57 protein-coding genes, 1 tRNA gene and 1 riboswitch (1 of these 59 only partly in view) are annotated in these 56001 nt (G+C 69.0%); of the genes, 21 read left to right on the top strand and 37 right to left on the bottom strand.

The window, feature by feature from the left end; genetic code table 11:
* Window positions 1–305: fumarylacetoacetate hydrolase family protein (locus A8G15_RS30395; protein WP_211270108.1), on the top strand; the 305-nt coding region annotated here is incomplete at its 5' end.
* Between the two features lie 62 nt (window positions 306–367).
* On the opposite strand, the gene A8G15_RS03110 is transcribed toward A8G15_RS30395, so the two are convergent.
* Together A8G15_RS03110 and A8G15_RS03115 are read right to left on the bottom strand one after the other, a co-directional pair.
* Window positions 368–2509, bottom strand: a complete 2142-nt coding sequence (locus A8G15_RS03110) for a S9 family peptidase (protein WP_068155253.1) — start codon at window positions 2507–2509, stop codon at window positions 368–370.
* Window positions 2509–3399 carry a phosphoribosylaminoimidazolesuccinocarboxamide synthase gene (locus A8G15_RS03115; protein ID WP_068155255.1) on the bottom strand — a complete coding sequence of 297 codons (891 nt, stop codon included), beginning with the start codon at window positions 3397–3399 and terminating at the stop codon, window positions 2509–2511. The genes A8G15_RS03110 and A8G15_RS03115 overlap by 1 nt, the downstream gene beginning before the upstream one ends.
* A 204-nt stretch (window positions 3400–3603) precedes the next feature.
* On the opposite strand from A8G15_RS03115, the gene A8G15_RS03120 reads away from it, so the two are divergent.
* The gene (locus tag A8G15_RS03120; protein WP_068155636.1) at window positions 3604–5022 is read left to right on the top strand and encodes an MDR family MFS transporter; all 1419 of its coding nucleotides are present in this window, start codon (window positions 3604–3606) and stop codon (window positions 5020–5022) included.
* 92 nt (window positions 5023–5114) lie between these two features.
* Here A8G15_RS03120 and A8G15_RS03125 read toward each other — a convergent pair whose 3' ends face one another.
* The 3 genes from A8G15_RS03125 to A8G15_RS03135 all read right to left on the bottom strand — a co-directional run bounded on the left by A8G15_RS03125 (window position 5115) and on the right by A8G15_RS03135 (window position 8097).
* Complete coding sequence (locus A8G15_RS03125) at window positions 5115–6686, bottom strand: alpha/beta hydrolase (protein ID WP_082899628.1); 1572 nt, start codon at window positions 6684–6686, stop codon at window positions 5115–5117.
* Between the two features lie 166 nt (window positions 6687–6852).
* Entirely contained in the window at window positions 6853–7074 is a 222-nt protein-coding gene (locus A8G15_RS03130) for a phosphopantetheine-binding protein (RefSeq protein WP_068155256.1), read from the bottom strand.
* 12 nt (window positions 7075–7086) lie between these two features.
* On the bottom strand, window positions 7087–8097 hold the full coding sequence (locus A8G15_RS03135) for an ABC transporter substrate-binding protein (RefSeq protein ID WP_156665245.1): 1011 nt from the start codon (window positions 8095–8097) through the stop codon (window positions 7087–7089).
* Between the two features lie 235 nt (window positions 8098–8332).
* Between A8G15_RS03135 and A8G15_RS31650 the strand changes: the two genes are divergently transcribed.
* Genes A8G15_RS31650 through A8G15_RS03155 form a run of 4 tightly spaced genes read left to right on the top strand, consistent with a single transcriptional unit; the run spans window position 8333 to window position 12589 of the window.
* Complete coding sequence (locus A8G15_RS31650; RefSeq protein ID WP_068155642.1) at window positions 8333–9454, top strand: isochorismate synthase; 1122 nt, start codon at window positions 8333–8335, stop codon at window positions 9452–9454.
* On the top strand, window positions 9451–10221 hold the full coding sequence (locus A8G15_RS03145) for an SDR family oxidoreductase (RefSeq protein ID WP_068155258.1): 771 nt from the start codon (window positions 9451–9453) through the stop codon (window positions 10219–10221). Before A8G15_RS31650 ends, A8G15_RS03145 begins: the two co-directional genes overlap by 4 nt.
* Before the next feature lie 22 nt (window positions 10222–10243).
* Window positions 10244–11893: a (2,3-dihydroxybenzoyl)adenylate synthase gene (locus A8G15_RS03150; protein ID WP_068155259.1), complete on the top strand. Its 1650-nt coding sequence runs from the start codon at window positions 10244–10246 to the stop codon at window positions 11891–11893.
* Between the two features lie 27 nt (window positions 11894–11920).
* Window positions 11921–12589, top strand: coding sequence for an isochorismatase family protein (locus tag A8G15_RS03155; RefSeq protein ID WP_068155260.1), 669 nt, complete (start codon window positions 11921–11923; stop codon window positions 12587–12589).
* 1 nt (window position 12590) lies between these two features.
* Here the strand turns inward: A8G15_RS03155 and A8G15_RS03160 are convergent, their stop codons facing one another.
* Window positions 12591–14423, bottom strand: a complete 1833-nt coding sequence (locus A8G15_RS03160; RefSeq protein WP_068155643.1) for an ABC transporter ATP-binding protein — start codon at window positions 14421–14423, stop codon at window positions 12591–12593.
* A gap of 84 nt (window positions 14424–14507) precedes the next feature.
* Here A8G15_RS03160 and A8G15_RS03165 point away from each other — a divergent pair, with 84 nt between their 5' ends.
* The 3 genes from A8G15_RS03165 (at window position 14508) to A8G15_RS03175 (ending at window position 16488) form a co-directional block, all read left to right on the top strand.
* Window positions 14508–14930, top strand: coding sequence for a MarR family winged helix-turn-helix transcriptional regulator (locus A8G15_RS03165; protein WP_068155262.1), 423 nt, complete (start codon window positions 14508–14510; stop codon window positions 14928–14930).
* Window positions 14931–14950: 20 nt separating this feature from the next.
* Entirely contained in the window at window positions 14951–15634 is a 684-nt protein-coding gene (locus A8G15_RS03170; protein WP_068155645.1) for an alpha-ketoglutarate-dependent dioxygenase AlkB family protein, read from the top strand.
* Between the two features lie 101 nt (window positions 15635–15735).
* Entirely contained in the window at window positions 15736–16488 is a 753-nt protein-coding gene (locus A8G15_RS03175) for a PE-PPE domain-containing protein (protein WP_068155263.1), read from the top strand.
* Here A8G15_RS03175 and A8G15_RS03180 read toward each other — a convergent pair.
* Window positions 16476–16694 (bottom strand): hypothetical protein, encoded by a 219-nt coding sequence (locus A8G15_RS03180; protein WP_068155267.1) that lies wholly within the window; start codon window positions 16692–16694, stop codon window positions 16476–16478. The two genes, A8G15_RS03175 and A8G15_RS03180, sit on opposite strands and share 13 nt — an antisense overlap.
* 107 nt (window positions 16695–16801) lie before the next feature.
* Between A8G15_RS03180 and A8G15_RS03185 the strand changes: the two genes are divergently transcribed.
* Window positions 16802–17290: a MarR family winged helix-turn-helix transcriptional regulator gene (locus tag A8G15_RS03185; protein WP_068155647.1), complete on the top strand. Its 489-nt coding sequence runs from the start codon at window positions 16802–16804 to the stop codon at window positions 17288–17290.
* 59 nt (window positions 17291–17349) lie between these two features.
* On the opposite strand, the gene A8G15_RS03190 is transcribed toward A8G15_RS03185, so the two are convergent.
* The 8 genes from A8G15_RS03190 to purD form a co-directional block, all read right to left on the bottom strand.
* Window positions 17350–18150, bottom strand: a complete 801-nt coding sequence (locus tag A8G15_RS03190; protein WP_068155269.1) for a family 1 encapsulin nanocompartment shell protein — start codon at window positions 18148–18150, stop codon at window positions 17350–17352.
* Entirely contained in the window at window positions 18147–19160 is a 1014-nt protein-coding gene (locus A8G15_RS03195) for a Dyp-type peroxidase (protein WP_068155650.1), read from the bottom strand. Before A8G15_RS03195 ends, A8G15_RS03190 begins: the two co-directional genes overlap by 4 nt.
* Before the next feature lie 72 nt (window positions 19161–19232).
* The gene (locus A8G15_RS03200; RefSeq protein ID WP_068155651.1) at window positions 19233–19652 is read right to left on the bottom strand and encodes an HIT family protein; all 420 of its coding nucleotides are present in this window, start codon (window positions 19650–19652) and stop codon (window positions 19233–19235) included.
* A 16-nt stretch (window positions 19653–19668) separates the two neighbouring features.
* The gene (locus tag A8G15_RS03205) at window positions 19669–20292 is read right to left on the bottom strand and encodes a TetR/AcrR family transcriptional regulator (RefSeq protein WP_245687691.1); all 624 of its coding nucleotides are present in this window, start codon (window positions 20290–20292) and stop codon (window positions 19669–19671) included.
* Window positions 20293–20357: 65 nt separating this feature from the next.
* Window positions 20358–21779 carry an adenylosuccinate lyase gene (purB, locus tag A8G15_RS03210; RefSeq protein WP_068155271.1) on the bottom strand — a complete coding sequence of 474 codons (1422 nt, stop codon included), beginning with the start codon at window positions 21777–21779 and terminating at the stop codon, window positions 20358–20360.
* Between the two features lie 25 nt (window positions 21780–21804).
* Window positions 21805–22422 carry a TetR/AcrR family transcriptional regulator gene (locus A8G15_RS03215; RefSeq protein ID WP_068155273.1) on the bottom strand — a complete coding sequence of 206 codons (618 nt, stop codon included), beginning with the start codon at window positions 22420–22422 and terminating at the stop codon, window positions 21805–21807.
* Window positions 22423–22486: 64 nt separating this feature from the next.
* The gene (locus tag A8G15_RS03220) at window positions 22487–23683 is read right to left on the bottom strand and encodes a pyridoxal phosphate-dependent aminotransferase (RefSeq protein ID WP_068155275.1); all 1197 of its coding nucleotides are present in this window, start codon (window positions 23681–23683) and stop codon (window positions 22487–22489) included.
* A 43-nt stretch (window positions 23684–23726) separates the two neighbouring features.
* On the bottom strand, window positions 23727–24980 hold the full coding sequence (gene purD / locus A8G15_RS03225) for a phosphoribosylamine--glycine ligase (RefSeq protein WP_068155277.1): 1254 nt from the start codon (window positions 24978–24980) through the stop codon (window positions 23727–23729).
* Between the two features lie 177 nt (window positions 24981–25157).
* Here purD and A8G15_RS03230 point away from each other — a divergent pair, with 177 nt between their 5' ends.
* Entirely contained in the window at window positions 25158–25583 is a 426-nt protein-coding gene (locus A8G15_RS03230) for an HIT family protein (RefSeq protein ID WP_068155278.1), read from the top strand.
* Here A8G15_RS03230 and A8G15_RS03235 read toward each other — a convergent pair.
* The 3 genes from A8G15_RS03235 to A8G15_RS03245 all read right to left on the bottom strand — a co-directional run bounded on the left by A8G15_RS03235 (window position 25559) and on the right by A8G15_RS03245 (window position 28854).
* Window positions 25559–26680 (bottom strand): alpha/beta fold hydrolase, encoded by a 1122-nt coding sequence (locus tag A8G15_RS03235; RefSeq protein WP_156665236.1) that lies wholly within the window; start codon window positions 26678–26680, stop codon window positions 25559–25561. The two genes, A8G15_RS03230 and A8G15_RS03235, sit on opposite strands and share 25 nt — an antisense overlap.
* 68 nt (window positions 26681–26748) lie before the next feature.
* Window positions 26749–28155 carry a sensor histidine kinase gene (locus tag A8G15_RS03240; RefSeq protein ID WP_068155280.1) on the bottom strand — a complete coding sequence of 469 codons (1407 nt, stop codon included), beginning with the start codon at window positions 28153–28155 and terminating at the stop codon, window positions 26749–26751.
* Window positions 28156–28854, bottom strand: coding sequence for a response regulator transcription factor (locus tag A8G15_RS03245; protein WP_425415059.1), 699 nt, complete (start codon window positions 28852–28854; stop codon window positions 28156–28158).
* 141 nt (window positions 28855–28995) lie between these two features.
* On the opposite strand from A8G15_RS03245, the gene A8G15_RS03250 reads away from it, so the two are divergent.
* The 4 genes from A8G15_RS03250 to A8G15_RS30400 all read left to right on the top strand — a co-directional run bounded on the left by A8G15_RS03250 (window position 28996) and on the right by A8G15_RS30400 (window position 30716).
* Window positions 28996–29202 (top strand): hypothetical protein, encoded by a 207-nt coding sequence (locus A8G15_RS03250; RefSeq protein WP_068155283.1) that lies wholly within the window; start codon window positions 28996–28998, stop codon window positions 29200–29202.
* Window positions 29203–29235: 33 nt separating this feature from the next.
* A riboswitch (guanidine-III (ykkC-III) riboswitch) is annotated at window positions 29236–29296 on the top strand.
* Between the two features lie 10 nt (window positions 29297–29306).
* Entirely contained in the window at window positions 29307–29621 is a 315-nt protein-coding gene (locus A8G15_RS03255) for a DMT family transporter (RefSeq protein ID WP_068155285.1), read from the top strand.
* A gap of 38 nt (window positions 29622–29659) precedes the next feature.
* Window positions 29660–30493, top strand: a complete 834-nt coding sequence (locus A8G15_RS03260; RefSeq protein WP_068155286.1) for an ABC transporter — start codon at window positions 29660–29662, stop codon at window positions 30491–30493.
* 49 nt (window positions 30494–30542) lie between these two features.
* Complete coding sequence (locus tag A8G15_RS30400) at window positions 30543–30716, top strand: hypothetical protein (RefSeq protein WP_156665237.1); 174 nt, start codon at window positions 30543–30545, stop codon at window positions 30714–30716.
* A 25-nt stretch (window positions 30717–30741) separates the two neighbouring features.
* On the opposite strand, the gene A8G15_RS03265 is transcribed toward A8G15_RS30400, so the two are convergent.
* Window positions 30742–30816 (bottom strand) — tRNA-Thr (locus tag A8G15_RS03265).
* Between the two features lie 131 nt (window positions 30817–30947).
* On the opposite strand from A8G15_RS03265, the gene A8G15_RS03270 reads away from it, so the two are divergent.
* Entirely contained in the window at window positions 30948–32435 is a 1488-nt protein-coding gene (locus A8G15_RS03270; RefSeq protein ID WP_082899641.1) for a threonine/serine exporter family protein, read from the top strand.
* Between the two features lie 3 nt (window positions 32436–32438).
* Here the strand turns inward: A8G15_RS03270 and A8G15_RS03275 are convergent, their stop codons facing one another.
* The 3 genes from A8G15_RS03275 to A8G15_RS03285 form a co-directional block, all read right to left on the bottom strand.
* Window positions 32439–32678 (bottom strand): MbtH family protein, encoded by a 240-nt coding sequence (locus A8G15_RS03275; protein WP_068155287.1) that lies wholly within the window; start codon window positions 32676–32678, stop codon window positions 32439–32441.
* Window positions 32675–34054, bottom strand: coding sequence for a lysine N(6)-hydroxylase/L-ornithine N(5)-oxygenase family protein (locus A8G15_RS03280; protein ID WP_068155289.1), 1380 nt, complete (start codon window positions 34052–34054; stop codon window positions 32675–32677). Before A8G15_RS03280 ends, A8G15_RS03275 begins: the two co-directional genes overlap by 4 nt.
* Before the next feature lie 221 nt (window positions 34055–34275).
* On the bottom strand, window positions 34276–35076 hold the full coding sequence (locus tag A8G15_RS03285) for an alpha/beta fold hydrolase (RefSeq protein ID WP_068155291.1): 801 nt from the start codon (window positions 35074–35076) through the stop codon (window positions 34276–34278).
* Between the two features lie 276 nt (window positions 35077–35352).
* On the opposite strand from A8G15_RS03285, the gene A8G15_RS31025 reads away from it, so the two are divergent.
* Window positions 35353–35526 carry a hypothetical protein gene (locus A8G15_RS31025; protein ID WP_169833852.1) on the top strand — a complete coding sequence of 58 codons (174 nt, stop codon included), beginning with the start codon at window positions 35353–35355 and terminating at the stop codon, window positions 35524–35526.
* A 43-nt stretch (window positions 35527–35569) separates the two neighbouring features.
* On the top strand, window positions 35570–37069 hold the full coding sequence (locus A8G15_RS03290; protein WP_068155293.1) for an alpha,alpha-trehalose-phosphate synthase (UDP-forming): 1500 nt from the start codon (window positions 35570–35572) through the stop codon (window positions 37067–37069).
* A 90-nt stretch (window positions 37070–37159) separates the two neighbouring features.
* Here the strand turns inward: A8G15_RS03290 and A8G15_RS32430 are convergent, their stop codons facing one another.
* The 12 genes from A8G15_RS32430 to A8G15_RS03350 form a co-directional block, all read right to left on the bottom strand.
* Window positions 37160–37906, bottom strand: a complete 747-nt coding sequence (locus A8G15_RS32430; protein WP_425415060.1) for a twin-arginine translocation pathway signal — start codon at window positions 37904–37906, stop codon at window positions 37160–37162.
* Window positions 37903–38427: a hypothetical protein gene (locus A8G15_RS03300; RefSeq protein WP_068155294.1), complete on the bottom strand. Its 525-nt coding sequence runs from the start codon at window positions 38425–38427 to the stop codon at window positions 37903–37905. The genes A8G15_RS32430 and A8G15_RS03300 overlap by 4 nt, the downstream gene beginning before the upstream one ends.
* A complete protein-coding gene (locus tag A8G15_RS03305; protein ID WP_068155296.1) occupies window positions 38427–39842 on the bottom strand; it encodes an MCE family protein in 1416 nt (471 codons plus the stop codon). The genes A8G15_RS03300 and A8G15_RS03305 overlap by 1 nt, the downstream gene beginning before the upstream one ends.
* Window positions 39839–41050: an MCE family protein gene (locus A8G15_RS03310; protein WP_068155297.1), complete on the bottom strand. Its 1212-nt coding sequence runs from the start codon at window positions 41048–41050 to the stop codon at window positions 39839–39841. The genes A8G15_RS03305 and A8G15_RS03310 overlap by 4 nt, the downstream gene beginning before the upstream one ends.
* On the bottom strand, window positions 41047–42372 hold the full coding sequence (locus A8G15_RS03315; RefSeq protein WP_068155299.1) for an MCE family protein: 1326 nt from the start codon (window positions 42370–42372) through the stop codon (window positions 41047–41049). Before A8G15_RS03315 ends, A8G15_RS03310 begins: the two co-directional genes overlap by 4 nt.
* Complete coding sequence (locus tag A8G15_RS03320; protein ID WP_068155300.1) at window positions 42369–43427, bottom strand: MCE family protein; 1059 nt, start codon at window positions 43425–43427, stop codon at window positions 42369–42371. Before A8G15_RS03320 ends, A8G15_RS03315 begins: the two co-directional genes overlap by 4 nt.
* Window positions 43424–44446, bottom strand: coding sequence for an MCE family protein (locus A8G15_RS03325; RefSeq protein ID WP_068155302.1), 1023 nt, complete (start codon window positions 44444–44446; stop codon window positions 43424–43426). The genes A8G15_RS03320 and A8G15_RS03325 overlap by 4 nt, the downstream gene beginning before the upstream one ends.
* Before the next feature lie 2 nt (window positions 44447–44448).
* Entirely contained in the window at window positions 44449–45627 is a 1179-nt protein-coding gene (locus A8G15_RS03330; protein WP_068155304.1) for an MCE family protein, read from the bottom strand.
* A gap of 9 nt (window positions 45628–45636) precedes the next feature.
* On the bottom strand, window positions 45637–46485 hold the full coding sequence (locus tag A8G15_RS03335) for an MlaE family ABC transporter permease (RefSeq protein ID WP_068155306.1): 849 nt from the start codon (window positions 46483–46485) through the stop codon (window positions 45637–45639).
* Window positions 46486–46505: 20 nt separating this feature from the next.
* Entirely contained in the window at window positions 46506–47270 is a 765-nt protein-coding gene (locus A8G15_RS03340) for an MlaE family ABC transporter permease (RefSeq protein ID WP_068155309.1), read from the bottom strand.
* Window positions 47271–47741: 471 nt separating this feature from the next.
* Entirely contained in the window at window positions 47742–48677 is a 936-nt protein-coding gene (locus tag A8G15_RS03345) for a 3-oxoacyl-ACP reductase (protein ID WP_068155311.1), read from the bottom strand.
* A 164-nt stretch (window positions 48678–48841) separates the two neighbouring features.
* Window positions 48842–49027: a ferredoxin gene (locus A8G15_RS03350; protein WP_068155314.1), complete on the bottom strand. Its 186-nt coding sequence runs from the start codon at window positions 49025–49027 to the stop codon at window positions 48842–48844.
* A 159-nt stretch (window positions 49028–49186) separates the two neighbouring features.
* On the opposite strand from A8G15_RS03350, the gene A8G15_RS03355 reads away from it, so the two are divergent.
* From A8G15_RS03355 to A8G15_RS03365, 3 genes are all read left to right on the top strand, one after another.
* Window positions 49187–50365, top strand: coding sequence for an acyl-CoA dehydrogenase family protein (locus A8G15_RS03355; RefSeq protein ID WP_068155316.1), 1179 nt, complete (start codon window positions 49187–49189; stop codon window positions 50363–50365).
* Window positions 50366–50396: 31 nt separating this feature from the next.
* Window positions 50397–51512: an acyl-CoA dehydrogenase family protein gene (locus tag A8G15_RS03360; protein ID WP_068155318.1), complete on the top strand. Its 1116-nt coding sequence runs from the start codon at window positions 50397–50399 to the stop codon at window positions 51510–51512.
* A gap of 63 nt (window positions 51513–51575) precedes the next feature.
* Window positions 51576–53207 carry a long-chain-fatty-acid--CoA ligase gene (locus A8G15_RS03365; RefSeq protein WP_068155319.1) on the top strand — a complete coding sequence of 544 codons (1632 nt, stop codon included), beginning with the start codon at window positions 51576–51578 and terminating at the stop codon, window positions 53205–53207.
* Between the two features lie 236 nt (window positions 53208–53443).
* Here A8G15_RS03365 and A8G15_RS03370 read toward each other — a convergent pair whose 3' ends face one another.
* The 3 genes from A8G15_RS03370 to A8G15_RS03380 form a co-directional block, all read right to left on the bottom strand.
* On the bottom strand, window positions 53444–54574 hold the full coding sequence (locus tag A8G15_RS03370; protein ID WP_068155321.1) for a nitronate monooxygenase: 1131 nt from the start codon (window positions 54572–54574) through the stop codon (window positions 53444–53446).
* 168 nt (window positions 54575–54742) lie between these two features.
* Window positions 54743–55984 (bottom strand): CaiB/BaiF CoA transferase family protein, encoded by a 1242-nt coding sequence (locus tag A8G15_RS03375; RefSeq protein ID WP_068155323.1) that lies wholly within the window; start codon window positions 55982–55984, stop codon window positions 54743–54745.
* On the bottom strand, window positions 55971–56001 hold the end of the coding sequence (locus tag A8G15_RS03380; protein WP_342671536.1) for an aldehyde dehydrogenase family protein. It continues 170 nt past the right edge of the window; the window shows 31 of its 201 coding nt (coding positions 171–201); its start codon lies off the right edge, out of view — the gene reads right to left on this strand; its stop codon occupies window positions 55971–55973. Before A8G15_RS03380 ends, A8G15_RS03375 begins: the two co-directional genes overlap by 14 nt.

Here is a 56001-nt window from a genome sequence, read left to right on the forward strand (position 1 = left end):
CCAATATTCGGTCTGACCGGGTGAAGGTTCCCCTCACCCGGGAGGGCGGGGGCGAGAGGGCAGTCGACCACGCCGCCGAATCCGGTTTCGGCGCGCCGACGCACCTGCCACCGGTGTTCACCGAGTACGTGCAGAACGTCACGCTGTATCCGGGTGACGTGATCTTCACCGGGACCCCGGCCGGTGTCGGCATGGGCCGCGACCCGCAGCGGTTCCTGCAGCCCGGCGAAACCCTCGACACGCGGATCGAAGGCATCGGCGAGATACGGCAGCGATTCGTCGCAACCCCCGAGCTCACCGGGTGATGGGAGCCTTCGGCCGGTCAGACCGAATATTGGTTCCCATCACCCGAAGCCGGGCGATACCGCTACGGTCGGTGGGCACCCGACGTGGCGAGCACCCACGCGAACTCGAACGCGACCTCGCGCCACTTCTCGTAGCGACCGGACACGCCGCCGTGACCGGCGCTCATCTCCGTCTTGAGAAGCAGCGGTGCGTCGCCGGTCTTGGTGGCGCGCAGCTTGGCGACCCACTTGGCCGGTTCGACGTAGAGCACCCGGGTGTCGTTGATGCTGGTGATCGCGAGGATCGCCGGGTAGTCCTTGGCCTCGACGTTCTCGTACGGGCTGTACGAGCGCATGTACTCGTACACCTCGGGGTTGTCGAGCGGGTTGCCCCACTCGTCCCATTCGATCACCGTCAGCGGCAGTGACGGGTCGAGGATCGAGGTGAGCGGGTCGACGAACGGCACGTTCGCGAGGACGCCCGCGAACAACTCCGGGGCGAGGTTCGCGACCGCCCCCATCAGCAGACCGCCCGCGCTGCCGCCGTCCGCGACCAGCCGATCCGCGGCGGTGACCCCGGTGTCGATCAGGTGCTGCGCGCACGCGACGAAGTCGGTGAAGGTGTTCTTCTTCGCGAGGGTCTTGCCGTTCTCGTACCAGTGCCGGCCCATTTCGCCGCCGCCGCGGACGTGCGCGACGGCGAACACCATGCCGCGGTCGAGCAGCGACAGCCGCGCCACCGAGAAGCCCGGGTCGATGCTCGCCTCGTACGAGCCGTATCCGTAGAGCAGCGTCGGTGCGGGACCGTCGGCAAGGTCCTTGCGCCGCACGATCGACAGCGGGATGCGGGTGCCGTCCTGCGCGACCGCCCAGTCGCGGTGCTGCTCGTACGCCGCCGGGTCGAACTCGCCGAGGACCGGCTGGGCCTTGCGCAGCAGCATCTCGCCCGTCTCGACGACGCGGTCGTAGACGCGGCTCGGGGTGATGAACGACGTGAAGCCGAGACGCAGCGTCGGCTGGTTCCATTCGGGATTGGCGCCGGGGCCGACGGAGAACAGTTCCTCGTCGAATTCGAGTTCGGTGAGTTCGCCGTAGCCGTCGTCGGTCAGCGGCCACACCGCGAGCCGGGTCAGTGCCTCACGCCGGTAGCCGAGCACGAGGTGTCCGGCGAACGCGTCGACGTCCTCGAGCCGCACGTCGTCGCGATGCGCGATGAGGGTGCGCAGCGCCGACGGGTCGTCGACGGGTGCCTCGGCGAGCACGAAGTTCTCCGCCTTGGCACCCGTTTCCGGGTCGATGTCGTTGTGCATCACGAGGAACCGGTCCTCGCCCGCGACGACCGCGTGCTCGGCGCCGTACTCGACGCCTTCGCGCCGGGGCAGCAGCACACGGAATTCACCTGTGGGATTGTCGGATTCGAGAACCCACCCTTCGGTGGTGATCTTCGATCCGATCCAGATCATCAGGTACTTCTCGCTGCGGGTCGAGCCCACCGACACCCAGAACCGCTCGTCGGGTTCGTGGAATACCTTCACGTCCTCGGCGCGGCCGGTGCCGAGGCGGTGCCGCCACACCGTGTCCGGACGCCACGACTCGTCGACGGTGAGATAGAAGACGTGGCTGTGGTCGATCGCCCAGGTCGCGCCCGGTGCGGTGCCCGGGATCTCGTCGGGCAGCAGCTCACCGGTGACCAGGTTCTTGAACCGCAGCGTGTACCGCTCGTCGCCGACGACGTCGGTCGAGTACGCGAGCAGCGTGCCGTCGTGGCTGATCGAGAACGCGCCGACGGAGAAGAAATCGTGGCCCTCGGCTTCGGCGTTGCCGTCGAGCAGGATCTGCTCGCCGGGCAGTTCGACGCCCGGTGCCGGTTCCGGCGGGGTCCAGTCGTCGGGCCCGGCGATCGGGCAGCGGCACTGGATTCCGTACTGCTGCCCTTCGGCGGTGCGGGCGTAGTACCACCAGTCGCCCAGCCGCGTCGGCACCGACATGTCGGTTTCCTGTGTGCGCGACTTGATCTCGTCGAAGATCTTCCCGCGCAGTGGGGCCAGGTCCGCGGTCTGCTGGTCGGTCCACGCGTTCTCGGCCTCGAGATAGGCGACGACCTCGGGGCTCTCCTTGTCGTGCAACCATTCGTACTCGTCGACGAAGGTGTGCCCGTGGTGGGTGCGTTCGAACGGAACCGTCTTGGCGACGGGCGGAGCCGTCAGGGGTGCCGATTCCGGCATCAGTGTCCCCCGATCCAGTCGTCGAACGACAACCCGGAGATCCGCTCGTACGCCTCGATGTAGCGGGCGCGGGTCTTGTCGACGATGTGCTGCGGCAGCGCAGGCGGCGGGGTGTCGGACTTGCGGTCCCAGCCGGATTCGGGTCCGGTCAGCCAGTTGCGGACGATCTGCTTGTCGAAGCTCGCCTGCACCTTGCCTTCCTCGTAGTCCTCCGCGGGCCAGTAGCGCGACGAATCCGGGGTGAGCACCTCGTCGGCGAGCACCAGGTTGCCGGCCTTGTCGAGGCCGAACTCGAACTTGGTGTCGGCGAGCATGATGCCGCGTTCGTACGCGTAGATCGAGGCGCGGTCGTAGATGTCGAGGGTGTCCTGACGCAGTTTCATCGCCAGGTTCAGGCCGACCTTCTCGGCGACTGCCTCGAAGCTGATGTTCTCGTCGTGATCGCCGAGGTCGGCCTTGCTGGCCGGAGTGAAGATCGGCTCGGGCAGCCGGCTCGACTCGACGAGACCCTCGGGCAGCTGCACGCCGCACACCGAGCCGGTGGCCTGGTAGTCGAGCAGGCCGGAGCCGGTGAGATAACCGCGGGCGACGCATTCGACGGGCACCATCTGCAGCCGCTTGACGACCAGCGCCCGGCCCAGGAGGTCTTCGGGGATGCGCTCGTCGTCGGGTTCACCGGCGAGATGGTTGTTCGCGTCGAGCAGATTGAAGAAGAACACGCTCATCGCGGTGAGGACCCGGCCCTTGTCGGGGATCGGGGTGGCGAGCACGTGGTCGTAGGCCGAGATCCGGTCGCTGGCCACGAGCAGCAGGTGCTCGTCGTCGATGACATACAGGTCGCGGACCTTGCCGCCGGCGAGGTGGGAGTAGGACTCGAGTGAAGGACGCACGGTGCCACCCTAGTGCTCGGAGCCGACATGCACGGCAGGCCGGTGACAGATCTCCCATCGGCCGCACGGGCCCGGCACGATTCCGCCGACCGGGAGAAAACCACGCGTTCTCCCGGCAGGCGCTCCCGGAAGGGGGCGAGCAGCCGCGCCGAACATACGATGACGATGCTCGGTGAGAGCACCACGATCGAGGACGGGAGCACGATGGCGGCGCCGGCACATGTGGACGTCGGGTTCCGCTCGGAGCGCGGCCCGATCCTGCTGTCCCTGATGCTCGCCACCGCCCTGGTGGCACTCGAGGGCACCATCCTCGCGACCGCGGTCCCCACGATCGTCGCCGATCTCGGCGGATTCACGCAGTTCCCGTGGCTGTTCTCGAGCTATCTGCTGACGCAGGCGGTGCTCGTGCCGGTGTACGGCAAACTCTCCGACGTGTTCGGCCGCAAACCGGTCCTGCTGTTCGGTATCGCGTTGTTCGCCCTCGGGTCGTTGCTGTGCGCGCTGGCGTGGAGCATGCCCGCGCTGATCGCGTTCCGGGCGGTACAAGGAATCGGTGCCGGCGCTGTGCTGCCGATGGCACAGACCATCGCCGGCGACATCTACACCGTCGCCGAACGCGCCAAGGCGCAGGGTTACATCGCGAGTGTGTGGGGCATGTCGTCGGTCGTCGGGCCCGCGGTCGGGGGGATCTTCTCCGACTTCGTGTCCTGGCGCTGGATCTTCTGGGTGAACCTGCCGCTGTGCGCGCTCGCCGCGTGGGTGCTGATCCGCAGCTTCGACGAGACCCGCGCCGACGACCGGCCGGAACGTTCACGCATCGACTGGGCGGGGGCCACGGTGCTGGCCGGCGCCGCCGGTCTGCTCATCCTCGGACTGCTGGAGGGTGGCCAGGCGTGGGCGTGGGCGTCGGTGCCGAGCATCGGGATCTTCGCGTGCGCGCTCGCGTTGTTCGCGGTGTTCGCCCTGGTGGAGAAGCGCGCCGCGGACCCGATCCTGCCGATGTGGGTGCTCACGCGGCGGGTGCTGCTGTCGACGAGTGCGGTCGCGGCACTGGTCGGGGCGGTGGTGATGGGGCTGACGTCGTACGTTCCCGCGTTCGTGCAGGGAGCACTCGGGACGACAGCCCTGGTCGCCGGTTTCACCCTGGCGACCCTGACCATCGGCTGGCCGATCGCGGCGTCGCAGTCGGGACGGCTGTACCTGCGCGTCGGTTTCCGGGCCACCGCCCTGATCGGCGCGGTGCCGGCGATCGCCGGCACGGCCCTGCTGACGCGGCTCGATGCGCACTCGCAGATCTGGCACGTCGCGGCGTGCTGCCTGCTCGTCGGGCTCGGCATGGGACTGATCGCCAGCCCCTCGCTGATCGCGGCGCAGGCCAGCGTCGGCTGGTCCGAACGCGGCGTCGCCACCGGCGCGAACGCGTTCGCCCGCGGTCTGGGCAGCGCGGTCGGGGTCGCGGTGTTCGGGGCGCTGGCCAACGCGGCGGCCGGTGGTACGGATGCGCCGGACGCCGGGCAGGTCGCCGCGTCGATCGACCCGGTGTTCACGGCGGTACTCGTCGCGACGCTCGCTCTGGCCGTCGCCGCGGCGACGATCCCGCGACGCCCGGTCGAGGCATCCTGATCCGATCCTGTCCGCACGAAGCCCGGGCCCACGCGACCGCCGGCCGTCCGTGACGCGGGACGACCGGCGGCGCCGAGGGACCGTTCCTCCGTTCAGCAGGTGATGTCGCCCTCCGGCACGGTCAGGTCGACGAGGTACGACACGACCGGACTGTCGATGCACCACTGCCCGGTCAGCACGACCCCGTGCTGGGTGCCTCGGTAGGTGACGAGGACACCGCCGAGTTGCTTCGCCAGGTCGACGCCGGCCTGGTACGGCGTCGCGGGGTCCTCGGTGGTGGACACCACCAGCACCGCGGCCAGTCCCGACACCTCGACGGTGTGCGGGGTGCTCGTCGGCGGCACCGGCCAGAACGCACACGGGTCGAGTGGTGCCCGACCGGAACCGTGACCGTCGTCGAGGAACGGCGCGGCCTCGCGAAGCCGGGTGTCGAGCTCGCCGAGCTCCGCCCGGTCCGTGGAAACCGGATCGTCGACGCACCGCACCGCCGTCAGCGCTTCGGCCGAATTCGAGTAGGCGCCGTCGGCGGAGCGGCCCTCGTATATGTCGGCGAGTGCCAGCAGCGTGTCGCCGTTGCCCGCGGCCAGTTCGTCGAGCCCGGCCATCACCGGCTCCCACAGGTCCGGCGAATACAGGCCCGCGATCACGCCGGTCATCGCGTCCGGATAGCTCAGGCCACGGGGGTCGGCGGTCGCTGCCGGCCGGTCGACGAGCGGATCGACGAGTTCCCGGAACCGCTGCACCGCGCCGGCCGGATCGGCGCCGAGGGGGCATCCGGCGAGTGTGGTGCACCGCGCGGCGAACTCGTCGAACGCCTGCTGGAATCCGGTCATCTGCTGCAGTACCTGCTCGGCGGAGTCCTGCTGGGGATCGAGCGCGCCGTCGAGGACCATCGCGCGCACGTTCTGCGGGAACTGCTCCGCGTAGACGGTGCCGAGCCGGGTTCCGTACGAGTATCCGAGGTAGGTGAGCTGCCGGTCGCCGAGCGCCGCACGGATGACGTCCATGTCCCGAGCGACATCCCGCGTGCCGACGTTCGCCAGCACATCCGTGCCGGTCCGTTCGGCGCACTGCGCCGCGAACTCCTGCGATTCCTGTTCGGCGGCGGCGACACCCTCCGGGCTGCGGTCGAGGTCGGCGTCGGTCCGCTCTTCGTCCTTCTCCTCCGCGGTCAGGCACACGATGGGTGGGGTCGACGCCCCGATGCCGCGCGGGTCGAACCCGACGACGTCGAAATGTTCGGCGAGCGGCGTACCGGAGCCGACGACGGCCATGCCGAGCCCGGAAGCTCCGGGTCCGCCCGGATTCACGAGCAAGGAACCGGTCTTCTCCCCGGTCGCGGGCACACGGGACACCGCGATCTGCGCGGCCCGCCCGTGCGGATCGCCGTAGTCGACGGGGACGGTCACCTTCGCGCACTCGAGTGCGCCCAGGTCCGAGCCGTCGGTGGCGAACCCGTCGCACGAGCCCCACTCGATCTGCTGGGTGTAGAAATCTTCGAGTCCGGCCGGGATTTCCCCGGTCTCGGATTCCGCTTCGGGTTCCGACGCCGTGGCCTCGCCCGGCCCGACGTAGCCGGCCACCAGGAACGCCGCGGCTGCCAGGGTCACTGCGGCGGCCGCCCGCCGCAGCGGATGCGTCTCGGAGAACTGTGGAGCCACCATGCGATTCGCCTGCCCTTCAAGATGTTCCGGGCGGACCTGCCCGAAGGCCCGAAGCGGAGCCTTCGGGTCCTTCGAGCGTCGCGTCGGCAGGCGGGCCGGACCAGCAGCCCTGGGTGGCGACTGCGGCACCCCCGGTGTTACCGGGAGATACCGGAATGCGGGGCGGTCAGGAACGCGTGAGCAGGGTGCACCACTGTTCGAGATCCGGTGCGGAGGCCAGCGACACGAAGTCGATGTCGGCGCCTGCACCACGCCAGTGTTCGACGAGTGCCATCAGGCGTACCGAGTCGAGTCCCTGGTCGACCAGGCTCGCCGCCGGGTCCAGTTCGTCGAGTTCCACCTCGAGGATGCGCGCGGTGTCGGCGAGAATGGTGCCGCGATCCAACATGTTTCTCCTTTGCTACGAACGTTCCGGCAGTGCCGCGAGTCCGGTGTCGATGGATTCGAGTGCGAGCAGCGCGGTTTCGTAGGTGGCGGCGTTGGCGTGCCGGACCGGGACGAGGTTGCCCGCTCGAACCGCGGGCAGATTCTGCCACAGCGGCGAATCGAAGACGGCCTGCAGTTCGGGCGGGACCGACCCGTCGGCGTCGACCCCGTAGACGATCACGTCGGCTTCGGCGAGGTTGGCGGGCATCTGCTCGAGCGACAGGTACTCGCCGTGGACGTCCTCGGGATCGGCCGGTTCACCGGGGAATTCGAGTCCGAGGTCGTCGAACAGGTTGGTGGTGTACGAGGAGGCGTACTCGCGGAAGAACTCGCCCGGCTCGATTCCGCACGCGCTGCACAGTCCCGCGAATTTCAGGTCGCCGAGGGGGCCCGCATAGGCCTGGGAGATCTCGGCGGCCCGGGCCTCGTAGTCCTGCTTGAACTCGCCGTAGGCGTCCGCCACGCCCGCGGCATCGGCGTACTGTTCGCCGAGTTCGCGCCATTGGCCGGGGTCGGTCGGACCGAGGAACACGACCGGAGCGAGAGCCTCGAGCTTGGCCATGTCGAGTTCTTCCCTGGCGCGGGCCGGGACCCCCAGGATGATCAGGTCGGGCCGGGCCGCGGTGACGGCTTCGTAGTCGAGGGCGGCGACGGAGCCGTCGGGTGCGACCTTCGGCAGGGCCTCGTACGCGGCGAGTGTCTCCTCGTCCATGTTCTCGATCTCGCGGGTCCATTCGCACACCGCGGCGAGGTCGGCGCCGGCCTGGATCAGCGGCAGGGTCGCGTAGCCGCACGCGACGATGCGCTGCGGGTCGGCGGGGATCTCGACGGCGCCGTTCTGCGCCTCGAAGGTTCGTGTGGCCGCGGCGTTCTCGGCCTCGTCGCCGCTGTCGCTGCCGCAGCCGGCGAGACCGACGGTGGTCACCGCAGCCAGACCGAGTACAGCGAGCCTGCGTGCTCCACGTGTTCTACCCGCCCACATCATTTTCTCCCACATGTCCGTCCGGTCGCCGGGCGCGAACACCCGTTGTATTTTGGTTAGGCTAACCGAAATGTGAGGTGGGTCAAGCTCCCGTTTCGCCCGAATTGCCCGCGCTGGACCCGCAACCCGAGGCGACACGAAAACGGGACGGAACCAAAGGTTAGCCTAACCGTATATGTTCTTGGTTGGTCGTGTGCCCCGCGCGATCGTCCACATCACCGCTACCGAGAGGTGCGTCATGCAGGCACCGGCCCCCGCCGCGCAGGTCACCGGCACGGCACCCTTCGCGCTGTCCCGGCCTCACGGCACGGTCGTCGCCGAGGGCGTCGCCGACCGCTGGTCCGGCGTCGACGACGCCGCCGCAGCACTGCGCGCCGGGACCGTCCGCGCCGTCGTCGGCGCCCTCCCGTTCGACCCGGACCACCCCGCGGCACTGACCGCACCCCGCACCCTGACGCACACGCCCACGCCGATTTCCGCCGCCCCCGAGGCGCTCCCCCCGATCGTCGTCGACGCGGCACTGCCGTCCGAACGCGAGCACCTCGACCGGGTCGCGACCGCCCTGACCCGCCTGCGGTCGGACGACGCGCTCGCCAAGGTCGTCCTCGCCCGCGCCCTGGTCCTGCGCGCCGAACAGCCGGTCACCGCCGCGCAGCTGCTGCACCGGCTCGCCGGAAACGACCCGAACGGCAACGGTTTCGCCGTCGACCTCAGCCCCGCGGGCGGGGAATGGAACGGACGGTATCTGGTCGGCGCCAGCCCCGAGGTTCTCATCCGCCGCCGCGGTGACCGGGTCACCGCACATCCCCTCGCCGGGTCCGCGCCGCGCCACGCCGATCCCGAGACCGACCGCGCCGCCGGCGCGGAGCTCGCCGCGTCCGCCAAGAACCTCGCCGAGCACGCGCACGTCGTCGCGGACCTGCGCGCGAGCCTCGAACCGCTGTGCGTCGACCTCGACATCCCGGACCGGCCGCAACTGACGAGCACCCGCCAGCTGTGGCACCTGGGCACCCCCGTGTCCGGGCGCCTGCGCGACCCGTCCGTCACCGCCCTCGACCTCGCCCTCGCGGTGCATCCGACCCCCGCGATCTGCGGCACCCCCACCGTCGCCGCCCGCGAACTGATCCGGGACCTCGAGGGCGACCGCGGTTTCTACGCCGGCGCGATCGGCTGGTGCGACGCCGCCGGCGACGGCGAATGGATGGTCGCGATCCGCTGTGCCGTGCTCGACGCCGACGGCCGCACCGTCACCGCACACGCCGGTGGGGGCATCGTCGCCGCATCCGAACCACAGGACGAACTCGACGAGACCACAACGAAATTCGGAACCGTTCTCGACGCATTGGGAGTGCACCGGTGAGCACAGCAGTCAGCCTCGTCGTCGGCGCCGCGCAGGGCATCGGCCGCGCCACCGCCCTCACTCTCGCCCGAGCAGGCCACCGCGTCGTACTCGCCGACCGCGACCCCGAGGGACTGCGCAAGACCGCGGCACTGATCGGTGAGCCCGTCCCCGTCTTCCCGGTCGACATCCGCGACAGCGACGCCGTGGATTTCACGATCGACAGCATCGAATCCGATCACGGCCCCATCGCGAAACTCGCACACGTGGCCGGGGTGTTCTCCACCGCCTCGATTCTCGACGGCGACCCCGACGAGTGGCAGCGCATCTACGACGTCAACGTGACCGGCCTGGTGTCGGTGCTGCGCGCCGTCGGCCGGCGGATGCGCGAGCGCCGGGCCGGGTCGATCGTGGTGGTCGGCTCGAATTCGGCGGGAGTGCCGCGCATCGGCATGGGCGCGTACGGATCGTCGAAGGCGGCGGTCTCGATGATCGTGCGTGTCCTGGGACTCGAACTCGCCGAGTTCGGGATCCGCGCCAACATCGTCGCTCCCGGCTCCACCGACACGGCGATGCAGCGGTCGCTGTGGGCGGACCCGGACGACGACGCGGGTGCGCTCGGTGCGATCGCCGGCGATCCCACGCAGTTCAAGGTCGGTATCCCGTTGGGCCGGATCGCCGATCCCGGTGACATCGCCGACTCGATCGAGTTCCTGCTCTCCGATCGTGCCCGGCACATCACCATGCAAGCCCTCTACGTCGACGGTGGCGCGACCCTGCGCGCCTGACCCTTCCCGAAAGGATCGTTTCGTGACAACCGGCCTCCGCCGCACTGCTCTCGCCGACACCGCCCGCCACCCCGAGGAGTTCGCCGAGCTGTACCGCGGGGCGGGATACTGGACGCCCGAGACCTTCGCGCAGTTCCTCCCGGAACGCGCAGCGCTGTTCGGTGACCGGACCGCCGTCGTCGGGCTCGATGCGCGCGGCGCGCAGCGGCGCCTGACGTACCGCGAGCTGGACGAGGCCGCGAGCCGGATCGCGTCGGGTCTCGCGGCACTCGGTGTCCGTGCCGGGGACCGCGTGGTCGTGCAGCTGCCGAACATCGTGGAGTACACCGAGGTGGTGTTCGCCGTTTTCCGGCTCGGCGCACTGCCGGTGTTCGCACTGCCCGCGCACCGCTCCGCCGAGATCGGGTTCTTCTGCCGGTTCGCCGACGCCGCCGCATACGTCGTCGCCGCGGAGAACGGCGGATTCGACTACCGGGGCCTGGCCCGCGAAGTGACCGCCGCCCTGGACGTGCCGCCCGCGGTCGTGATCGCCGGGGACGCAGCGGAATTCACCGCCCTGGATGCGCTGCGCGCGCACGATCCACTTCCCACCGCGGACGTCGATCCCGAATCGGCGGCCTTCCTTCAACTCTCGGGTGGCACGACGGGCACGCCGAAGCTGATCCCGCGCACCCATTCCGACTACCTGTACTCGGTACGCGAATCCGCCCGCATCTGCGGAGTCGACGCCGGCACCCGCATGCTGGTGGTGCTGCCGGCCGCCCACAACTTCCCGATGAGCTCCCCCGGCATCCTCGGCGTGCTGCACAGCGGTGGCACGGTCGTGCTGGCCCCGGATCCCAGCCCCGACACCGCGTTCTCACTGATCGAACGCGAAGCGATCACGATGGCCTCGCTGGTCCCGCCGTTGGCGATGGCATGGCTGTCCGCGCGGTCCCGCAGCGAGCACGACCTGTCGTCGCTGCAGGTCCTGCAGGTCGGCGGCGCGAAGTTCCCGGCCGAGGCCGCCAAGCGCGTCCGTCCCGAACTCGGCTGCACACTCCAGCAGGTGTTCGGAATGGCGGAGGGGTTGGTGAACTACACGCGCCTCGACGACGACGAGGACACCATCGTCACCACCCAGGGCAGGCCGATCAGCGTGCACGACGAGATCCGTGTCCTCGACGACGACGGCGCTCCCGTGCCGGCCGGCGGCACCGGCCATCTGCTCACCCGCGGCCCCTACACGATCCGCGGCTACTACAATGCGCCCGAACACAATTCGACCGCGTTCACGGACGACGGCTTCTACCGGACCGGCGACATCGTCCGCGTCACCGAGCACGGCTACATCGTCGTGGAAGGTCGCGCCAAGGACCAGATCAACCGGGGCGGCGAGAAGATCGCCGCCGAGGAGGTCGAGAACCACCTCATCGCCCACCCCGCCGTCCTCGACGCCGCGGTCGTGGCGATGCCCGACCGGTACCTCGGCGAACGCACGTGCGCGTTCGTCGTCACCGAGGGCGAGGCCCCGAAAGCACTCGCGCTCAAGGCTTTCCTTCGCGAACGTGGACTGGCCGGATACAAGATCCCGGACAAGGTGCACTTCGTCGACGCATTCCCGGTGACCGGCGTCGGCAAGATCAGCCGGAACGAACTGCGGCACGCCCTGGCCGCGACCTTCGAGAACTGAACCGCCCCAACCTCAGAAAGCGAGATCATGGCCCTTCCGAAGTCCGTGTCCTACCCGCTGCCCGACGAACAGCCGGCGAACGTGGTGCCGTGGACGATCGATCCGGATCGTGCGGTGCTGCTCGTGCACGACATGCAGGAATACTTCGTGCGCTCGTTCGACCGCACGGCCGACCCGCTCGCAACGGTGGTGCCGAACATCGACCGGATCCGCGATGCCGCTCGTTCCGCCGGGACGCCGATCGTCTACACGGCCCAGCCGGGAAACCAGGATCCCGCCGATCGCGCTCTGCTGCTCGACTTCTGGGGACCGGGCCTGACGGCCGATCCGGCCGAGACCGCGATCATCGATGCCCTCGCCCCGCACGAGGACGACATCCTGCTCACCAAGTGGCGCTACAGCGCGTTCATCCGCACCGACCTGCTCGAGCGGATGCGCGCGTGGGGCCGCGACCAGTTGATCGTCACCGGGGTCTACGCGCACATCGGTTGCCTGACCACCGCGCTCGACGGGTTCATGAACGACATCCAGGTCTTCTTCGTCTCCGACGGCACCGCCGATTTCTCGCGGCGCGAGCACGTCGACGCGCTGAACTACGTGGCCTCGCGGTGCGCGGTCGTGCTGCCCACCGGTGAGGTCACCGAAGCGCTCGCGCAGGCGGGCGTCGCCGGGAGTCTCACCCCCGCGCGGGCCTGACCTACGCGGCGACGCGCTCGTCGCGCCGCATCGCGAGGTCGGCGTACCGGCCACCGCGTTCGAGCAGGTCGTCGTGGCTGCCGCGTTCGACGATGCGGCCGCGGTCGAGTACCGCGATCTCGTCCGCCGCGCGCACCGTCGAAAGTCGATGCGCGATGGTGATCGTGGTGCGGCCGCGGCGGGCGGCGTCGAGCGCCTGCTGCACGGCCCGTTCGGTTTCGTTGTCGAGGGCACTGGTCGCTTCGTCGAGCACGAGGATGCGCGGGTCGCGCAGCAAAGTCCGGGCGATCGCGAGTCGCTGCTTCTCGCCACCGGAGAAACGGTGCCCGCGGGCGCCGACCAGCGTGTCGTAGCCGTCGGGCAGTGATTCGATCAGGTCGTGGATCTGCGCGGCGCGCGCGGCATCCTCGATCTCGGCGTCGGTCGCGTCGGGCCGGGCGTAGCGCAGGTTCTCGCGAACGGTCGCGTGCAGCAGGTAGGTCTCCTGCGAGACGACACCGACGAGTGCGGCGACGTCCGGGAGCGGAAGGTCGCGCAGGTCGACACCGTCGATCGTGACGCGACCGGTCGTCGGGTCGTGGAGCCGCGCAACGAGCGAACCGAGTGTGGTCTTGCCGGAACCGGTCTCGCCGACGAGAGCGAGCTGCGCGCCGGCCGGGACCTCGAGATCGATGTGGTCGAGCGCGTTCCGGTCCGCACCGGGGTAGCGCAGGCTCACGTCCTCGAAGCGCACCGCACCGGTGACCCGGTCGAGGTCGAGCCGGACGGGGTCGGCCGGTTCGTCGATCTCCACGATCAGGTCCAGGTATTCGAAGATGCGGCTGAACAGCGCCAGCGACGCGGTGACGGACACGCCCACGTCGAGCAGGCTCATGAGCGGCCGGAACAGCGCGGCCTGCAGGCCGGTGAACGCGACCAGGGTGCCGATGGTCATGCCGCCCGAGGTCGCGGGCAGTCCGGCGACGAGATAGAGCACCGCGGGGATGGCGGCGAACACGATGTTCATGGTGGCCATGCGCCACCGGCCCGACAGCTGGGCGTGGACCTCGAGGTCGGCGAGTTCCGCGGAGGTGTCCGTGAAGCGGCCGGACATCGACGGTCCGGTACCGAGCGTCTTGGACAGGAGCACTCCGCTGATGGACAGGCCCTCCTCGATCTGCGTCTGCATGTCGGCGAGGCGACGCTGCTGACGCGCGGTGACCTCGCGGCGCATGAGCGCGACCTTGCGGGTCAGCCAGATCGCGGGCGGCAGCACCACGAGCGACAGCAGCGACAGGCGCCAGCTCAGGACGGCCATCGCGACGGCGGTGCCGATCACGGTGGTGATGTTGGCGGCGATCGACGTGGCGGTGGAGGTCACCACGTTCTGCATTCCGCCGATGTCGTTGGTCAGCCGGGACTGGATCTCGCCGCCGCGGGTGCGGGTGAAGAAGCCCAGCGACTGACGTTGCAGGTGGGTGAAGACGCGCGTGCGCAGGCCGTGCATGATGCGCTGGCCGACGGTGGTGGAGATCCAGGTCTGGGCGACGCCGAGCACCGAGGAGGCGACGGTGACCGCGAGCATGCCTGCGACGACCCACAGCAGCAGCGGCACGTTCCGATCGGGGATGGCGTGGTCGATGGCCGCGCGGACGAGGAACGGGCTGGCGAGGGAGATCACGGACGAGGTGACGATGAGCGCCACCACGACGGCGATCTGCCAGCGGTAGGGAGCGAAGAGCGCGCCGATGCGGCGCAGGCTGACGGGTGAGTCCTGGAGCTGGCGTCGATCGAGGGGGTCGACCTTGCCCCGTCGTCCGGGGCCGGGACCGCCTCCCGGGGGGAGGTGCATCATGAACACCACCTCCTTCTGAGTCGATGGAATGTAGTGAGGTTGCCTCACTAAGAGGTAACCGTCAAGTGGGGTAGGCTTCATTCCATGGCCGATTCCCCCGCCACGTTGCGCGATCTGCTGATCACGACCACCCGCACGCTGCGACGACGCTGGCACCGGACGCTCGAACCGTGGCAGTTGTCACCTCACGAGCACCGCGCGCTGCGCGTCGTCGGCCGATCCGACGGGACGCCGCTGCGATTGGGTGAGGTCGCCAAGGCGCTGCGGATCGTGCCGCGCTCGGCCACCGAGGTGATCGACCGGCTCGAGGCCCGCGGACTCACCGAGCGTCTCCCCGACCCCGCCGACCGGCGCGCGGTGTGCGTGCGGTTGACCGGCGCGGGCCGGGACTTCGCGCGGCAACTCGACGCGGCCCGCGACGCCGAGGCCGACGAGTTCTTCGCCCCGCTCGACGATCGCGACCGCGCCGATCTCGCGCGGATCCTCCGGAAGCTCGCCGAACCGTGACCGGATCCGGAGCGACGTCGATGACCGATCCCCTCCCCTTCCCCGTTCCGCGGCCACGGCGCGAGGTCGCGCCCGGTGCGGTGCACGTCCCCGGCTGGCTCGACCTGGACGCGCAGCGTCGGCTCGTCGTCGCGTGCCGCGGCTGGGCGCGTGGCCCGGTCCCGATGCGGCGCACCGCGCTCCCCGGCGGCGGGCGCATGTCGGTCTCGACGGTCTGCCTCGGCTGGCACTGGACGCCGTACCGGTACACCCGCACCGCGATCGACGTGAACGACGCACCCGTGGCACCGATTCCGGAGTGGCTGGCCGACCTCGGTCGCCGGGCGGTGGCCGAGGCCTATCTCGACGCCGGTGCCGCCGACGGCTACGAACCCGACGCCGTGCTGATCAACTTCTACACCGGCGATGCCCGGATGGGCATGCACCAGGACAAGGAAGAGCGGGTGAACGCGCCGATCGTCTCCCTCAGCATCGGCGACGCGTGCACCTTCCGTTTCGGCAACACCACGGACCGGGGCAGGCCCTACACCGACGTCCGGCTCGAGTCGGGCGACCTGTTCGTTTTCGGCGGACCGTCCCGCTTCGCGTACCACGGTGTGCCGAAGGTGTTTCCGGACACCGGAGATCCGGGGTCCGGATTGGCGAGCGGTCGCCTCAACCTCACGATGCGGGCGACCGGACTCGGCACCCCGGCCGGATCATGACCTACGACACACCCGCATTGGTCCATTCGGACGACAGGGTCTGATCACAACCCTGGGTACGCTGCGACTGTTCGATGTCATTGCGTACAGGGAGGTTCGGCATGAGCGGCTTCGACGGAACAGTTCGCCGAACCGTCGGTGTGCTCACAGCTGCCCTCGCGATCGGCGCGGCCTCCACCCTCCTGACACCGGCGCTCGCAGCCGGGACGCCGGCGCAGCCCGGGACCTCGTCGTGCCCGGAACGATTCGTGCTCGCGGTCGACGGCACGAAGAACGTCAACTCCGCCGATTCCCTGGACCCGGAGTCACCGCTGGCGCAGATCTCCGAACGCTACCGCCGGCCGGGCACGGTCGTCGAGCACATCCGCTATCCGGCGGTGGTCGTACCGCTGCCGGACTCGGGCTCGAGCAAGGGGTCGGACGGTGTCGCCTACGACGAGTCGAAGGCCATCGGGCACAGCCGGTTGCGCGAGGCCGTCGCCCGCGATCACGGAGCCTGCCCGGACTCGGAGATCGTCGTCCTCGGCTATTCGCAGGGAGCGGCGATCGCGGGCGATGTACTGGCCGAGATCGCCGCGGACGGCTCGGTTCCCCCGGATCGGATCCGGGGCGTGCTCTACGCGGACCCGCGCGACGAGAAGGGCGTCGAGTCGCAGTTCCCCGGGCAGGTGCTCCCGGGCATCACGCTCACCGGTGGCCGGCACGACTTCGGTTCCATCCGGGTGGACCGCATCTGCCTCGCGGGCGACGCGGTGTGCGACGCGCAGACACCCGCCGACGGCAAGGGCTGGCTGGTCGAAGACCTCGCCGGATACCTTCTCCTGCACACCGACTATCCCGACTACGATCGCTGAACCGTCTGCGTTCCCGGGATCGCACACCGGTCCCGGCGACGGTCGTAGGTGAGGTCGCACAGCTCGATCACCCGGCCCAGCGTGAGGTGGCGGCCGTCGCTGCCGGCCGCCCGCGAGAAGCGTCCGTCGGGACGCACCCACACGCGGATCGCGGATGCCGCCTCCGAACCCTGAGCGAAGGCGAACTCGACGACGTCATCAATCACGTTGGATAGGCCAACCTGAACCAACTCCGCGATGTGGAGTCGCCTCGGCCGCGACTCGATCCGGCCATCACAAGTTCGTGCACTAACTGTTGGGTATCCTCGACGAAATGAGCTCCGACACCGCCGTTCCGTACGTACCGACCCGCGCGGACGACCCCTTGGCGCTCGACCGTCAGGTGTGTTTCGCCCTCGCCGTGGCCAATCGTGCCGTGCTCGCGGTCTACCGGCCGATCCTCGAGCCGCTCGGCCTGACCCACCCGCAGTATCTGGTGATGCTCGTTCTGTGGGAACAGGCGCCACTGTCCGTCAAGGAGATCGGCCGGGTCCTGCAACTCGACTCACCGACGCTCTCGCCCCTGCTCAAGCGCCTGCAGGCGCTCGGGCTGCTCACCCGCACGCGCAGCACCACCGACGAACGGCAGCTCGTCGTCGACCTCACCGACGAGGGCCGCGCACTGCGCCTCCGCGCCGAGGCCGTCCCCGGCACCGTCGTCGAAACACTCGGTGTGGACGTCTCCGAACTCGAGGAGTTGCACGCGGTCCTGAGCCGCGTGAACGCCGCCGCGCTCAGAGCCGGAGCATTACAGCACAAGTGACGCGGGTGCCCTGCACACCCGTCGGACGGCCGCGCACGCGACCGCCCGACGGACCGATGTCAGACGGAGCCGAGTGCGACGGACGCCTCACCCGTATAGACGAGGAACGTCAACGATTCCTGGAAGTACAACCGGACGGTCTCGCTGTCGTGCGACAGGTACCCGATGGACAGGTCCTGACCGATCTGCAGGTCGAAGTCGCCGCCGCGGGTGCTGAGCACGAACGCACCGTCGATCGCGGGCGCCCAGATGATGTCGCCGTCGATGAGCCGGCGGATCTGCTCCCGGATGGGGTAGCCGTGATCGGCCGTCTCGCTGACCTTCGTGAACTCGTCGGCGCCGAGCAGCACCGAGTACGGGCCGCCGACACCGGCGAGACGCAGCTCCGACAGTGCCTGGCTGATCGCCTCGGGGATGTCGCGCGGATCTTCCGGCAGGTGCAGCGGCGGGTTCGACGAACTCGCCCGGATCCCTTCGATACCGGCCGCCGCGTACCCCTCGAAGATGGCGCGGTCCTCCGCGAAGGCGATCTTCTTCGCGGCCTCCTTCACCGGATCCCAGTCGGAGTCCTGCGCGCCGCGCTCGACGTTGTCGATCTCCTCCCGCGACAGCGTGAACGGCACACGCAGCTCGACGAGCGGTGCGACCCGGTGCCGCCGCGACTGCACACCGTCGGCGGGCGCGGCGATCGTCTCGGTGCGGCCGAGGCCCACGGCCGCGAAGTCGGCGCCATGGGGGCCGGAGAAGTCCACCACCGTACGGCCGGCGACGTGCCGTTTGAAGGTGCGGATCGCCTCCTCCTCGATCGACGCCCACGCGGCATCGGTGATCGGGGCGAGGTCGCGGTAGAGGTTGTTCATCGTGTCGAACTCCTTCTCAGGGTGCCGATTCCGAGTGACCCGTCGACGACGGGCTCCGGGCCCGTTTCGGTGTCGGCGGTCGGGTGTGGGGCGGGGAGATCCTCCAGGAATTCGGCGGACGGGCAGAAGAACAGCCCGCCGGTGACCGCCGTCGAGAAATCGAGGATCCGATCGTGGTTGCCCGGCGGATCGCCCAGGAACATGTTGCGCAGCATCTGCTCGGTGACGTCCGGCGAGGCGGCGTAGCCGATGAAGTAGGTGCCGAACTCGCCGCCGCCGACGCTCCCGAACGCCATGTTGGCCCGGACGATCTGCCGTTCGTTGCCGTCCGCGTCCGTGACGGTGTTGAGCGCGACGTGCGAGTTCGACGGTTTGGCGTCGTCGTCGAGTTCGATGTCGTCGAGTTTGGTCCGCCCGATCGCGCGTTCCTGCTCCTCGACCGTCAACGCGTTCCAGGACTCGAGATCGTGCAGGTACTTCTGCACGATCACGTAGCTGCCGCCGGCGAACTCGGGGTCCTCGTCGCCCACGAGGGCCGCGGCGACCGCGTCGTCGTCCTCGGGGTTCTCCGTGCCGTCGACGAACCCCAGCAGGTCGCGCCGGTCGAAATAGCGGAAGCCGTGCACCTCGTCGACGAAGGTCGCGACGCCGCGCAGCCTGTCATTGATCTTGGCGGCGAGTTCGAAACACAGATCCTGCGAGGACGCCCGGATGTGGAACAGGAGGTCGCCGGGGGTCGACGGAGCATGGTGCGCACCGCCGTGGAGTTCGGTGAACTCGTGCAGTTCGGCGGGCCGGGGGCCGTCGAAGAGCCGGTCCCACAGCTGGGAACCGACACCGACCACACAGGACAGCCCGCCGTCGGGGATCCGGAACCCCACCGCTCGCCGTAGGCCGGCGAGGTCCTCGAGGAGGTCACGGACGTCGGATTCGCCGCCGTCGTCGACGGTCGCGACGAGGAAGATCGCCGCTTCTGTCAGCGGCGTCAGGATCGGTTGCGCACGGGCCACAAGATCACCGTAGAGCACGGGGCCGGACGAATCCGTCCCAACTCCCCTTCCGCGGCACCGCCTTCGGTTCCGCTACGGGGCGAGCGCGTCCCGGATCGCCGCGGCCGTTCCGTCGAGCACGCTCCGGTTGGGGGTGCGCGGCACGGCGCGCAAACCGAAACCGTCCCCGCGCCGGCGCGGGATCACGTGCAGGTGGACGTGGAAGACCTCCTGACCGGCGGCCTCCCCGTCGGCGAGGAAGAGGTTCACACCGTCGACCGGCAGGGCGCCCGAGCGCAACGCGGTGGCGATACGCCGCCCCGCGTCGAAGACCCGGGATCCGTCCTCGGGGTCGAGTCCGCCCAGTCCCGGCGCGTGACGCTTCGGAACCACGAGCAGATGCCCGGCCGTGAACGGCCGAATGTCCATGAACGCGATCACATCCGGCTCGTCGAGCACCACGCTGGCCGGGGCGTCGCCCGCGACGATCGCACAGAACACGCAGCCGGTCACGGCAACCGGGTCACGTTCACGCGACACCCGGCACGGACGCCGGACGACGCACCACGTCGAGGATGCGCATCAACTGCGCTTCGACTTCCGGGCGATCCCGGACCGCGTCGTCGCTGTGCGCGAGGTAGAGCATCGCTTCCTCGATCGCTGCCAGCAACAGGTGTGCCAGCACGGGCGAGGCCTGCTGGGACTCTCCGTTCTCGCGGGCGATCGCGGTCAGCGTCCGCTCGATCCGGCCGATCGTCGAGTTGCGGTGGGTTTCCCGCACCTCGGTCCAGCCGAGCACGGCCGGCGCCTCGATGAGCAGCAGCCGTCCGGTCGCCGGGTCGTACACCGAGTCCAACGCCGCCATCACCGTCCGGCTCAAGCCCTCCCACTTGGTCGCCTCGGACTTGTGGGCACCGAGGGTCGCCTCGGCCTCGAGCTGAATCCGCTCGATGACGCCGCGGAACAGCTCCCGCTTGTTCGCGAAGTGGTGATACAGCGCGCCGCGGGTCACGCCCGCCTGCACCACGATCTCCTCGGTTGCGGCGGCCGCGTAGCCGTCCCTCAGGAAGATCTCCTGGGCGGCGTCGAGGAGTGCGGCACGGGTGCGCGCCGCGTCTCTGATCCGCCCGGAGTTCTCGTGCTTGTCGGACAATTTCTTCTCCCCTGTTTTTTCTGTTACCCGATCGAACGTCCCCCCGGGCGTGCGACGCGGCTGGTTCAGAGAATGGGAGCCGGCGTGTACTTCGCCGCCTCCGGATAGCGCCCGACGAGTTCCTGCACGGCGTCCACCACGGACGTCACCTGTGCTTCGGCCGCACCGACGAAGGCCGAGCGGTCGGCGAGCGCGGCGTCGAGAGCCTCGCGGTCGAGCGGCAGACGCTCGTCGGCGGCGAGACGGTCGAGCAGATCGGGTTCGCGGCCCTGCTCGCGCATCGCGAGCGCCACCGCGACCGCGTGCTCCTTGATGACCTCGTGGGCGGTCTCCCGCCCGACACCGGCCCGCACCGCCGCCATCAGCACCTTGGTTGTGGCGAGGAACGGCAGGTAGCGGTTCAGTTCCTTCTCGATCACCGCAGGATAGGCGCCGAACTCGGCGAGCACCGTCAGGAACGTCTCCATCTGGCCGTCGATCGCGAAGAACGCGTCGGGCAGCGCGACGCGGCGCACCACCGAGCAGAACACGTCGCCTTCGTTCCACTGGGCTCCGGCCAGCTCCGCGGCCATCGACGCGTAACCGCGCAGCACCACCTGCAGACCGTTGACGCGCTCGCACGACCGCGTGTTCATCTTGTGCGGCATCGCCGACGAACCGACCTGCCCGGGCTGGAAGCCCTCGGTGACCAGCTCGTGGCCGGCCATCAGCCGGATCGTGTGGGCCAGCGACGACGGACCGCTGCCGACCTGGACGAGCGCGGAGAGCACATCGTGGTCCAGCGACCGCGGGTATACCTGCCCGACGCTGGTGAAGACGTGGGAGAAACCGAGGTGCTCGGCGACCTTCTGCTCGAGCTGCTCGAGCTTGCCGGCGTCCCCGTCGAGCAGGTCGAGCATGTCCTGAGCGGTGCCCATCGGGCCCTTGATGCCGCGCAGCGGGTAACGGTCGACGAGTTCCCGCAGGCGGGTCAGCGCGATGAGCAGTTCGTCGGCGGCGGACGCGAACCGCTTGCCGAGGGTCGTGGCCTGCGCGGCGACGTTGTGGGAACGACCGGCCATGACCACCGCCGAGTACTCGGTGGCACGTTCGGCGAGCCGCGCAGCGATCGCGACGCCGTGCGCGTGCACGTGTTCAAGCGACCGCAGTACCTGCAGCTGCTCCACGTTCTCGGTCAGATCGCGGCTGGTCATGCCCTTGTGCACGTGCTCGTGTCCGGCGAGCGCGTTGAACTCCTCGATGCGGGCCTTCACGTCGTGGCGGGTGACGCGCTCGCGAGCGGCAATCGAGTCGAGATCGACCTTGTCGACGACACGCTCGTAGTCGGCGAGCGCCTCGGCCGGAACGTCGATACCCAGCTCCGCCTGTGCCCTCAGCACCGCCAGCCACAACTGCCGTTCGAGCACGATCTTGTGCTCCGGTGACCACAGTGCCCGGAGGTCGGGGCTGGCGTATCGGGTTGCAAGGACATTCGGGATCAGGCTCACAACCACACAGTTTACGGGTCCGGGGCTACGGATCCGGTTCGGCAGGCGGCGCGACGCTCCCGACGACATCGAGCAGGATGCCCCGCGCGAGCCCGCGCGGATCGGGATCGAGCTCGCCGAGTGCGCCGAGGACGGCACCGTCGACGGCCGCGACCAGCCTGCGGATCTGCGTCGGCTCCACAGTTCGGCCGCATCGTTCCAGCAGGTCGGTGAGCAGTTCGTCGATCTGCCGGCGGGCGTGCAGCTGGACGTCGCGCAGCTCGGTGTGCCGGGCGGTGGCGACGCAGCGCTCGTACCGGGAGATCAGTTGCTCGCGCTCGAGCTCACCGACACCGCGCGGCCCCACCAGCAGGTCGACGATCAGCTCCGCGGTCGACTCCAGACTGCGGTGGAGGGGGGTCACCTCCTCGACCCGCGCACGCATCAGGTCCAGCTCGCGACTGGAGTTGTACTCGAAGGCGCACACGACGAGCTCGTCCAGGGATTCGAAATAGTAGGTCGTGGACGCGAGAGGCAGGCCCGCCCGGTTCGCGACGGCGCGGTGGCGGACCGCGTCGATTCCTCCCTCGAGGATCAGTTCGGCTGCCGATTCGACGAGCGCCTGGCGGCGCCGCTCGCCTTTCGGTGTGGCAGCTGTCGTCACCCTGTCATCGTGACAGTCCGGGCCGTTCCACCAGGGGAAAACGGCCGGACGCACGACCTTCGACTCACGGCACGGCGTGCCGTCGGGACGAGTGCAACCAGGCGCCCAGGCGCTCGAGGGCGGACTCGATGTCGGCGGTCGCCCCCGCGAACGACAACCGGACCGTCTCGTCACCCCGGACGGTGTCGAAGTCGATGCCCGGGGCGAGTGCGACGCCCGTGTCGTGCAGCAGTCGCGAACACCATGCGGTGGAGGTCTCGCCGGGCCGCAGCAGGTGCGCGACGTCCGCATACACGTAGAACGCGCCGTCGGCGGGGGCGAGCTTCGTGATGCCCATCGCCAGCAGTCCCCGCAACAGCAGGTCTCGGTTCGCGGCGTAACGCGCGACGTGCCCGTCGAGTTCGGCGCGCGCCTCGGCACCGAATGCCTCGATCGCCGCGTACTGCGAGATCGACGGAGGGCACACCGTCATGTTCGACGCCAGCCGCTGCAACGGCCGCTGCAGGGACTGCGGCACCAGAATCCAGCCGAGCCGCCAGCCGGTCATCGAGAAGTACTTCGACACCGACCCGACGACCGCCGATTCGCGGGAGGTCGACCACGCGGTGGAGGTGGCCGGTGTGCCCGGGGTCGCGAACTCGATGCCGTGATAGATCTCGTCGGAGATCAGCAGGGCACCGTGCTCGTCGCACCACCGCGCCAGCGCGGCCAGCTCGGCCGGTTCGATCATGGTGCCGGTCGGGTTGGCGGGGCTCGCGACGATCAGACCTGCGGGCGGGGTGTCGAGCGCGTCGAGCATCGCGACGGTCGGCTGGTAACGGGTCTCCGGGCCGCAGTCCAGCTCGACCACGTTGCACCCGAGCGCCGCGAGCGTGTTGCGGTACGCCGGATATCCGGGCCGTGCGACGACGACGGTGTCACCGGCGTCGAACGCGGCGAGGAACAACAGCGTGAACGCACCCGACGAACCGGTGGTCACCACGACGTCGTCGGCGCCGACGTCGATGCCGTACCGGTCACGGTGGTAGCCGGCGATCGCCTCGCGCAGCGGCAGGATCCCGAACGTCTCGGTGTAGCCGAGCAGTTCGGCGTCGATCGCACGGTGGGTCGCGCGCAGCACCGGCGCGGGTGCCGGCGTCGACGGTTGCCCGGCGGCCAGCGACAGGACGTCGCCGTGCGTGCGCTGACGCTCGGCCGCGGCCTTCCACACATCCATGACGTGGAAGGTCTCGATGTTCGATCGCCGGGATTCGTTACGCACCCTGCCGACGGTAGTCCCCGCCGGCCGGGCGACGAGCACGAGGTCAGACGGTGATGCGCCCCTCGACGGCGGCGAGGCCGATGTCGGTGCGGAAATGACCGCCCGGCAGCTTGATTCCGCCGAGCGTCGCGTATGCGTGGTCACGGGCCGCGCTCAGGTCGGCACCCACTCCGACCACACTGAGCACGCGACCGCCGGCCGAGACGACCCCGCCGGCATCGCCGACCTTGGTCCCGGCGTGCAACACGCCCTCGGCGTCCGCGCCGGTGATGACGTCGCCCGTGCGGGGGCTGGCCGGGTAGTACTCGGCGGCCAGCACGACCGTCACCGCGGCACCGTCGCGCCAGCGCAGCGGCGGCAGGTCCGCGAGGACTCCGGTGGCGGTCGCATTCAACGCCTCGCCGAGCGGGGACTCGAGCAGCGCGAGGACGGCCTGAGTCTCGGGGTCACCGAACCGGCAGTTGAATTCGACGACGGCCGGGCCGTCCTTGCCGATCGCGAGACCGGCGTAGAGCAGGCCGGAGAAACCGCAGCCACGGTTCACGAGTTCCGCGGCGACCGGCTTGACGACCTCCTCGACGATGACGTCGACGGTCTCGGCCGGCAGCCACGGCAGCGGCGTGTACGCACCCATGCCCCCGGTGTTGGGACCGGTGTCCCCGTCCCCGACGCGCTTGTGGTCCTGCGCCGGCAGCAGCGGCACCACCGTTTCACCGTCGACGAGGCAGAACAGCGACACCTCGGGTCCGTCGAGGAAGGATTCGAGCAGCACCGGATGCCCGTTCTCGAGGATCTCGGCGGCGTGGTCGCGCGCCGCGGCGCGGTCGGTGGTGACGACCACGCCCTTGCCGGCGGCCAGGCCGTCGTCCTTGACGACCCAGGTCGGGCCGAAGCGGTCCAATGCCTCGTCGAGCACGCCGGGCGAATCGACGACCTCGCTGTGCGCGGTCCGCACACCGGCGGCGTTCATGACGTCCTTGGCGAAGGCCTTCGACCCTTCGATGCGGGCGGCCTCGGCGGACGGGCCGAAGCACGCGATGCCCGCGGCGCGTACCGCGTCGGCGACACCGAGGACCAGCGGAACCTCGGGCCCGATCACCACGAGGTCGACGTTCTGCTCCTTTGCGAGCGCGACGACCTGCTCGCCGGAGGCCGCGTCGACCGGGAACTGTTCGGCGATCTGCGCGATGCCGGCGTTGCCGGGCGCGGCGAGCACCGCGGTCACCCCGGGGTCGCGGGACAGAGCCAGGACGAGAGCATGTTCACGGGCACCGGAGCCGATAACGAGTACGCGCACGCAGCACAGACTACGGGACCGCAGGGTCCCGGCTTTCCGGCCGGGCGGGCCACCGGATCCGCACCCCGGAAAGTCGCCGGCGCACGGATTGCCCGCGCGCGGCTGCCCATCCGGGGTGCGGCCACTGCTCGCGACCGGACGCGCGCCGACGCGAAGATCGCGCTTATCCTCCCGGATATGGCTTCCGTGTTCAGCATGATCATCGCCGGCGACCTGCCGGGTCGCTTCGTGTGGCAGGACGACGACGTCGTCGCCTTCCTCACCATCAACCCCCTCAACCCGGGTCACGTGCTCGTCGTCCCCCGCGAGGAGGTGGACCACTGGCAGAACATCGACGACGCGCTCTGGGCCAAGGTCAACGACGTCGCCCGCATCATGGGCCGGGCCGTGTGCGCCGCGTACGACTCCCCTCGCGCCGGCCTGCTGATCGCCGGCCTGGAGGTTCCGCACCTGCACCTGCACGTGTTCCCCGCCTACGACCTGGGTGACTTCGACATCTCGAAGGCCGAGCGCGATCCGTCGCCCGAGGCGCTCGACGAGGCCCGCGACAAGGTGCGCGCGGCGCTGCGGGATCTGGGTTACGGCGCCAACGTCCCGGCCTGAGCCTCGGGGACCGCGGGTTCCACGCGGTCCCGGCCGTCGCCGTGCGGGTCGTCCAGGAACTGCGCCAGATGCATCCACGACGTGGTGCGCGCGGTGGGTCCGGTGAGCAGACCGAGGTGACTGCCGGGCGCGGTCGCGAACCGGACGGCCGCGTTCGGCAGGACTCCGGTGATCGCCTCGACGGACGGGACCGGCGCGAGGACGTCCTCGGTGCCGGCGAGTGCGAGGACCGGCGCGGTGACCGCGGCGAGATCGATCGTGCGATTCCCGAAGCGTGCCTTCCCGGACGCCAGGTCGTTGGCGACGGTCAGGCGCATCCCCATCTCGTGGAACAGCTGTCCCGGGTAGCCGAACATGCCGGCCTGGAACCGGTCGACCGATTCCATCCGGGCCAGCTGGTCGGCGTCGGTGATGTTGCGGACGATGAACCACGGCCGCCGCAGTTCCCGTTCGAGCGCGGTGGCCCGATAACCGATCTGCACGAGCGGCGCCGGGACCCCACCGAGGATGCGTGAAACCCCGGCCAGCACGGGATCGCCGACGTATCGGCCCGCGATCCGGGCGAGCGCGACCAGCGGGATCTGCGCGTAGTCGATCGGGGTGCCGAACGCGGTGATCGACCGGATCGGAAGCTCCGGGTGCGCGGCGGCGGTGAGCAGCCCGAGCGTCCCGCCGAGGCTCCACGCGACGAGGTCGACGTCGCGGTTGCCGCTGAGCTCGGACACCCGGTGGATCGCCTCGGGCACGATGTCGTCGATCCACATCTCGAACCCGAGGTCGCGGTCGTCGTGGTTCATCGGCCCGTAGTCGAGGACGTAGACACTGCGGCCCAGGTCGACCAGGAACTGCACGACGCTCTGGTCGGGCATCAGGTCGTAGCAGCTCGACGGTGCGGCGAGCGGGGTGACGAGCAGCACCGGGTCCCCGGCCCGATCCGGGCCGAACCGGCGCAGGGTGCGGTGCGGGCCGTCGCCGACGATCACCGACGGGGTGCGGTGCGGCGGCGCGATCCCGTCGGAGACGAACAGCGACCACGCGTTGCCCGCAGCGCGGAATGCGATCTCGGTCGCACTGCGTGCCATGTCGGTGATGCCCATCGTCGGTGTGCCTCCAGGGTTGCGCGGCCTGCTCCGCAGACACGGTAACGGAGGAACTTACCGAAGAGTCAGTCCACCCGGCGGCGCGGCAGCAGCACCCGGAACGTCGCGCCGTGCCCGACCTCGCTGTCCACCTCGACGGTGCCGCCGTGTGCGGCGACCAGCGCCGCGACGATCGACAGGCCGAGTCCGCTGCCACCCGACTCGCGGGTGCGCGAACTGTCGACCCGGTAGAAGCGTTCGAACACCCGCTCCCGATCCGCTTCGGCCAGGCCGGGCCCGGTGTCGGCGACCTCGAGCACCGCATCGTCGCCGACCGTCCCCACCCGCACCGTGACCGCCGCATCCGCCGGGGTGTGGGTGATCGCATTGGTGACGAGATTGTCGACGACCTGCCGCAGCCGCACCGCGTCGCCGAGCACCTCCGGGGTTCCCGGCCCGTCGATGATCCCGACTCCGATCGTCCGGTCCGGTGCGACGGCACGGGCACCGTGCACGGCGTCGGCGGCGAGCGCGAGCAGATCCACCGGCTGCCGCTCGATCGGCCGCTGCGCGTCGAGCCGGGCCAGCATGAGCAGATCCTCGACGAGGATTCCCATGCGCCGGGACTCGTTCTCGATCCGCGTCATGAGCAGATCGGTGTCGCGGCTGGCGCCCTGCCGGTACAGCTCCGAGAAACCGCGGATCGTGGTCAGCGGCGTGCGTAGCTCGTGCCCGGCGTCGGCGACGAAGCGGCGCATCTTCTCCTCCGATCGGCGCGCCGACTCCTCCGACGCGGCGGTCGCGGCGAACGCCGACTGGATCTGCGCGAGCATCGTGTTCAGCGCGACCGACAACCGCCCCACCTCGGTGCGCGGATCCCGCGCGGGTACACGTTCGTGCAGATCACCGCCCGCAATCGCGACCGCGGTGCGTTCCACCTCCCGCAGCGGGCGCAGGCTGCGCCGGACGACGAAGTAGCCGGCGACCCCGAGCACGACCAGGACGGCGGCGCCGATCCCGACCTGCAGCACCACGAGCCGACCGACGGTCTCGTCCGTCTCGTCCAGGCTCATCGCGACGGTGGTGGTGCCGCCGTCCGGGTTGACGGTGGTCAGCAACCGCCATCGGGTGTCGGATCCGTCGACGGATCCGACGGTCACCGGGTCCGGCGCCGGGGCGTCCGGCAGATCCGGCGAGGCCGACCGGTCGTTGATCGTGACCCGCACCGTGCCGTCCGGGTTCGTGACCCGCACGTAGAACGGGCTCGGCGGTCGTTCCGGCCCGACCGCCGGAGGCGGCAGCTCCGGGTGTGCACCGAGCGGCCTGGCCCAGCCGTGTGCGGCGTCGTGCAGGTCGCGGTCGATCCGGCTCAGCAGCGACCCCTGCAGCGCGGACGTCACCGCGACCCCGGACGCCAGCAGACCGAGTCCCGACAACACCAGCAGCGCGGCGACGAGGGTGAATCGCAGCGGGAGCGCGGGCAGGCGGCGCATCTACTTCGGCTCGCGCATCACGTAACCGACGCCGCGCAACGTGTGGATGAGGGGCGTGTCGCCGGTGTCGACCTTGCGCCGCAGATACGACACGTACGACTCGACGACACCGACCTCTCCCCCGAAGTCGTAGTTCCAGACGTGGTCGAGGATGCGCGGCTTGCTGAGCACCGTGCCCGCGTTGACCATGAAGTACCGCAGCAGCGTGAACTCGGTGGGCGAGAGCGACACCGGCTGCCCGGCCTTCCACACCTCGTGGGTCTCGTCGTCGAGTTCGATGTCCGCGAAGGTGATGCGCGACGACCGGTCGGCCTCGGACACCTTCCCGGCGCGCCGCAGGATCGTGCGCAGCCGCGCGATGACCTCCTCGAGGCTGAACGGCTTGGTCACGTAGTCGTCCGCGCCGAGGGTCAGGCCCGAGACCTTGTCCTCCACGGTGTCCTTCGCGGTGAGGAACAGGACGGGGGCGTCGGAGCCATCGGCACGCAGCCGGCGCAACATCCCGAATCCGTCCATACCGGGCATCATGACGTCGAGGATCACCGCGTCCGGCCGGAACGTCCGGGCACGGTCCAGTCCCTCCGCACCGTTGGAGGCGGTCTCGACCTCGAACCCCTGGAACTTGAGGCTCACCGACAGCAGTTCGACGATGCTCGGCTCGTCGTCGACGATCAGGATTCGGGCTTCGGGAACGGTCACGCCGTCCATTGTCTCGGGACCGGCTGCACCGTCGCTGCCGGTTTCCTGTGAGAACGCTGGGAGTGTCGGGTGCCCGTGAGAATGCGGCCGTGCCGGGCGCGCCTCGCACAGGTGTCGGACCGCGGTGTTAACAATGGGGGCATGTCGTGCTCCGCCTGCCTCGCCGAACTGGACCACTGCCACGGAACCCTCGTGGTGCACTCCACCGTCGAGATCGAGTGCACCGATCCGGACTGCATCGATCTGGCCTCGGTCCGCCACAGCCTCGTGATCGACTGCTCGGAACTGTCCGCCGGCTGCGGCTGCACCGAGCTGCGGATGTCCGTGACGGCGCTGCGAGCTTCCTGATCCGGCCGGCCCAGGAAAAGTTCGCTAGACTACAGACCGTCGATCGACATCCGGACGAGCGCACCGTACCCGGCCAGCGACAAGACGGTGCACAGGAGCTCGTCATGGCTTGGATCGTTCTCGTCGTCTCCGGTGTCCTCGAAGCGGTGTGGGCCACCGCGCTGAGCCGCTCGGCCGGATTCACCCGCCTCGGCCCGACCGTCCTCTTCGCCGTCGCCCTGCTGATCAGCATGGCCGGTCTCGCCTACGCGATGCGCACGCTGCCGGTCGGCACGTCGTACGCGATCTGGGTGGGGATCGGCGCGGCCCTGACCGTCGGGTTCGCGATGATCACCGGCGCCGAAGGCGTCTCGGTCGTCAAGGTCCTGCTCATCCTCGGGATCGTCGGCTGCGTCATCGGGCTGAAAGTCTTGCACTGAACCGACTTCCGCGCAATCGCTGCGGTTAGAGTGAGCGCATGAATCTGGCGTCCGCGCTCGCATTCCCCCTCCGGGTCGGCCTGACCGCGGCGGACACCGCGCTCGGACTCGCGGAGTCCGTCATCGGCACGGTCCGCGTGGCGGTCTCCCCGACCACCTATTCGACGCTCGGCGCGGTCGGCCTCACCGACACCCGCGGGACGCTGGGACTGCTGCAGCAGGTGTCGGCGCTGGCGTCGGACGACCGCCCGCTCGCGAATGCGCTGCGTGCGGGTGGTCCCCTCGACCGGCTTCTCGCGCCGGGCGGCGCGGTGGACCGGCTCACCGCACCCGGCGGCCCCCTCGAACGCCTGCTCGAGGAAGGCGGTCCGCTCGACCGGATCACCGCACCCGGCGGACCGCTAGACCGGGTCCTGGCCGACGACGGCGCCCTCGACCGGCTGCTCTCGGAAGGTGGCCTGCTCGATCGGCTCACCGCGGTCGACGGCCCGCTCGAACGCCTGCTCGCGCGCGAGGGCGCGGTCGAGCGGCTCACCGCGCCGGGCGGCATCGTCGACACCGCGATCAAGCCGGGCGGCGTCGTCGAACGTGCCCTCGCAGAGGGCGGCGTGCTCGACGTCCTGCTCTCCGAACGCGGCGCCCTCGAACGCCTGCTCGCCGAAGGCGGGCCGCTCGACCAGATCGTCGCGCTGTCGGAAACCCTCGCCCAGCTGACCCCGGGTGTTCAGCAGATGGGTGCGAGCATCGACCTGCTGCAGGAAACCGTGGAGCTGCTGCGCGGCGCCGTCGGACCCCTCGGCGACCTCGCCGGGAAGCTGCCCGGACGGTGGCTGCGCAGCGGCGGCAAGGGCGAACTGCCCCCGCCCGTCTGACCACGGATGGACAACCGAGCATCCGACACCGAATCGACCGAGGACGGACATGAACGGCAAGAGCCGCAGCACATCGAACATTCGTCTCGGCGTGGCCGTGGCGACGACGGTGCTCGTCACCACAGCTCTGGCGCTGGTCGCGGCGGACATCCGGTCCGGATCCGGGGTCGGGGCGGACGCATGGCGGGCGGACCCGATCGGACCCGACGACCTGGCCGGGTGAGGCGAGCCCGCACACGCAGCGATCGTGGAGCCCCCTGTCGGGATTGAACCGACGACCTTTCGCTTACAAGGCGAGTGCTCTACCACTGAGCTAAGGAGGCAGTGGAGCGCGCTCATCATATAGGCACCGCGCGTGCCGCGCGCCACCGCCCGGTTTGGTTACGGTGGGTTGCATGATTCACCCGGTACAGACCCTGATCCCGGTCCCTGGGGGCGCGCGACGGTGAATGTGCTGAGTGCGGTTCTCGGAAAACTCGTTCTGGATCGCCGGGCGACCGTCGACGCCGTGACCGCGGCGCCGGCACCGCTGCAGCCGATCGATCTGACGGACGATGCGACCGTCGCCGAAGCCCTCGACGTCGCGGTCCGGGTCGGTGAGGTGCTCCTCGCCGCCGGTACGGGCGCGATCGACACGTCGGACCAGGTGCAGTTCGTCGCGGCGACCTACGGGCTGGCCCGGTGCGACGTGGACGTCACCTACAACTCGATCGTGCTGTCGGCACATCGCGGTCCGACGATGCCGCCGGCGAGCACGATGCGGATCGTGCACTACCGGTCCATGGACTTCACCCGGCTCGCGGCGGTGGACCGGCTGACGCGCCGGATCCGGCGGGATGCGATCTCACCTGCCCAGGCCCGCGAGGAACTGCTCGCGATCACCTCCGCCCCGCACCCCTACCACCGGTGGGTCGCGACGTTCGCGTGGTCGGCGATGGCCGCGTCGATCGCGGTGCTGCTCGGCGGTGGCCTGCTCGTCGCGGCGGTCGCGTTCGCGTCGACGCTGGTGATCGACCGGGTGAACCGGTACCTCAACGGGCTGGGTCTGCCGTTCTTCTTCCAGCACCTGGTCGGCGGCATCATCGCGACCGCCCCGGCGATCACGCTGTACGCGTTCCGGGAACAGCTGGGCGTCTCGGTGTCACCGGGACTGATCATCGCGGCCGGGGTGACGGTGCTGTTGTCGGGCCTGTCGCTGGTCGGTTCGGTGCAGGACGCGATCACGGGTGCACCCATCACGGCGTCGGCCCGGTTCTTCGAACTGGTCATGATGACCGGCGGGATCATCGCGGGCGTCGCGACGACGCTGCGGGTTGCCGCCGTGCTGGGTTCGGAACTTCCGGTCATCAGCTATGTCGCGCCCCCGGATCTGACCCAGTTGCCGACGAAGGTCGCGGCCGGTGCCGCCGCGTCGCTGTTCTTCGCGCTGGCCTGTTATGCCGAGCGGCGGGCGCTGACGGCGGCGGCGCTGGGCGGTGCGACCGGCGCGCTGGTGTATCAGCTGGCGCTGGGGTTGAACGTGGGTCCGATCATCGCGTCGGCGACCGCCGCGACGGTGGTCGGCTTCGCCGGTGGCCTGATGGCCCGCCGCGCCCTCACTCCGCCCTTGGTCGTCGCGGTCGCCGGTATCACACCGCTGCTGCCCGGCCTGGCGCTCTATCGCGGCCTGTACGCGATCCTGCAGTCCGAGCTGCTGGTCGGGCTGACAGCCCTGTTCGCCGCGTTCGGGATCGGCTGCGGGCTGGCGGCCGGGGTCACGCTCGGCGAGTGGATGGCCCGTACCGCGCGTTACCCGCGGAGCATGCGCCGGTCGGGTGGGCTGCGCCGTCCGTCGCTGCGCCGGACCCGGGCGCGGCGGACGCGGGCGGATGAGCTCGCCCCGGAAACGGCGAAAGTCACGCCGCGCTTCGTTCGCTTGCGGCGTGACTTTCGGAGAAGCTGAAGGTCAGGCGTTGCCCTGACGAGCCTTCTCGTCGGCTTCCATGGCGTCGCGGAGGCTCTTCGGACGCATGTCGGTCCAGTTCTGCTCGACGTACTCGACGCACGCAGCGCGCGATTCCTCGCCGAACACGACTCGCCATCCCTGCGGGACCTCAGCGAAGGTCGGCCACAGCGAATACTGCTCCTCGTCGTTCACGAGGACGTAGAAACGGCCGTCTTCGTCATCAAATGGATTCGTGCTCATCTCGCCTCACTTGTTGCGTAGGTGTGCTGGTCGGGAATCCTACCAAGGAGCGGGAGCTCGCCATGGGCGCCCGGCGGGTTCGCCCGGCGTCGTTCCAGCACTGCACCGAGGATCTCACCGGCCCGGATCGCCGAGTTCGACAGCAGCGACGCGGTGATGCCGTGGGTCTTCTCGGTGCCGCCCTGCAGATAGATTCCGCCGTCCACGCCGGCGGGGGCGGGCAACCGGTAGTCGCGGTCGACCTGGTGCAACGGCATGTCGGCGGGCGCGAGCTCTCCGAGCAGCGGGGCCAGCGGCGCCGGCGTGAAGCCCGTGGCGAGGACGACGGCGTCGCACACGAGGGTGTCGGTGAGTCCGTCGAGTCCGCTGCGCACCTGCACCTCGATGCCGGTCGCGGTCTCGTCGATGCCGGTGACCTCCGAGGCCCGGCGCATGAACAGGCGTCGCTTGCCCGAGACGCGCTCGCGGTATTCGGTGGCGTAGATCTCGGCGATCAGGTCGGGATCGACGACCGAGTAGTTGGTGCTGCGATGCAGTTCGAGCAGCCGCTCGCGTTCCGCGTGGGGGGCAGCGTGGAGTTCGTCGACGGTGCCCGGATCGAAGATCCGGTTCGCGTAGGGGCTGTCGTCGGCCGGGCTGTACCCGAATCGGTTGAAGACGTTGTGCACCTCGGCGCCGGGGTAGTTGCTGTGCAGGTACTGCACGACCTCGGCGGCGGACTGCCCGGCACCGACCACGACGAACCGCTGGTGCACCGGCGCCGGCATCTCGGCGAGGTGGAACAGGAACTGATGGTTGTGGAAGCAGCGGGCGGATTCGGCGGCCCACTCGGGGATCCGGGCGCGCAGTCCGATACCCAGGACGATGTTGCGGGCGTGGACGACATCGCCGGACGCGGTGCGCACCGCGAACAGCTCCGCGTTGCCTGCACCCTCACGGACGGCATCGACGCCGGTGATCTCGGTGCCGTAGCGGATGTCGGCATCGACTCGCCCCGCCGCCCACTGCAGGTAGTCCTGGAACTCGTGACGCGTGGGGAAGAAGGTCTGGTGATTCACGAAGTCGACGAGGCGACCGCGATCGTGAAGGTACGAGAAGAAGCTGTAGCTGCTCGTCGGATTCCGGAAGGTCACCAGGTCCTTCGGGAATGCGATCTGCATCGTCGCGCCTTCGAGGAGCATCCCTGGATGCCAGGAGAACGACGGCTGCTTCTCGAAGAATCGCGCCCGGACCGGGGACTCGGACGCGGCGGCGTTGTGCTCTTCGATCGCGATGCTCAACGCCAGGTTGGCGGGACCGAACCCGATACCGACGATGTCGAGAACCTCCCCCGGGGCCTCGGATTCGTCGCTGGGTGTGCTGGATCGATCGGTCATCAGTCTCTCTCGTGCTCGGGGGCCACAGCCGCAGGCGGGTTCGATCGACACGGCAAAGATAGCTCAGGCTATCCTTGGTTCGGTGAGCCTACCAATACTTGCGGTTGTGGTGGGGTGCTCCGTCCGGCGTTTCTCCGACAACGGCAACACCCCCGAAACGAGTTGAGCGCGGCGGGATCACGTTCGATCCCACCGCGCCCGGTCGTCGCGAGTCCGTGGCCTCAGCCGGCGAGGAAGTCCAGCACCACCTTGTTCACTGCCTCGGGCCGCTCGAGATATCCGTAGTGACCGGCATCCGGGATCTCCTCGTACACGGCGTTCGGGATCGCGTCGGCAACCTCCTTCGACAGGTACGCCGGGATCATCCGGTCGTCGGCGAACCCGACCGCAAGGCACGGCACCGTCACGGCACGGTAGGCGGAACGCCGATCGAACTCGCGGTCCATCGAGAGCTGCGCCCGCACACCGGCCGACGTCTTGCCCCCGGTGAACTCGAAGACGTCGAGCCAGTCCCGCGCGGTGTTCACGTCCACGAGCGAGGCCGGCGACAGGTTCATCACCGCGGTGACCGCGGCCCGGTACTTGGCCGGCAGTTCGACACCGCTGTCGAACAACTGGCGCTCCCCCTCCGTCAGGGTCAGCTGGAACTGGTCCATCCGGGCGTGCCCGGCAAGGAATACGGCCTTGCGCACGAGATCCGGCCGGGCCAGCGCGAGTTCCTGCGCGACACGCGCACCCATCGAAGTGCCGACGACATACGCCGGCCCGCCGAGCAGTTCGATCAGACCGGCGGTGTCGGCGACGAGGTCGTCGATCGTCATTCCCCCGACGCTCTCCCCCGACGGCGCGATCCCGCGATTGTCGAACGTGGCGACCCGGTACCCGGCCTTGACCAGCGCCGGCACCTGATGCAGGTCCCACACGCGGCCGGGGCTCCCCGTTCCCATGATGAGTACCACGAGGTCTCCGGTCCCCTTGACCTGGTAGTTCAGCGGGATTCCGTTGATCGTCGCGATGGGCATGAAGACCTTCCTCGAAAGATGTCGCTGCGTGACGGCCACGGGGGCACGAGCGCACGGGCCGGGTCCACCGTACCGCGCGGCCCGGTCGCACCGAACGGACCGCGAAAGCCCGCCGGCCGGTGGCGGACGGCCGGCAGCGCGGTGCCCCCTGATCGATACAGACGCCACCCGGCGCGCGGAGCTCCGGGCGCGGCTGGCGTGCGGCTGTTCGATTCTCCTAGAGTCGAAGTACGAATGACCTGCTCGAGCCGAGCAGCACTCCCGGGAGGAAACACCATGGCCGCCGACGTGACCACCGACAACGACATCGCCGACGAGGACCTCGAGCCCGTAGCCGAACAGACCGCACGGCAGGCGCAGCGCGTCGTCGCGGCCTACGCCGAAGACGCCGACGAGTGCCGCATGCTGCTGTCGATGCTCGGCATCGGACCGACCGACAAGTCGAACTGACCGTCCGCTCCGAAAGCCACCCAGCCACACAGGAGGACACGACGTGCCCGTAGCCGATCCGACGACCTTCACCGAATCCGACTTCGTTGTGGTCGCCAACCGGCTGCCCGTCGACCTCGAACGCCTTCCGGACGGCACGACCCGATGGAAGCGCAGTCCCGGCGGTCTCGTCACCGCGCTCGAGCCGATCCTGCGCACCCAACGCGGTGCGTGGGTCGGCTGGGCGGGTGTCGCCGACGCCGATCTCGATCCCATCGTCGACGACGACCTGGTGATGCACCCCGTGCCGCTCAGCGCACAGGAGATCGCCGACTACTACGAAGGTTTCTCGAACGCCACGTTGTGGCCGCTCTACCACGACGTCATCGTCCGTCCCGAGTACCACCGCGAGTGGTGGAACGCGTACGTCGAGGTGAACCGCCGGTTCGCGGAAGCGGCAGCGAAGGCCGCCGCGCAGGGCGCGACCGTGTGGGTCCAGGACTACCAGCTCCAGCTCGTGCCCAAGATGCTGCGGATGCTGCGCCCGGACCTGACGATCGGCTTCTTCCTGCACATCCCGTTCCCGCCCGTCGAGTTGTTCATGCAGATGCCGTGGCGCACCGAGATCGTCGACGGCCTGCTCGGCGCCGATCTCATCGGCTTCCACCTGCCCGGTGGAGCGCAGAACTTCCTGTATCTCGCCCGGCGGCTGGCCGGGCACCAGACCTCCCGCGGCAACGTCGGTGTCCGATCGAAGCTCGGGGTCGTGCAGGTCGGATTCCGCACCGTCCGGGTCGGCGCGTTCCCCATCTCCATCGCGTCCGGAGAGCTCGACGAACAGTCCCGCCGCAAGTCGATCCGCGACCGCGCCAAGCAGATCCGCAAGGAACTCGGCAACCCGAAGCGCATCATGCTCGGCGTCGACCGGCTCGACTACACCAAGGGCATCGACGTCCGGCTCGACGCGCTGCACGAACTGATCGCCGAGGATCGCGTCGACCCGTCCGAGACGGTGATGGTGCAGCTCGCGACACCGAGCCGCGAACGCGTCGAGTCGTACATCCACATGCGCGGTGAGATCGAGAAGATGGTCAGCCGCATCAACGGCGAATACGCCGAGGTCGGCCGGCCGGTGGTGCACTACATCCACCGTCCGGTCCCCCGCGACGAACTCATCGCGTTCTTCGTCGCCGCCGACGTCATGCTGGTGACACCGCTGCGCGACGGGATGAACCTCGTCGCCAAGGAGTACGTGGCGTGCCGCAGCGACCTCGGCGGCGCCCTCGTCCTGAGCGAATTCACCGGTGCCGCAGCTGAATTGCGTCAGGCGTTCCTGTGCAATCCGCACGACCTGGAAAACGTGAAGGATCAGATGGAAGCGGCGCTGTCGCAGCCCCGCGAAGACGGGCGGCGGCACATGCGGGCCCTGCGACGACAGGTTCTCACGCACGACGTGGACCGCTGGGCACGCGCCTTCCTCGATGCGCTCGCGCACGGCGGCGCCGCGGGTCCCGCGCTGATCGCCCCCGCGGAGACACCCGACCAGGAGCTCACCGAGGGGTGAGCCCGGGATCCGGGCAGGTTCGCATGCCCGGTGGACAGCCGCGCGCGTCCGGCAGCGCGCGACCGTCCGCCGCGTGGGCGGATCCCAGGATCAGATCGGGCCCAGCCGGCTGACCAGCCAGCGGCCGTCCTCCTTCTCCAGTTCCACCCGGACCCGGGAACCGCTGCTGACCGCCTCCGGGTTCTCCGAATTGGTGCTGATCGTGTTGACGAACAACATGGCCACGGCGTGGTCCGGTTCGGCCGATACGATCGACGACGCCTGCACGACGGCCTGCACGGTGATCGACTTCTCCTTGGCACCGGGAGCGATCACGTTGTTCATCAGATTCAGGTACTCCTCGCGGAAGTCCCCGGTCAGACCCTCGGCGGCCGCCGCGACCTGCTCGTCGACCTGGTCGTAGCTGTACGCGAGCACGGCGACGGCCTGCTCCTCGGCAGCCTTCACCGCATCGGTGCGGGCCGCCTCGGCGGCGTTGTCCTGGATCTTGCCCCAGGCCAGCCAGCCCACGACCACGGCGAGCACGACGGCGACGGCCACCAGAACACCCGCGACCACCGGCGGGACGCCCTTCTTCGCAGGCGCCGTGTCATCGGCAGGCCGCGCCGCGTCCCCGGCCTGCTCACCGGCCGGGTTCTCCACACTCTCCACAGCGGTACCGGCCGACGCGGGCTCCGCCGCTGCACCGTCCGACGCGGGCTCCGCCGCCGCACCGGCCGACGCGGGCTCCGCCGCGGTGGCCCCTCCGGGGTCGCCGAGGGACCCACCGCTCTTCGCGAGGATCACGGCCTCGTCGTCCTTGCCGTCGTTCTTCCCTGTCCGGTTCTCGTCGCTCACGGTACGAACTCCACCTTCGATGCCAGCAGGCGACCGTTCTCGTCGCAGATCGTCACCCGCAGCCGGAAATCGCGCGGCGCGGCGTCGGACTGGCCGGCGTTGGACACCATCGCGCGCGAGGCCACCAGCGACGACACGCACGGGCCGTCTTCGGTCTGGATACCTGCCTCGACCACCTCCCCGGTGGTGTCGACCCCGGCCTTCTGCACCACTTCCACAAAGGGGCCCTCGCGACCTTCGAACTCGGCCTTGAAGTCCCCGGTGGCACCGTCGAGCAGTCGCTGGACGTCGGCGTCGGCGGTGGCGCTGTGGATCGTGGTCAGGTTCAGCACCGTCTGCCGCGCCGCCTGCAGATAGGCCTCACGTCGCTCGTCGCGGTCGTTGATCGACTGCCGGTCGATCAGCAACCACACCCCGGACGCGATGAGGGCGACGATGAGAACCGCCGCGCCGATCGTGACGGGCCGCGTCCAGGACGGACGCGCCGAAGTGCCCTCCGATGTCTGGTTCTCGTCCGCCATCAGCCTTGCTGCGCCTTCATGTACGTCTCCAAGCTCGTATCTCCCCCCGTGTCCGCGTGGCGGTATACGGTGCCGTCCGGACCAATGTACGTGCCGGTGGCCGGATCGATCCGGCGCGCGGTCACCCCCGCCGGTGCGGCAGCGCCGGACCCTTCGGAATACGAGGCCGGCTGGGGAACGTCCCCCGCGGACGCCACCGGCGTCGGCGGACCGTTCCACGGATTGTCGAGGTACTCGGGCTGGTAACCGGTCCGGCACTCGTCCGGTGTGGGGGCGCGACGACCGGGGTATTCCATGCACGGCACGTTGCGGGCACCGCGCACCGAGTTCGGATCCGATTGGGGCAGTTTGCAGAACAGGTCTCCGGGTGAATCGACCATCGACTCGTCGGCGGGGCTGCGCCACTGATCGGGCGGAAGGAATCCGGCCAGGCACGGCGGCGGATCGTGCAGCTGGAGATGGAAGTCGACGACCGCGCCGTCCTCGGCCGGTCCGCTGCCGGCGGCGGTGATCAGTGCCGTGGTCATCGGCGGGTACAGCACCAGGATCTGCTCGATGCCGGCGTTGTAGATGACACCGACCTCACCGACGCTGACGAGATTCGCGAGCAGCAACGGCAGCGTGGGCTTCAGATCCTGCAGCAGTTGCTCGGCCTCCGCGGCCGCACCGGGACCCTTCTCCATCAGCGCCCGCAGATCGGGGTCGCTGGTGCGCAGCCGGTCGGTGAAGGTCACCATGTCCTGTGTCCAGGATCGGATCGAGTCGCTGGTGACCACCTGGGTGTCGAGGAGCGGACCGAGTTCGTCGAGCAGTTGCTTCGTGGGCGCGCTGTTGGCGTTGGCCTCCTGCACGAACAGCCGCGTCGAGTCGATCAGCCGTTGCAGGTCGGGACCGGATCCGTTGAACGCGTTGAACGCCTCGTCCACGACGGTCTGCAGCCGCGTGTCGCTGATGCTCGCGAGCAGCACGTCGGCCTGGTCGAGCAACGCCCCGACCTCCTGCGGGACCGTCGCCCGATCGACGGGGATCACGTCCCCGTCCGCGAGATAGGCGTCGCCGGAAGCATTCTCGTGCGGAACCAGGTCGATGAACTGCTCACCGACAGCGGACACACTGCGTACCGCGACATCGACGTCGGCCGGGATCTCGAAGTCGCTGTCGATCGACATCTCCGCGTCGACACCGGTCGGGTTGAGCGAAACCGACTCGACCACACCGACGTTCGTTCCGCGGTAGGTGACATTGGAATGCCGGTAGAGGCCGCCGGTCGACGGCAGCTCGGCGATGACCGTGTACCGGCCCACACCGAGCAGCTGCGGTAACCGGACGTACTGCGCCGACATCACGACCAGTCCGATCACGGTGAGGATCGCGAAGATCACCAACTGGATCCGGACGAACTTCGAAAGCATCATGGCGCGGGCACCCCCAGCGGCAGTTCGGGAATGGTGAACTCACCGAGTCCCGGAACGGTCACGGTCGCCGGTCCGGGCGCGGTCCGCGGAGCCGGCGGCTGCAGCGGGGCCTGGAACGGATCGACGGCCTGTCCGGCGAGTCCCGCGTCCTGCCCGAGGATGCCTTCGGGCCCGGCGAGCCGGCCCGCGAGCGGAGTTCCGGTCAGGAAGTTGAGGTCGAGTCGCTCGTTGGTCAGGTCGATGGTCATGGCGAGGTTCGCATAGTCGCCTCGGATGATGTTGTTGATACCGGCCTGCGGGAACGGATACGTGAGCAGCACCCCCAGTACCTGGGTGAGCGAGCTTCCCGAATCGGCGAGTGCTCGCAGCGTCGGGGCGAGCGCCTGCAGGTTCGTGTCGAGATCGGCACCGGCGTTCTCGACGAGCCGGCTTGCGACGGAGCTCATCTCACCGAGCGACGTCAGCGCGGCGGTCAGATTCGTGCGCTGATCCCCGAGCACGCCGAGGGCCTCCGGCAGTTCGTCGAGGGCACGTTCGAGTGTGTCGGTCTGGTCGTTGACGGTCGACGCCAGCCGGTCCATGCCTTCCATCGCCGAGATGATGTCGGTCCGCTGCTGGTCGAGAGTACCGACGAGTTCGTCGAGCCGCGGCATCAGGTCGCGCAGCGAATCCTCGCGTCCGACCAGGGCCGCGTTCAGTTCGGTGGTGATGTCGTTGATCTGAGCGAGTCCGCCGCCGTTGAGCACCACCGACAGTGACGACAGCGTCTGCTCGGTCGTGGGGTAGGCACCGGCTCGTTCGAGCGGGATGACGTCCCCGTCCTCGAGCCGGCCCTGCGGCGGTTCGTCGGTCGGGGCGGCCAGTTCCAGGTGCTGCGATCCGAGCAGGCTGGTCTGCCCGATGCGGGCGGTGGCGTTCGCGGGAAGTTCGACACCGCCGTCGAGCGCCACGGTCACCAGCGCGTGCCAGTCCACGACCTCGATGTTCGCGATGCTCCCGACGGTGACGTCGTCGACACGCACCGGCGAGTTCTGGGAGAGCGTGGTGACATTCGGCATCTCGATCTGGACCCGGTAGGCGCCGTCGCCGCGCCCGGCGGTGCCGGGCATCGGGACCGAGTTCAGTCCGTTCCACTCGCAACCGGACAGTGTCACGGCGAACACCGCCAGGGCCGCGACGGCGGTGAGCCGCCTTGCGCGCGTGGTCATCGTCCTCCTCCCGGCTGCAGCAACGATCCCAGGTCGCCGGGCACGTCGACGCTCGGCAGGCCGGACAGCAGTCCGTCGACCGGGCTCGGTGCGGGCGGCTCCTCCGGGGCGAGTCCGCGTCCGGCCGAGGCCTCTTCGAGCCACGGTTCGGTGTAGTGGATCTGATCCGGGAACGCCTGTACCCCGGCGATCGGGTTGATCAGGTACGGCAGGTAGTTGCTCGACAGTGATGCCAGTACGGGCCCGAGTTGCTGGCGGCACAGCTCCTCGCTTCGAGCGGAGGTGGCGTTTGCGGCGGCGCCGACCGACCCGCACATCCATTCGATCGGGTTGCGGCCGTTGCTGATCGAGAGGGCACCGGTCAGCGAGCCCTGCGCCGGCTTGTAGATGTTGTAGAAGTTCGACAGCGCCGTCGGCCCCGAGTGCAGGACCCGTTCGATCTCGGGTCGTTTGCGGGCGAGGACCTCGGTGGCGTCGGCGAGTCGCTCGACGGATTCGGTGAGGCCGTCGCGGTTGTCCTGGACGAAGCGCTGCACGTCGCCGACCGCGATGTTCAGGTCGGTGAGCGAGGTCCCAAGTTGGTCCGAGCTCGAGGCGAGCACGTCGGACACGGATGCGAGACGGCCACCGAACTGCACGATCTGCTCGTTGCTCTTCGACAGGACGGAGACGAACGCCTGCAGGTTGCGGACGGTGGAGAACAGGTCGGTGCGTCCGTCGGAGAGGGTCCGCATCGTTTCGGACAGCTCCCGCAGCGCCTCGCGCACCGCGGTGCCGTTGCCCTCGAGGTTCTCGGCGGCGGTGTCGATGAACCGGCCGAGCGATCCCTGTGGGTCGAGATCCTCCGGCCCGAGCGCTTCGGTCAAACGCATCAGTTCCGTCTTGATCTCGTCCCATTCGACGGGAGAGGCGGTGCGCGACACAGGGATCGTCGCCTCGTCGGCGATCGCCTCGCCGCCGGCGTACACCGGGGTGAGCTGGATGAACCGTGCCGAGACCAGGCTCTGGGCGATGATCACGGCCTGGGCGTCGGCCGGCACGTCGACCGAGTCGTCGACGACCATGGTGACCCGGGACATGTCGTTGCCCGGTTCGATGGCGGTGATCCGCCCGACCGGAACGCCGAGGACCCGGACGTCGTCACCTTCGTACAGTCCTGTGGTGGAGACGAATTCGGCGTGGATCGTGCGCTTGCCCCAGCCCGGCAGGACCAGCGCGACGACACCGGCAGCGAGCACCGTGACGATCGCAGCGGCGATCGCGGGCACCAGCCATTTCGGGCGTCCCGCCTTCTTCCCGTTCTCCATGGTCGTGTCGCTCATTCGCCATCCTTCTTGATCGACGGCGGGTTGTCCGGAATCACGTCCTCCAGGTCCTGGGGCAGAAGCTCGGGCGCGACGAACCCGTCGACGACCGCCTTCCACCACGGGGCGGGCAGGATGTTCGAGACGTACGCGTTGAAGAACGGTCCGCTCGCGACGGATTCGCCGAGGGAACTGATGTAGGGGCCGAGACCGTCGAGGGCTTCGGCGATGTTCTCCTTGTTCGCCTGCAGGTTCGCGGTGACCCGGTTGAGTACCTCGAGCGTCGGTGCCATCTGGGCCTGGTTGTCCTGCACGAGACCGGTCAGTTGCCGCGACACCGACGAGACGTTGGTGATGAGTGCGGTGATGGCGTCGCGGCGCAGGCTCAGTTCGCCGAACAGGTCGTTCGCGTCGACGATCAGCTCGTTGATGCGGTCGCTGCGTTCGGCGAGGATGCCGGTGACGTTCTCGGCGCGACCGAGCAGTTCCTGCAGCGATTCGTCGCGCGCGTTGATCGACTCCGAAAGCCGCCGCATGCCTTCGAGGGCACCGCTGATCTCGGGAGGGGTGTCCTGCAATGCACCCGACAGCGCATCGAGCGAGTCGTTGATGCCGTCGGTGTCGAGTTCCGACACGGTCGTAGTGAGGTCTCCGAGGGCGTCGGGCAGCGAGTACGGCGCGTTGGTGCGCTCGACCGGGATCGTCGTGCCGGGCCGCAGCACGCCGTCGCCGGACGGCCGCACAGCGAGTGACTTGCGGCCGAGGACGGTGTTGGTCTTGATGTCGGCGCCGGTGGCGTCGCCGAGGGCGATGCCGTCGCGCACGGTGAAGGTCACCAGGACTTGTTGTCCGTCGAGTTCCACGCCGGTGACGGTGCCGACACCGACGCCCGCGAGGCTGACGTCGTCGCCGGCCACCAGACCGCCGGCGTCGGTGAAGTGCGCCGAGTAGTTCAGTCCACCGGAGATGAACGGGAGCTGGTCGTACTGCAGGCCCGCGAGCACGATCGCGGTGCACACACCGAGGCCGATGACACCGACCTGGACTGGGTTGCGTTCACGTGTGGGGCTCATTCGACCTTTGCACACCTTCCGGTCATCTGCTCCGCCGACGTGAAACGGATCGTCGTCCCGTCCGGTCCGGAGAACTTGAACGTGTTGGCGCACAGGAAGAACTGGAAGAAGTTTCCGTACACACCGACACGGATGAGCTTCTTGTAGTCCGACGGCAACCGTTCGAGGGTGCGATTGATGTCGTCCTCACCGAGATCGAGCTGCGTCATGGTGCGGTTGGTCTCGGCGATCACCGACTGCAGGTCCGGCCGGGTGTTCTGCAGCAGCGACGCGAGATCCGCTGTGCCCGCCGCGATCTGCGGGATCGCCGCCCCGATGGGGTCGCGGTCCTCGGCGAGGCCGCCCACGAGCGTGTGCAACCGGTCGATGGTGTCGGTGAACTGCTGGTCGCGCTCGTCGATCGTGCCCAGCACTGTGTTGAGGTTGTCGATGACCTCCCCGATGAGCTGGTCCCGGTCGGCGAGGGAGTTGGTGAACGAGTTGGTGTTTCCGAGCAGCGACACCAGCGTGCCCCCCTGCCCCTGGAAGATCTGCAGCAGCGCCCCCGACAGGTCGTTGACCTGCTGCGAATCGAGTCCCTTGAGCAGCGGCTTGAATCCGCCGAGCAGCAGGTCCAGATCTAGAGCCGGAGCGGTCCGGTCGAGCGGGATGGTCTCCCCGGGCCGCAGCTTCTCGCCGGTGCTGCCGGGACCTTCGAGCAGTTCCAGGTAGCGGTCGCCGACGAGGTTCTCGTAGCGGACGGTCGCGCGGGTGCTCTGGAGCAGCGTGTACTTCGAATCGACGTCGAAATCGACCTCGGCGACGTTGCCGTCACCGATGTCGACACTGCCGACCGATCCCACCGGGACACCGGCGATGCGCACCTTGTCTCCGGACTTCAGGCCGGACACGTCGGTGAACGTCGCGCGGTAACCCTCGCTGCCGGAGAACCGGGCCTGGCTGAACACCACTGCCAGGCCGGCGAAGATCAGAACCATCGCGACGGCGAAGGCCGTGAATTTGATCGTGGTTGGTCTCATGGTCACTGCCCTGCCGCAAGTTCGTCGCCGTACAGGTACTGGAAGATCGTCGGGTACCGGATCCACGCCTCGGTGGACGGCTTGTAGGGCACCTCACCGGTGTTCGCGACCGCGAACTGGGCGTGTCCGTCCCGCTTCGGGTCGAAGTCCGGCAGGCCGTAGCAGTTGGGTCCGCCGCTGGCCCCGACGACGGGGAGGTCCTGTTCCTGGTTGTAGATGGTGGCGCCGCCCATGAAGCTGGTGCTGAGCATCAGCGACGCGTACTTGCCGGTGCCGGCCATCGGCTCGAACGCGATACGCGCGTCGTTGAGTCCGACGATGAAGCACGTCAATTCGGGCGAGTACTCGCCGAGGAGGGTGGTCGTGTCGGTCAGCAGATCCAGTGAGGTCGTCAGCTGGGCCTCGTTCTCGCCGAGGACGTCGCGGCCGGTGGTCGCCAGACCGGTGACGTTCATCAGGAGCAGATCGAGGTTGGCCTGTTCGTCGACGACGGTGTTGCCCACGTCGGTGGCGTTCCCGATGGTGGTCATCAGGTCGGGGGCGGTGTCGGCGTAGACCCCGGTCACGTCCGCTGCGGTCTCGAGGTCGTATTCCAGCTGCGGCAGAGACGGATTCATCGTCACCAGGTAGTCGTCGACCTCCACCAGCGCGGCACCGAGATCGTCACCGCGACCGCGCAGGCCTTCCGAGATCGCACCGAGGGTGGCGTTGAGCTTCTCCGGCTGCACCTGCGCGAGCACGTCGTTCAGGTGCTCGAAAACGGTGTTGAATTCGACGGTGACGTTCTCGGCAGCGATGACCGCGCCTTCCTGCAGCGGAACCGGCGACGGATCCGCCGGGACGATCAGGTTGACGAACTTCGCCCCGAACACGGTGGTCGATTCGATCGTCACCTGCGCGTTCGACGGAATCAGGTGCAGTTGGCCGGGATCCATCGCCAGATCCAGCACCGCACCGTCGGGAGTGTGCTCGATGGACGAGACCCGGCCGACCTCGACGCCACGGAGCTTGACCTTGGCGTCGGGTTCCATCACCAGGCCGGAGCGCGCGGCGGTCACGGTCACCGGGACCGTGTCGGTGAAACCTCCGACGAACTGGGTCAACGCCGCGACGACGAGCACGACGAGACCACCGACCATCCCGAAGGCGGCGAGCTTCTTCTTCCACGAAGGGGTGTCCATGAATGCCGCCTATCCCGACAGGTTGAAGTTGCCGGACATCCCGTATACCGCGAGCGAGATGAGGAGCGTGACGGTGACGACGGCGATCAGGGACGCGCGCACCGCGTTGCCGACGGCGACACCGACACCGACCGGACCGCCGCTCGCGTTGAAGCCGTAGTAGGTGTGGATGAGCATCACCGCGATGGCCATGACGATGGCCTGCACGAACGACCACAGGATATCGGTGGGGATCAGGAAGGTCTGGAAGTAGTGGTCGTACACACCGGCGGACTGACCGTAGAGCACGACCGTCGCGAAACGGCTGGCGATGAACGACGCGATCACCGCGAGCGAGTACAGCGGCACGATCGCGATCATGCCGGCCATCACCCGGGTGCTCACCAGGTACGGGACGGACGGGATCGCCATCACCTCGAGCGCGTCGATCTCCTCGGAGACCCGCATTGCACCGAGCTGGGCGGTGGAACCGGCGCCGATGGTCGCCGCGAGCCCGATACCCGCGATGGTAGGAGCGGCGATACGCACGTTGATGAACGCCGCGAAGAAGCCGGTGAGCGCCTCGACGCCGATGTTGCCCAGGGAACTGAAGCCCTGCACGGCGATGATGCCACCGGTGAACAGGGTCAGGAAGCCGACGATCACGACGGTGCCGCCGATGACGGCGAGCGCGCCGGTGCCCATGCTGATCTCGGCGACGAGCCGGACCGTCTCCTTCGGGTAGTGCATCAGCGCGCGCGGTGCGGAGCCGAGTGCACGACCGAAGAACAGGGCCTGTTCGCCGACGCCGTCGATCGAGTTCGACGCGGCCCGGAAACGTCGGCGCACGCGGGGGAAGCGCCCGGTAATCACTGCCATCTACACCACCACCGAGCAGCTCACCCGGCCGTCAGCTTGATGCCGACGGCCGTGACGAGGAGGTTGACCACGAACAGTGCCATGAACGCGAACACGACCGTCTGATTGACGGCGTCGCCGACGCTCTTGGCACCGCCCTTGACGTTGAGTCCGAGATAGGAGGCGACGAGTCCGGCGATCATGCCGAACAGGCCCGCCTTGACCTGGGAGATCATCAGTTCTCCGAAACCGGTGAGCAGCGTGATCCCGTTGACGAAGGCACCCGGGTTCACGTCCTGCAGGAATACCGAGAACGCGAAACCGCCGAGGATGCCGATCGAGCACACGAGACCGTTGAGGAGCAGCGCGACGACCGTGGAGGCGAGCACTCGGGGCACGACGAGGCGATGGATCGGGTTGATGCCGAGCACCCGCATCGCGTCGATCTCCTCGCGGATGGTCCGGGCCGCGAGGTCCGCGCAGATGGCGGTGGCGCCGGCGCCGGCCACGATGAGGACGGTGACCATCGGCCCGACCTGGGTGACCGCGCCGAGTGCCGCGCCCGCGCCGCTGAGGTCGGCGGCGCCGATCTCGCGCAGCAGGATGTTGAGGGTGAAGCTGACCAGAACCGTGAACGGCACTGCCACAAGGACCGTCGGAAGGAGTGACACCCGTGCGACGAACCAGGCCTGGTCGATGAATTCGCGCCGTTGGAACGGCCGGGAGAATGCGGCGCGGGCGGTTTCCCCGGTCATGGCGAAGAGACCGCCGACGGCGCGCAACGGGACCTCGAGGAGGTCTACCAACGTCTCCCCTCCGTTCGTTGGTTGGGTCGGCCAGGAACCGACATGGGCCTCGATGTGACCCGCGTCATATTAACTAGAACGTGTTCACACTGTCAAAGATGCGCATTGCCGACAATGGCGATATCTGCTGCACCATCACTGCGCCTCGGATCCGGAATGGAATTCCGGTTCGAATAAGTGGATTTACGTGGAGCTTCACAAATCTTGCTGGCATCGGCCCGAAAACCGGCCACCTCGTCGGCCGCCCTGGAACAGATCGGTCACGAATCCGAAAACTGGAACAAGTTTCATTGGAAATCGGAAGTGCCGGAGCATGGTTCGCGGGCGCAGGCGCCCTCGCACATCGACCCTATCCGTGCCGACGGCAGACTGCGGAATATTAACCGAGAAGGACGGTGCCTGTCACTAGCAGTTGCAGAAAAACCTGCGACTGTTGCGCACCGGCCCGGACCGGCACCGCCCCGCGGAGGATCAGAGCTTCAACAGCTCGGAAGCCGAGAACATCCGGGCCGGATCGCGGTCCTCGAAGTAGGCCCCGAGTTCCTGCGCCAGCGCCTCCGGCGTCCACCGGACGTCGGCGTCGAATCGCTGCTCGACGACCGGCGCCGCCATCAACGCGACCATCGGCCCGTAGACGACGAAGACCTGGCCGTTGACGCGGTCCGCGGCGGGCGAGGCCAGGTACGACACGAGCGTTCCGACATGCTCGGGCGAGAGCGGATCGACCTCGACGGCCGGCGCCGCGCCGAACACCGACTCGGTCATCGCCGTCCGGCCGCGCGGGCAGATCGCGTTGGCGCGCACACCGTAGCGCGACAGGCCACGTGCGGCGGACAGCGTGAGCGAGACGATGCCCGCCTTGGCCGCTCCGTAGTTGGCCTGCCCCTCGGGTCCGAGCAGCCCCGCCTCGGATGCCGTGTTGACGATGCGGGCGTACACGGGCGCGCCGGCCTTCTTCGACTCGGCCCGCCAGTACGCGGCCGCATTGCGGCACAGCAGGAAATGTCCGCGCAGGTGCACCGCGATCACGGTGTCCCATTCCTCGTCGGACATGTTGGGCAGCATCCGGTCCCGTACTACACCGGCGTTGTTGACGACGATGTCCAGACTGCCGAACCGATCCTGGGCGGTGGAGACGAGCGCATCGGCAGTGGCACGGTCGGCGACGCTGCCGGGAACGAACGCGACGTCGCCGCCGATCGCGCGGATCTGCTCGAGCGTGTCCTCGACCTCGTCCGCCTCGGCGAGGTCGTTGACGACCACCGTTGCGCCCGCCTGCGCCAGTGCCACCGCCTCGGCGCGGCCGAGTCCCGCCCCGGCGCCGGTCACCACGGCGACCTTGCCGGTCAGGTCCGCCCCACGGGGGTCCGTGACGTCATCGGAACCGGCGCTGCCGTCAACACTCATGAATCGCACTCCTCGCGACCGTGGCGGGCCCTGACGGCCAGCCTCTTCGTACCGGCCGTTCCGGCCAACCGCATCGGGCGCACGGGGCGCCCGGCGTTCCGGCGAACGAAACCGGGGACCGTCGGAATGTAGAACGCGTTCTCATTCCTGGCAAGAGCCGGGCGTCAGACCTCGGTGAGCGCGGCCCGCGGGCATTGGCTGACGGCCTCGCGCGCGTCGGCCTCGCGACCCTCCGGAACCGGGTGGACGACGGTCAGTTCGTCGTCGTCGTTCAGATCGAACAGATCCGGCGCGATTCCCACGCACACACCGTTCGCCTCACACCGGTCGAAATCGACCTTGATATCCATGCCGGACCCTCGCTTCCCATTCGCACCGCGCCTGTCGGACACCGTCGGCACCACCCCGACCGGAGCCTCGACAGCTAGGCTAGAACGTGTTCCATTTCTGTGCAATGATTCGGAAACATTGCCGGACCCGTCCCCCGTGGCGACGATTGGAGCGGTTCGTTGGACATCACCTATACCCCGCAGCAGCAGAAGCTGCGCGAGGAACTGCGCGAGTATTTCGCCGACCTGATGACGCCGGAACGTCGTGAGGCGCTGTCGGCGACGACCGGTGAGTACGGCACCGGAAACGTGTACCGCGAAGTGGTGCAGCAGATGGGCAAGGACGGCTGGCTGACCCTCGGCTGGCCCGAGGAGTACGGCGGTCAGAACCGTTCCGCCATGGAACAGTTGATCTTCACCGACGAGGCCGCCGTGGCCGGTGCCCCCGTCCCGTTCCTCACCATCAACTCGGTGGCGCCGACGATCATGCACTACGGCACCCCCGAGCAGAAGGCGTTCTTCCTGCCGAAGATCTCCGCGGGCGAACTGCATTTCTCCATCGGCTACTCCGAACCCGGCGCCGGAACCGACCTGGCGTCGCTGCGCACCACCGCCGTGCGCGACGGTGACGAATGGGTCGTCAACGGCCAGAAGATGTGGACCAGTCTCATCGCCTACGCCGACTACGTGTGGCTGGCCTGCCGGACGAATCCGGATGTCAAGAAGCACAAGGGAATCAGCGTTCTCATCGTGCCCACCACGGCGGAGGGATTCTCGTACACGCCCGTGCACACCATGGCCGGGCCGGACACCAGCGCCACCTACTACCAGGACGTGCGGGTTCCGGCCTCGGCGCTCGTCGGCGAGGAGAACGGCGGCTGGGCGCTGGTCACCAACCAGCTCAACCACGAACGTGTGGCGCTGACCTCGGCCGGTCCGATCCTCACCGCACTCCAGGAAGTCAGGGCCTGGGCTCAGAACACCACGCTGCCCGGCGGCCGGCGCGTCATCGACCAGGAATGGGTGCAGGTCAATCTCGCCCGGGTCCACGCGAAGGCCGAATACCTCAAGCTCATGAACTGGGAGATCGCGTCCGGCACGGCACCCCTGGGGCCCGCGCCCGCGTCGGCGAACAAGGTCTTCGGCACCGAGTTCGCGACCGAGGCCTACCGCCTGCTCATGGAGGTCCTCGGCCCCGCGGCGACCCTGCGGCAGAACACCCCGGGTGTGCTGCTGCGCGGGCGGATCGAACGCATGCACCGCAGCTCGCTCATCCTGACGTTCGGCGGCGGCACCAACGAGGTGCAGCGCGACATCATCGCCATGACCGCCCTCGGCCAGCCACCCGCCAAGCGCTGACGCCGCCGCCCCACCACGAGAGGACCCCGCAGTGGACTTCACGCTCACCGAGGCCCAGCAGGATCTGGCCGGTCTCACCCGCAGCATCGTCACCGAGATCGCCACCAACGAGCACCTCCGCGAACTCGACGCCGCCGAGGACCGGATCGACCATGCACTCTGGGACGCACTCGCGTCGTCCGGTGTGCTGGGCGCCGCGCTCCCCGAGTCGATCGGCGGCGACGGCTTCGGCCCGCTCGAGCAGATCAGCATCTGCGCTGAGCTCGGCCGCGGTGTCGCGGCCGTTCCCTTCCTGACCTCCGTCGTCGCGTCCGCGACCGCGTTGGCCGAATTCGGTACCGCCGCGCAGCGCACCGCCTGGGGCGAACCGGCGGCGACCGGCGAGAAGATCCTCTCCGCCGCGCTGACCGAGGAACTGAACGAGGACCCGACCACGCCCACCACACGCGCCGAGAGCGACGGCAACGGCTGGATCCTCGACGGCACCAAGATCGTCGTCGACGCGGCACCGATCGCCGACGTGTTCCTGGTCCCCGCCTCCACCGGGTCCGGTGTCGTGGTGCTGCTCGTCGACGCGGACGCACCCGGCGTGACCGTCAACCGGCAATCCACCACAGATTTCGGAAGCGCCGGAATCGTCGAGCTCGACCGCGTGCGCGTCGGCGGGGACCGAGTTCTCGGCACCGACGGCGTGGCGGTCGCGACCTGGTTGCGCGACCGGACACTGCTCGGGTCCGCCGCCTACCAGTTCGGCGTCCTCGAACGCGCCCTCGAACTCACCGCCGAGTACGGTCGCGAGCGCGTCCAGTTCGACCGTCCGATCGGCAGTTTCCAGGCTGTCGCCCAGCGCCTCGCGGACGGCTACATCGACGTCAAGGCCGTTCGGCTGACCCTGTGGCAGGCCGCATTCCGGATCGCGGCGGGGTTGCCGGACACCGGTGAGCTGCGTACCGCGGCGTTCTGGGCCGCCGACGCCGGCCACCGCGTCGCCCACACCGCCGTGCACGTGCACGGGGGCGTCGGGCTCGACGAGGACCACCCCGTCCACCGCTACTTCCTCGCCGCCAAGCACCACGAGTTCCTGCTCGGTTCGGCGACGACGCAGCTGCGTTCGCTCGGCGCCGCCCTCGCCTCGGCACCCGCCTGATCCGGTCCCGCTCGTCGAGATGTCACCTGTACTCCGGCTCCGGCCTGCCCCGAGGATGAACCCATGACGGAAACACCCACGGTGACGGCACTGCTCACCGCGATGTCCGAGGTCGATGACCGGGGGCTGCGTTTCGAGGACCTGTCCTTGTCGTGGCGCGAGCACGTGCAGCTCGGCCACGACCGGGCCGCGCTGCTGCGTACGCTGCTCGATCCGGACCGGCCGCGGCACTTCGGGATCCTCATGGACAACGTCCCGGAGTTCTCGCTGCTGCTCGGCGGCGCCGCATTCTCCGGATCCGTCGTGGTGGGACTGAACACGACGCGGCGCGGCGACGCCCTCGCCCGCGACATCGCGCTCGCCGACTGCCAGGTGGTGTTCACCGAACGGACGCATTCGCACCTGCTCGAGGGGCTCGATCTCGGCGACGTCCGGATCATCGACGTGGATTCCCCCGACTGGACCGACCTTCTGGCACCACACCGTGATTCGAGTCCCGACATCGCGTCGGTCTCGCCCGACGATCTGTTCATGCTGATCTTCACGTCCGGCACGAGCGGTGACCCGAAGGCCGTGCGGTGCACCCATGCGAAGATCACGGCCCCGGGCCGGATGCTCGCGGAGCGGTTCGGGCTCGGCGCCGACGACGTGGTGTACCTGTCGATGCCGTTGTTCCACTCGAACGCCATGATGGCGGGCTGGGCGGTCGCGCTCGCCGGTGGGTGCGCCGTGGCCCTGCGTCGACGGTTCTCCGCGTCCGGTTTCCTGCCGGATCTCAGGAAGTTCGGTGTCACCTACGCCAACTACGTGGGCAAACCGCTCTCGTACATCGTCGCGACACCCGAGACACCGCTCGATTCCGACAACCGGTTGCGGATCATGTACGGCAACGAGGGCACCGCGCCTGCGATCGCCGAGTTCCACCGCCGGTTCGACGCGGTCGTCGTCGACGGGTTCGGTTCGACCGAGGGCGGGATCTCGATTCCCGCGACCCCCGGCGCTCCGGCCGGGTCGCTCGGCAGACTGCCCGACGACATCCACATCCTGCACCCGGAGACCGGAACTCCTTGCCCTCCTGCCGAGTTCGACGATCTCGGCCGAATCGTCAACGCCGACGAGGCCACCGGCGAGCTGGTCAACGTCCGCGGGGCCGGACAGTTCGCCGGGTACTACAACAATCCCGAGGCCGACTCCGAACGTGTCCGGGACGGTCGTTACCACAGCGGCGACCTCGGCTTCCGCGACGCCGAGGGCTTCGTGTACTTCGCAGGCCGCAGTTCGGGCTGGTTGCGGGTGGACGGTGAGAACATCGGTGCGGCCCCCATCGAACGGGTTCTGCTGCGCTATCCCGGGTTCGCGCAGGCATCGGTGTACGCGGTGCCCGACCGATACGTGGGCGACCGGGTGATGGCCGCGGTCATCCCCACCGCGGACGGTCCGTTCGACCCGGTGGCGTTCGCGCGGTTCCTCGACTCGCAGCCCGATCTCGGTCCCAAACAGTTGCCGACGCTGATCCGCGTCTGCGCCGACTTCCCCCGGACCGCGACGTTCAAGGTGCTCACCCGATCGCTGAGCGCCGAGCGCTGGCACTGCGCCGACCCGGTGTGGCTGCGCGAGCGCGGTGACGACGAATTTCAATTGCTGACAGAGGAACTGGCGGTATCGCTCGAATCGGACACCACCCCGGCCGGGTAGGCAGCCGACTTCTGCAATCCCCTGCCGCTCCACATACCCTGGAAATGTTCGGGTGACGTGCACGCCGGCGGCGTACACGGACCGTCCTCGCGTCCCGGCGATGGGCGGCATCGGTCGATCAACGCCCTGGGCGTCGGACAGGTACTCGGTACCTGACCCGACGCCCAGTCGCCGCCGATGCAGCCGTCGCTGTTCGGGATACGGAACGGGTGCTTCCCCGCGCCGCACCGGCAGGATCAGGCGTTCGCAGCCTCGTTGAACTCTTCGAGGGTGCCCGTCGCGTCGAGGTACTCCTGCACCCACCGCTCGATGACCGCGGCGGACTTCTCGACCTTGGTGAGCTGACCCACGACCTGGCCGACAGGGTTGAACGCAACGTCGACGGTCTCGTCCGGGTACTTGTGGGTCGCGGCGACCGCCATACCGGACACCATGTACTGCAACGGCATTCCCAGCGGCTCGGGATTTCCTTCCTTCTCCCACGCCTCGGTCCAGTCGTTGCGCAGCATGCGGCACGGCTTGCCGGTGAACGAACGGCTGCGGACGGTGTCGCGACTGGTGGCCTTCGCGTAGGCCGCCTGCTGGACGGCGGTGTTCTCCGCCTCCTCGACCATCAGCCACTGCGAGCCGGACCACGCGCCCTGAGCGCCCAGCGCGAGTGCGGCGGCGATCTGCTGGCCGCTGCCGATACCACCCGCGGCGAGGACCGGGATCGGCGCGACCTCCTTGACGACCTGCGGCCACAGAACGATCGAACCCACCTCACCGCAGTGGCCGCCGCCCTCGCCGCCCTGCGCGATGATGATGTCGACGCCGGCGTCGGCGTGCTTACGGGCCTGCGCGGGCGAACCGCACAGCGCGGCGACCTTGCGGCCCGCATCGTGGATGTGGGCGATCATGTCCGCCGGCGGAGTGCCCAGCGCGTTGGCGATGAGTGTGACCTTCGGATGCTGCAACGCGATCTCGACCTGAGGGGTCGCGGTCGCCTCGGTCCATCCCAGAAGCTGCAACGCGTTATCGTCGCCCTCGGGCAGTGGCACGCCGTGGTCGGTGAGGATCTTGCGCCCGAAATCGAGGGTTTCCTGCGGCACCATCGACTGCAGCATCTTCGTGAGCTCTTCGGCGGACAGGTTGGAGTCCATGCCCTCGTACTTGTTCGGGATCACGATGTCGACACCGTACGGATGGTCGCCGATGTGCTCGTCGATCCAGTTCAGCTCCACTTCGAGCTGTTCGGGCGTGAACCCGACGGCGCCGAGGACGCCGAAACCACCGGCCTTGGAGACGGCCACGACGACATCGCGGCAGTGGGTGAACGCGAAGATGGGGAACTCGATTCCGAGTTCGTCGCAGAGCGGGGTGTGCATTCGGCACTCCTTCGAGGACGCGAGTCGCATACTGGAACGTGTTCTACTCTAGTTGCGCGCCGACGAAATAGGGAGACCCCGCACCACCGGGTGGTGGGAACCTTCAGCCGGTCAGGCCGAATGCTGGTTCCCCTCACCCGGGAGCGGGGGCCGATGGTGGTCCGGGAATCAGATCGTGCCGGCGTCCCTCAGGGCCGCCCGCTGCTGCTCCGTGAGGCCGAGCAGGTCACCCCACACCGCCGCGTTGTCGTAACCGGCGACCGGCGCACCGGCACGACGCACGGCGCCGGGGGTTCCGGCGAGCACCGGGACGACGCCGGGCCCGAGAATCTCCGCTCCCGTTCGCTCGTCGTGATGCTCGACGAGCATGCCGCGCGCACGGAACTGTTCGTCCGCGGCGACCTCCGCGACGGTGTTGACCGGTCCGGCAACCACACCGGCGGCGGCGAGATGTTCGAGCAGATCGGCGAGCTTCCACCGGGCCGCCCACGCACCGATGAGATCGTCCAGCTCGTCCTGGTGGACGCCACGCGCCAGGTGATCGGCGAAGCGCACGTCGTCGGCCAGTTCGGGCCGGTCCATCGCGACGCACAGCCGGCGGAACACGGTGTCCTGGTTGGCGGCGATGACGATCCACATGTCGTCGCCGGTCCGGTACAGGTTCGACGGGGCGATACCCTCGAGCCGGGTCCCCGACGGTCCGCGCACCACCCCGGCGGCGTCGTAGTCGGGGATCACCGATTCCTGGATGGCCAGGCAGGACTCGGTGAGCGCCACGTCGACGACCTGCCCCCGTCCGGTGCGTTCGCGGGAGACGAGCGCCGCGAGGATGCCCTGGACCGCAAACATCCCGGCGAGGGAATCCCCGAGGGACAGCGCCAGCCGCGGCGGGGCCTGCCCCGGATAGCCGTTGAGGTGCCGCAAGCCGGATTCCGCCTCGGCCACCGAGGCGTAGCCGGCCTGCCCCGCCTTGGGACCGGTCTGCCCGTAACCGGACACACGGGCCAGCACGAGCCCCGGGTTGATCTCGGACAGCACGTCGTATCCGAGACCCCATTTCTCGAGGGTGCCGGGACGGAAGTTCTCTACGATGACGTCCGATTCGGCGACCAGCCGCCGGAACAGGTCCTGCCCGGCGGGCGACCGCAGGTCCAGAGTCACACAGCGCTTGTTCCGGGCGTGGACGGTCCAGAAGAACCGGTGACCGTCCCGCTCGCCCTGCCCCCACGTGCGCAGGGGGTCGGGGCGGGCGGGATCCTCGATCTTGATGACATCGGCTCCCATGTCGCCGAGCAGCCGCCCGGCGAACGGGCCGGCGATCAGAGTGCCCAGTTCGAGTACCCTGATGCCGTCGAGCGCGCCCGTCGTCTGCGGCGCCGATTCGCTGTTTGCCGAGTCAAGCTGTGTCACTGCCGTTTTCCGTTCGT

The sequence above is a fragment of the Rhodococcus phenolicus genome (assembly GCF_001646785.1).
Taxonomy (GTDB): Bacteria; Actinomycetota; Actinomycetes; order Mycobacteriales; family Mycobacteriaceae; genus Rhodococcus; species Rhodococcus phenolicus.

What these genes read in the sequence shown, in the direction of transcription:
- A8G15_RS03350 (WP_068155314.1), bottom strand. Translation starts at nt 49,027, where the DNA reads ATGGATATCAAGGTCGATTTCGACCGGTGTGAGGCGAACGGTGTGTGC.
- A8G15_RS03235 (WP_156665236.1), bottom strand. Translation starts at nt 26,680, where the DNA reads ATGGGCATCACCGACATGGCACGCAGTGCGACCGAGATCGCATTCCGC.
- A8G15_RS03315 (WP_068155299.1), bottom strand. Translation starts at nt 42,372, where the DNA reads ATGAGCGACACGACCATGGAGAACGGGAAGAAGGCGGGACGCCCGAAA.
- A8G15_RS03280 (WP_068155289.1), bottom strand. Translation starts at nt 34,054, where the DNA reads ATGACCGATCGATCCAGCACACCCAGCGACGAATCCGAGGCCCCGGGG.
- A8G15_RS03345 (WP_068155311.1), bottom strand. Translation starts at nt 48,677, where the DNA reads ATGAGTGTTGACGGCAGCGCCGGTTCCGATGACGTCACGGACCCCCGT.
- A8G15_RS03335 (WP_068155306.1), bottom strand. Translation starts at nt 46,485, where the DNA reads ATGGCAGTGATTACCGGGCGCTTCCCCCGCGTGCGCCGACGTTTCCGG.
- A8G15_RS03250 (WP_068155283.1), top strand. Translation starts at nt 28,996, where the DNA reads ATGTCGTGCTCCGCCTGCCTCGCCGAACTGGACCACTGCCACGGAACC.
- A8G15_RS03175 (WP_068155263.1), top strand. Translation starts at nt 15,736, where the DNA reads ATGAGCGGCTTCGACGGAACAGTTCGCCGAACCGTCGGTGTGCTCACA.
- A8G15_RS30400 (WP_156665237.1), top strand. Translation starts at nt 30,543, where the DNA reads ATGAACGGCAAGAGCCGCAGCACATCGAACATTCGTCTCGGCGTGGCC.
- A8G15_RS03255 (WP_068155285.1), top strand. Translation starts at nt 29,307, where the DNA reads ATGGCTTGGATCGTTCTCGTCGTCTCCGGTGTCCTCGAAGCGGTGTGG.
- A8G15_RS03300 (WP_068155294.1), bottom strand. Translation starts at nt 38,427, where the DNA reads ATGGCGGACGAGAACCAGACATCGGAGGGCACTTCGGCGCGTCCGTCC.
- A8G15_RS03120 (WP_068155636.1), top strand. Translation starts at nt 3,604, where the DNA reads ATGGCGGCGCCGGCACATGTGGACGTCGGGTTCCGCTCGGAGCGCGGC.
- A8G15_RS03190 (WP_068155269.1), bottom strand. Translation starts at nt 18,150, where the DNA reads ATGAACAACCTCTACCGCGACCTCGCCCCGATCACCGATGCCGCGTGG.
- A8G15_RS03260 (WP_068155286.1), top strand. Translation starts at nt 29,660, where the DNA reads ATGAATCTGGCGTCCGCGCTCGCATTCCCCCTCCGGGTCGGCCTGACC.
- A8G15_RS03275 (WP_068155287.1), bottom strand. Translation starts at nt 32,678, where the DNA reads ATGAGCACGAATCCATTTGATGACGAAGACGGCCGTTTCTACGTCCTC.
- A8G15_RS03135 (WP_156665245.1), bottom strand. Translation starts at nt 8,097, where the DNA reads ATGATGTGGGCGGGTAGAACACGTGGAGCACGCAGGCTCGCTGTACTC.
- A8G15_RS31025 (WP_169833852.1), top strand. Translation starts at nt 35,353, where the DNA reads ATGGCCGCCGACGTGACCACCGACAACGACATCGCCGACGAGGACCTC.
- A8G15_RS03285 (WP_068155291.1), bottom strand. Translation starts at nt 35,076, where the DNA reads ATGCCCATCGCGACGATCAACGGAATCCCGCTGAACTACCAGGTCAAG.
- A8G15_RS03185 (WP_068155647.1), top strand. Translation starts at nt 16,802, where the DNA reads ATGAGCTCCGACACCGCCGTTCCGTACGTACCGACCCGCGCGGACGAC.
- A8G15_RS03310 (WP_068155297.1), bottom strand. Translation starts at nt 41,050, where the DNA reads ATGACCACGCGCGCAAGGCGGCTCACCGCCGTCGCGGCCCTGGCGGTG.
- A8G15_RS03165 (WP_068155262.1), top strand. Translation starts at nt 14,508, where the DNA reads ATGGCCGATTCCCCCGCCACGTTGCGCGATCTGCTGATCACGACCACC.
- A8G15_RS03160 (WP_068155643.1), bottom strand. Translation starts at nt 14,423, where the DNA reads ATGATGCACCTCCCCCCGGGAGGCGGTCCCGGCCCCGGACGACGGGGC.
- A8G15_RS03370 (WP_068155321.1), bottom strand. Translation starts at nt 54,574, where the DNA reads ATGCACACCCCGCTCTGCGACGAACTCGGAATCGAGTTCCCCATCTTC.
- A8G15_RS03170 (WP_068155645.1), top strand. Translation starts at nt 14,951, where the DNA reads ATGACCGATCCCCTCCCCTTCCCCGTTCCGCGGCCACGGCGCGAGGTC.
- A8G15_RS03320 (WP_068155300.1), bottom strand. Translation starts at nt 43,427, where the DNA reads ATGAGCCCCACACGTGAACGCAACCCAGTCCAGGTCGGTGTCATCGGC.
- A8G15_RS03365 (WP_068155319.1), top strand. Translation starts at nt 51,576, where the DNA reads ATGACGGAAACACCCACGGTGACGGCACTGCTCACCGCGATGTCCGAG.
- A8G15_RS03325 (WP_068155302.1), bottom strand. Translation starts at nt 44,446, where the DNA reads ATGAGACCAACCACGATCAAATTCACGGCCTTCGCCGTCGCGATGGTT.
- A8G15_RS03125 (WP_082899628.1), bottom strand. Translation starts at nt 6,686, where the DNA reads ATGGTGGCTCCACAGTTCTCCGAGACGCATCCGCTGCGGCGGGCGGCC.
- A8G15_RS03330 (WP_068155304.1), bottom strand. Translation starts at nt 45,627, where the DNA reads ATGGACACCCCTTCGTGGAAGAAGAAGCTCGCCGCCTTCGGGATGGTC.
- A8G15_RS03110 (WP_068155253.1), bottom strand. Translation starts at nt 2,509, where the DNA reads ATGCCGGAATCGGCACCCCTGACGGCTCCGCCCGTCGCCAAGACGGTT.
- A8G15_RS03230 (WP_068155278.1), top strand. Translation starts at nt 25,158, where the DNA reads ATGGCTTCCGTGTTCAGCATGATCATCGCCGGCGACCTGCCGGGTCGC.
- A8G15_RS03305 (WP_068155296.1), bottom strand. Translation starts at nt 39,842, where the DNA reads ATGATGCTTTCGAAGTTCGTCCGGATCCAGTTGGTGATCTTCGCGATC.
- A8G15_RS03240 (WP_068155280.1), bottom strand. Translation starts at nt 28,155, where the DNA reads ATGCGCCGCCTGCCCGCGCTCCCGCTGCGATTCACCCTCGTCGCCGCG.
- A8G15_RS03130 (WP_068155256.1), bottom strand. Translation starts at nt 7,074, where the DNA reads ATGTTGGATCGCGGCACCATTCTCGCCGACACCGCGCGCATCCTCGAG.
- A8G15_RS03155 (WP_068155260.1), top strand. Translation starts at nt 11,921, where the DNA reads ATGGCCCTTCCGAAGTCCGTGTCCTACCCGCTGCCCGACGAACAGCCG.
- A8G15_RS31650 (WP_068155642.1), top strand. Translation starts at nt 8,333, where the DNA reads ATGCAGGCACCGGCCCCCGCCGCGCAGGTCACCGGCACGGCACCCTTC.